The sequence below is a fragment of the Burkholderia sp. Bp9140 genome, assembly GCF_003853425.1.
Lineage (GTDB): Bacteria > Pseudomonadota > Gammaproteobacteria > Burkholderiales > Burkholderiaceae > Burkholderia.
In genome coordinates, this window is the sequence record NZ_QTPQ01000024.1 from 1 (window position 1) to 56,912 (window position 56,912).

Sequence of the window (56,912 nt, forward strand, 5' to 3'; positions counted from 1 at the left end):
AACCGTTCCCCCGGATGCGCATCCCACCATGCGCGGTCCTGCGCCATCTGTCGCTGCATCCGCGCCATCACCGACTCGAGTGGTTCGTCGGTCGGCCGGGGCGGGATCTTCTCCGGATCCACCGGATTGCCTGCCGGGTCGAACGCAAACACCTCCTGCAGATCGAGCGTCGTTGCCTTCAGCAAACGCCCCGTCGGGTCGTACAGGTAGTCGGTCACCCCGCGCGCGCGATCCTCGATGCGCGTCAGGTGACCGGCCGCGTCGTACTGGAACCGGCGTCCGGCCATCCAGTCCGCCAGCCGCGCGCTCCCGTCACGTCGCACGGCCATGCACTGCAATCGTCCTGCCGGATCGTATTCCCGAACCTGCTCGAAGCTGCGATACCGGCGCACGATCTCGCGATGCAGCTTGTCGCGCTCGAAGTCCACGAGCGGCTGGCCGTCCAGCAACACGCCATGCAAATGGCCCGAGCCATAGCGCAGCCAATCGATCGTGCGGGTATTGGGCAGCTGCGTGCGAATCCGGTTGCCGAGTGCGTCGTATTCGTGGCGAGTCACCGACGTGTACATCCCGTCGGTGTCCGGACGAATCGTCTGCTCCTCCGCGATCAGGTTATCGGCTTCGTCGTAATACAGCCGGACACTCCCCCGGTGATTCTGCGTGGTGGTCAGCCGGCCGCGGGCGTCGTAATAAAAACGCTCGTTTGCGTGACCGCTACCGCCCGCGCCCTTCGTCTCGCGTTGCGTCAACCGCCCCAGCGGATCGCGCACATAGGTCGTCTCGATGTCGCCTTGCCGCGAGCCGGCGAGTTGCCCCGCATCGTCCCACCGGTAGTGCGTCGTGCCGCCGTCGAAATCCGTCTGCTCGATCAGCCGCCCCGACGCGTCGTAGCCGAATCGCGTCTGCTCGCCGTTCTCGTTGGTCAGCCGGTCCAGTCGCCACTGCCGGTCGTATCCATACAAGAGCTCCCGGCCCGCCGCGTCCCTGCGCCAGGTCGGTTGCCGACGCGCGTTGAAGGTGTATTCGGTAATCTGTCCCGCGCCGTCACGGTAGGTGCGCAGGTTGCCTTCGGCATCCCACGTAAAGCGTTCTTCGACGCCATCCGGATGCGTGACGCTGACGATCTGCCCCCGGGCATCGCACCGGTAGCGCGTGACGTGGCCTTCGGCGTCGGTGATCATGGAAGGATGGCCACGCTCGTCGTAGCCATACCGCGTCGCGTGGCCGGAGCAATCGGTCGCCTCGGTCAGCCGGCCGGCCTGGTCGTAACGGAATCGCCTCACGCCGCCCTTCGGATCGGTCAGCGACAGCAACTCGCCCTGGGTGCCCCACGCATAGCGCGTCGTGCGCCCCGCTGCGTCCGTCACCGAGACCGGCCGCCCGAGCCCGTCGTAGGCCGTCTGCGTGACACGACCCTCCGGCGCGGTGACCGTCACCGGCAAACCGCTGTCGTCGTAGTCGATGCGGGTGGTATTGCCGAGCGCATCGGTCTTGGCCGTCAGGCGCCCCTGCTCGTCGTAGGCAAAGCGTTGCGTGTGACCCAGCGCGTTTTGGGTACCGACCAGGCGGTGCCGGTCGTCCCATTCATACGAGTCGGCCGAGCCGTCAGGGTGCTCGACCAGCACGATCCGGTTGTCGTGATCGTAGCGATGGATCGTCGCGTGGCCGTCTGCATCGGTGACCACCGTGTGCCAATGCTCGCGGTGGTACGCGAAATACGTGTCGTCCTGCGGCGGTTGCCCTTCATTGCCGAACCACGTGCGCACGCACTTCGCGTCGGCCGGGGCCGGCACGCCTTCGCGGCGGCCCGGCCAGTCCCAGGTCAGGTTCGCGGCGTGGCCGTTGAAATCCGTATGGCGCGTGAGCAGATGGTGCGCGTACGCATAGGTCCGCCGGCACCCGAGCATGTCGACGTGGCCGACGAGGTCGCCTTCGGCGCTATACGCGTAGCGCGCGAGCGCCTCGTTGGCGAGGCCCGGTACGCCGGCGCGATAGATCGCCGACACGCGTCCGTCGACATAATCGATGCGGATCGCGTTGCCCGCATCGTCACCGATCGCGACGAGTTCGTCCGCGGCGTTATAGGTGAAACCCAGGCCGAGGCCATCGCGGTGCTGGCGGGACGCGAGGCGATAGCGAACGAGCGTGGCCGTGCCGTGTCGCTCATAGCGTTCGTGCGAGCCGTCGGGATACGCGAGCAGGACATGCCGTGCATCGGGACGCGTCACGCTGAACTGCTCGGTCGGCACCTCGATCGTTTCGCCGACCGCCACCCGCGGCAGCGGCACCGCCCGGCCAACCGGGTCGAAGAACGTCAGCGCGCCGTCGCGCTCCTCCAGCGACAGGTGATACGGGCTGCTCCAGCGCGCCCCGAGCGGGCTTGCATCGTAGGCGGCAAGGCTCGACCGGTAGCGGCGCTTCCACACGATCGGCACGATCGCGTCGACCACGAAGTCGGTCTGTTCGAGGTTCTCGTCGCCCATCGCATAGTTGACCGGTTTCGCACTCGCGGTCCGCGGGCAGCCGCAACCGTCCTTCGCCGGCAGTGCGCTCGGCGGCGCGCCCTTCTGCGTCGAATCGCGGTGCGCGCCGGGCTTGCGGTGCGGCGCGCGCATCGTGCCCGGCACGGCCTGCGCCACATGCGACGGAATCCCGCGCGCCTTTCTCGCCTTGATTTCGGCGGTGATTTGAGCGGCCATGAACAGCAGGCTGCCCGCCTCTTGCGCGCTACCGAACGCGCTGTTCAGCATCGGTTCGGTATGCCGATCGAATGCATCCAGCCATGCGACGATCGCGTCGCGCTGGCCGGACAGCTTGAGAAGCTGGTCGATGCCGACGAGCGCGATCTCCTCCGTTGACGGCACCCACGACAGGAAACCCGGGTTCTTCCGGATGCGCCCCATCTGCTCGGCCGCCGACACGGGGTTCAACACGAAGCGCCGCAGGGTCTGCGACGCTTCGCGCACGCCCTTGACGATGTCGTCCTGCCACTTCCGGAGATGCGTATCGAGTTCCGCCATGAAGGCGAGCACGTCGCCGCCGGCCGTCGCCCAGAACAGATCAACCAGCACCGCTGCGCCCGCCCCTTTCGCGAAGGCGAGCAGCACCTCCTTGACGACCGCGCGCGCCGGCCGCGTCGCATTGCCCGCGGCGGGCACGACACCGATCGCATCGATCGCGAGAATCCCCCAGTTGAGCACCTTCGTCGTGCCGCCCGGCTCGCTGCAGATCCGGTAGATGTCGACGCCGACGTCGTACAGCGACATCGCATTGCCGACGAACGGCACCATGTACAGGCACTGAACGAAGATCTCGAGGCGGGGGTCCCCGACGGATTCGACGCCGGCCGCGATCAATCTCGGCGAGGTTTCAGGCGCAGGAAACGGGCTGACGATCACGCGCCGCGCTTCGGCGTTTTGCCGGAGGGCCGTCGGGATCGGGCGCTGAATGGTGGAGGGAGCTGCGGTTCCGGCCATGGGTTGTTATCGGTTTTGAACGGGAAAAGGAATGCGGGGCGCCAGTCAGCGCGACACGGTGGATTTGACGAGGTCCGGAGCAGCGCCGGGACCCGCAGCCGCCGCGCCGTTGGCCACGGAACGCACGAGCGGCCGGCCGGTCATGTCTGGAGCGGACCGAGCGACAGCGGCGACATCGCCTTGCGCGACGCTCGAAGCAACGCTCGTCGCCTTCGCCTTGATCGCCGCGACCGACTCCAACGCTCGCGTCGCTGCGGCCGCCTCCGGAATCGCCGCGGCCATCGCTGCCCCGACGAGGCTAGGCACGGTCCGGGCGGCGTCACCGGATGCCGCGAAGTGCGGCGCGCCCTTCGGTTCCCCCCACTTGCGTGCGTTGTCCTGAAGATCGTGGGCTTCCTCGAGATACTCGACCGCACCGCCGCCACGCGGCACATTCGCCACCGTGCCTCTTCCGTTGGCATCCAGTCGCCCCTCGCGCCACGAACCGTCCGGGAACGTCACTCGATACGGCGCGTTCCTGACGGGTTCTCCGTTCGGATACGCATGCCAGAGCTGAATGCCGGTTTTTTCCTGTTCGGGCATCAGCGGCAGTGCCTGCCGTCGCGTCGCGGACGGCCCGGCATTCAGCGGCCCATTCAACCGGATTTCGGCCGCACTGCCGATCTCCACCCGCCCGCCTTCGAGCTTGATATATGCGCCGCCGCACATCAGCACCAACGCCTTCCGCGCATTCAGCGTCACGGCATCCGACGTGCTTGCGATCGTCACCCCCTTCAGCGCCGTCAGTTCGAGCGCGTCCGCTTGCGCCTGAACGTCGACCTTGCCCGCGCCCGCGTACAACTTCATCCCCTGCGCATGCGCATACAGCGACACCGCATTGCCCGCTGCAACCGTATAGTTGCCGCCGATCGCCGCATCGGCATTGCCGCCCGTCGTCGTGAAGAGATGCCCGCCAGCCGCCAGTTGCATGTGTTCGCCGCTGGTCACGGCAACCCCGTGCGGCGCCGATGCGAGCAACACGGCGGCCTCGAGATCCCGAACCTGCGCGTCGAGCAATGCCTGCTGCGCTTCGCAGGCCGCCACCGTCGCTCGCGCCTTCTCGACCGCATCGGTCAGACTCCGCATGCGGGATCGCGCCGCGTCGAGCTGCTGCCGCGCGACCGTCATGTCGAAAGCGTGCCCGCCCGCGTTCGACTGCGCATCGGCCGACAGGAACAGCCCCTTGCCGGCGCGCAGTACGCCACGCTCGTCGGTTCTGACTTCGAACCCGTCGCCGCGCGCCTCCTTGCGCCGATCGACGAGGTGACCAAGATTGACCTGGGTCTTGCCGCCGAAATCGGTCGACAGCTTGATGCCTTCGCGTCCCTTCCGGTCCTCGAAGCGAAGCTTGTTGTTCGCTCGCGTGCGAATCACGTTGCGCGTGTTGAAACCATCCCGGCTCGTGACCAGGTCGACGGCCTGACTGTGATGCTGCGCATGCGCGATATACGGCCGGTTCGGGTTGCCGCCGGCAAATGCGACCGCGACTTCGGTATCGGCCAGCAGCGGAAAGTGGAATCCCGTCTGATGGCTGCCCGCGAAGGGCTTGGCGAGGCGCAGCGGCACGCACTCGCCGCCGGCCGGCCATGTGTCGAAGTCGAAATCGAAGCGTACGGTGTAACACCCTTCGCTCGTCAGGTGCGCATACGGTGAAGCGTCCGGCGTCGTGACTCGTGCCGACAACGTGCCGGCAATCGTCGGCCAGCGGCGCTCGTCGAGTTTCAGCCGAAATGGCCGGCCGCACGGAATCGCATCGAACGTATTGATGTACGACGCATCGCGGCCGCCGGCATGACGCACCGACACGATCACGATCCCGTGCGGCGCGTCGGCCGGCTGCTCGTCGAGCTTCGCGACAAGCCCCGGTGCGAAGTCGACGACCGAACTCTTGCCCGAATACGTGACCTGCCATGCGAGCGCCGCCTCGTGGCGCAATTGCGCTTCGCGCCGGGCTTCGTCGCCATCCGGATGATGGGTGCCGTAGACGTAGCTCGCGCCCCATGTCGTCGGATCGTCGCGCGCGATGTTCGCTTCGGCGTTGAACCGGTCGTCAGCCTTCTCGGGGTTGTAATCGGCGACCTTGATCGAGCGAGGAATCGTTTCGCTCAACGATTCGAGCGAAAGCACGGCTTCGTGACCGCTTTCGAGACCGCTTGCTTCGCGGTACGGAATGGTGATTTGCGGACGGTACGAATAGGCATCGACATCATCGCCGAAATGCAGTTCGTCGCCATGCTGTCCCGCCCGGAAAAAACAGAACAATCCGGTTTGTTCCATCAGCAGGCGGATGTAAGCCCAATCGGACATCCGGTACTGCATGCGAAACGCAAGACGCGGATACGCGTGCCGCAGCTTGAACGAAAACTGGTGCGCGCGGAATTCGTACCGCCTGAGGATCGATTCGATGATCTCCGGCACGGACTGTTGCTGATAAATGCGGGTCGCCTCCACGAGGCGCAAACGGGCGACGAACGGCTCGACGACGATCCTGTACGACACGAAATCGCGCGTCTTGCGGATCTGGCCGAACGCGGTGATGCAGCCGGCGAATCGACGCACCGCGTCCGTCGGGCCGTTCGTGCCCGGCGGCTCGATCGTGAAGGTCGCGGGACGATTGAGGTAATCGGCACGTGCGAGCGAAACCGGGCTCGTCAGCGTCACCTCGATCCGATAGGGCTCGCCGAGTCGCTCGTCGAGCACGAACGACATGATCGACAGATCCTGCGCCGCGGGTGCGCCGGGCACCTCGAGGAAATACGACTGACGACCGGTTTTCCACTGTGCGACTGCGCGTTGCGTATCTCGTTCTCGGACCATGCTTCTCTCTCAGCAACCGTCTTTTTTCTCGGAAGCTGAAGGGATAAAGGATGGCCGGATTCACGTCCAGCGAATGGCAACGGTCTGCAACAATGTTCGTGGCCGATCACGCCAATCGACATGACCGACCACCCTTTCACGCCGCCTTGCGCGCGTCCGCGATCCGCTGCGGCGCCTTCGGCCGCGCATACAAGCGTTCGAGATACGCCCGCAATTGCGGGAACGGTTCGATCAGGTTGCACTCGCTCGCCCAGTCGATCAGATACGCGGTCACGCAATCGGCCACCGTCAGCGTATCGCCGACGATGAATTCACGCCCTTCGAGATGCCGGTCGAGGATCGTGGCCATCGCCGTGAAGTCCTCGCGCGCGAGTTCGATGTCGGCCGGCGAACGCTTCTCGGGTGGATAGATGAACGTATGCCGCGTAATGCGCCACAGCGGCTGCTCGAGCTCCGTCACCGCGAACATCACCCACCGATAAGCCTGCGCACGCAGCGCCGGATCGGTGGGCAGCAGCGCCTTCTCCGGATACTTGTCCGCGAGATACAGCACGATCGCGGCCGACTCGGGAATCACGAGGTCGCCGTCCACCAGCACGGGCACCTTGCCGGCCGGGTTGAGGCGCAGGAATTCGGGCCGCTTGTGCTCGCCCGCCAGCAGGTTGACCGACACGAACTCGAAATCCGCGTCCAGTTCCTTCAGCCCCCACAACGCGCGTTGCGAGCGGGTGCCGGCAAATCCGTAAAGCTTCATCGCCAGTCTCCATCCAGAATGTCGGGAAATGCGCGCCATGCCGGCCGCGGCGCATCGACGACGCGCGGCGCCCGGCAGGGTTCATCGCGCATCGTTCACGCGCCGGGAATCGCCAGCACCGGCATCACGTCGATCGACTCGCCCGGGAACAGCGTGAAATGCGGATGACCTTCGAACAGCGCGGCGGCCGCGTCGTGCGATGCGGCGCGCACGACGGTAAAGCCGCTCATCGCATTGGCGGTGTCCGTGATGCCGCCCTTGCCGATGGTCTTGGTCTTGCCGAGCGGGCCGCCCATCTCGACGATCGCGTCGCGATGGCGGTCGACCCATGCATGCCATGCGGCAATGCCGTCCCGCTCGCGCGTGCGCCGCTCCTCCTCCGGTAGCGCCATCCACGCCTTCATGGCCGGACTCTCCTTGCTGCCGAGGAATACGGCGAGATACAACTGCTGTTGCGCACTCATGCTTCCTCCTCCGATGACGGGCGCCGCGGGCTGCCGCGCCTCGACCTTGACAAGATAGGTTGATATCAACACAATTGCAACATGGCACGAAAAGAAAAGCTCCCCTTCGAAGCGACGCTGATGGTGCGCGATTGCTGCCTGTGCCTGCACATGCAGCGCGCGGCGCGCAATCTCGCGCGCATCTTCGACGATGTGCTGCGTCCGCTGGATCTCACCAACGGCCAGTTTTCGCTATTGATGTCGCTGAACCGGCCGAAGCCGGCCGCAATGAAATCGGTCGCGTCGCTGCTCGCGATGGACCGCACCACGCTGACCGCCGCGCTCAAGCCGCTCGAGCGGCGCGGGTTGCTCACCATCACGCAGGATCCGGACGACAAGCGCAGCCGCCTGCTGGAACTCACGCCGGCCGGTCATCAGCTGCTCGCCGAAGCGTTCCCGCTGTGGCAGCAAACGCACGCCGACATCGAACGGCCGTTCGCACCAGGAGCAGTCGATGTGTTGCGCGGCCAGTTGCGCGCGCTGTCGGAGGATCCGGCTACGCGCGGATGACGCGGTGCGCCATGTGATTCACTTCCTGCCCTTCTTCGGCATCAGCAATTGCGCGAACGCCTGCAGGAAGCGCACGGGCCCGTGCGCGTGCAGCGCCTGCCCGCTGCTGAGCGCGCCGTCGATCACGGTCGCGAGCCGCAGCGCGTAGGTTTCCGGTTCGTCGATCCGCATCGCGCTCGCCAGTTCCGTCAGCCGGCGCCGCAATTCCTGCTTGTGCGCGACGGCGACCTTGCGGGCCGGATGATTGCCGTCCGCGTACTCGGCGGCGATGTTGATCTGCGGACAACCGCGATAACCGGGGCGCTCGATGCGCTCGCCGATCCATTGCAGCTGCGCATCCAGTTCCTCGCGCGGCGTGCGCCGGTACTGCGCGGCCACGGCGTCCCAGTGCGCCCAGAAATCCGCATCCTCGCGCAGCAAGAACGCCTCGATCAGGTCGTCCTTCGTCGCGAAGTGCCGATACAGGCTCGTCTTCGCGACGCCCGCCTGCGCGACGATCAGATCCACGCCGACCGCCCGCGTCCCTTCCCGATAGAACAGCGCGCTCGCCGTTTGCAGAATGCGCTCACGCGTATCGGGCGCGCGCCCGTTCGTGTCAGTTCCCTTTTTCATCGAAGCCCGGCCGCCGAGGGCCGCCTGTCCCGCAAAAGTGCGGTTCGATGATAGCACCGCGGGGTTGACGACGCTACAGGTCTGTACTATAAAACAGACCGTTCTGTACCGTAGTCGATCATGGACGGTCAAATGACGGTTGCAGTGTATGGCGCCACGGGTCACACCGGGCGGTTTGTCGTCGCCGAACTGGAACGGCGCGGCCTTGGAGCGATCCGCATTGGGCGCGACGCAGCGCGGCTCGCGCAAGGCGGCAACGACGTGGCGCCGTGGCGCGTCGCAACGGTCGACGATCCGGCCGCGCTCGACGCCGCGTTGCGCGGCGCGCACGCGGTGATCAACTGCGCGGGCCCGTACCTCGATACCGCGCTGCCGCTCGCCGATGCGGCGTTGCGGGCCGGCATCCCGTACCTCGACCTGACGGCCGAGCAGCCGTCGGTCCAGGCGCTGGCCGACCAGCGCGACGCCCGCGCACGCGCCGCCGGCGTGACGCTCGTGCCGGCCGCCGCGTTCTACGGCGGCCTGGCCGACCTGCTCGTCACGGCCGTCGTCGACCCGCGCCGGCCGATCGAGCGCGTCGACATCGCGACCGGCCTCGACAGCTGGCATCCGACGCGCGGCACGCGCGTGACCGGCGCGCGCAATCGCGCGATCCGGCTGATTCAGAAGGACGGCAAGCCCGCCGCGGTGCCGTCGACGGCGCGCGAACGCAGGTGGCCGTTCCCGTCGCCGCTCGGCGACGTCGACGTGACGCTGCTGCCGTTCTCGGAAGTGATGACACTCGCACGTCATCTGCGCATCGATACGATCGAGTCCTGGCTCGCGACGCTCGCGCTGCGCGACGTGCGCGATGCCGGCACGCCGCCGCCGCAACCGGTCGACGCGCTGGGCCGCTCGGCGCAGCAATTCGCGATGGACGCCGTCGTCGTGCAGAACGGCACCACGCATCGCGCAACCGCGTCCGGACGCGACATCTATGCGGTCAGCGCACCGATCATCGTCGAGGCGACGGTCCGGTTGCTGAGCGGCAGGACGCTGGCATCGGGCGGCGTGCGCAGTCTCGGTGAACTGTTCGACGCGCGCGATTTCCTCGCGGCGCTCGACATGGTCGACGTATCGTTCGACACGGTCACCGATCGGAATTTCAACCGGAGGGACGAGTATGAGCCGCAATAGCAAGGAAAAAGCCGCGTATTTCCGTTCGCTGCATCGCGCGGGCCAGCCGCTCGCGCTGTTCAACGTGTGGGACGCCGGCAGTGCGCGCACGGTGGCCGACGCGGGCGGCATCGCGCTGGCGACGGGCAGCTGGTCGGTCGCCGTCGCCAACGGTTTCGTCGACGGCGAGCAGATGCCGAAAGCGCTCGTGATGGAAGTGCTCGCGCGGATCACGCAGGCGACCGACCTGCCCGTCACCGTCGATCTCGAAAGCGGATACGGCGAGCGGCTGGAGGAGGTCGCCGACACGATCGCGCGCAGCATCGAGGCCGGCGCGATCGGCTGCAATCTCGAGGACAGCTTTCCGGCGACGGGCGAGCTGCGCACCGTCGACGATGCGGCCGCGCGACTCGTGGCGGCGCGGCAGGCGGCCGATCGCGCGGATATCGGCTACTTCATCAACGCGCGCACCGACGTGTTCTTCAAGGCCGCGGCCGATACGCACGACGCGCGGCTTCTGGACGACGTGCTGACCCGCGCACGCGCTTACGCGGCGGCGGGCGCCGACGGCCTGTTCGTGCCGGGCCTGCGCGCGCCGGCGCTGATTCGCGCGCTGACGGCCGCATCGCCGCTGCCCGTGAACATCATGCGCGTCGCCGACACGCCGACGCTCGCCGAACTCGCGGAATACGGCGTGGCGCGCATCAGTCACGGGCCGTACCCTTACCTGCAGGCGATGAAGGCGCTCGCGGCAGTGGTGAAGCAAGGCGGCTAGCCGCTGCTCGGAGGAGACGGGAAAACACCGCAGGTACCGGCCGCCGCACCAGCGATGCCCGTCATTCCGGTCAGCTTCGTCCACGAAGGCGTCGTGCTGCGTTATTGCTCGCTGATCACGACGGTCGGTACGCCGCAAAGCGTCGCCGCGCAGGAACTGCGCATGGAGTGCATGTTCCCCGCGGACGACGCCACCGGAACGCGTCACCGGCAGTTGCTCGACGCGCACGCGCCGACGCACCGAGCAGCGAGCCGGTGCACGATCGCGCGCGCCGGCCCGCTGCGAACCGTCACTCGGCCAGCGCCGTCGCGACGCCGACCCGCTTGGGCACGCCGGTCACGATCGTCGCGACCGCGACGGCCAGCACCGCGGCCGCCCCGAGGAACACGCCGCCTGCGCCGTTCGCGTCGAACACGACGCCGCCCGCCGCCGCGCCCGTTGCGATCGCGAGCTGGATCGCCGCGACGATCAGCCCGCCCGCGCTCTCGGCTTCATCGGGCACGGTGCGCGTGACCCACGTCGACCAGGCGACCGGCACGCCGCCGAACGCCATCCCCCACAACGCGACGAGCACCGCGTCGAGCATCGGCGCGCGGCCGAGCGCGACGAGCGCGATGCCGAGCACGACCATCAGCGCCGGCATCCCGATCAGCATCGGCCGCAGCCGGTGTTCGAGCACGCGGCCCGCGAGCGACGTGCCGACGAAGTTCGCGATCCCGTAGCCGAGCAGGATCGCCGACAGCCCGTTCACGCCGACGCCGGCGACCTGTTCGAGGAACGGCCGCAGATACGTGAAGAACGCGAAGTGCCCGGTGAACACGAGGATCGTCGCGAACATCCCGAGGCCGACGGTCGGCCGGCGCAGCACGTCGACGAGCGTGCGCAGCCGCGTCGTGCCGCTCGGCGGCATCGACGGCAGCGTCACGACCTGCGACACGAACGCGACGCCGCCGAGTCCGGCCGCGATCAGGAATACGTTGCGCCAGCCGATCAGGTGCCCGAAGTAGCTGCCCATCGGCGCGGACGCGATCGTGGCGACCGCCACGCCGCTGAAGATGATCGACAGCGCGCGCGGCACCATCGCGGTCGGCACGAGCCGCATCGCGGTGGCCGTCGCCATCGTCCAGAAGCCGCCGAGCGCGACGCCGAGCACGACGCGGCCGATCAGCAGCGTCGCCAGGTTGGGCGCGAACGCGACCGCGAAATTCGACGCGACGAGCAGCACGGAGAACGCGAGCAGCACGCGCCGGCGGTCGATCGTGCGCGTCAGCGCCGAGATCAGCAGGCTCGTGACGAGCGCGACCGTCGCGGTGGCCGTGACGGCCTGGCCGGCCACGCCTTCGGTCACGCCGAGGCTGTCGGCCATCGGCGTGAGCAGGCTCGCGGGCAGGAATTCGGCGGTGACGAGGCCGAACACGCCGAGCGTCATCGCGAAGACGGCGCCCCAGGCCGGTTCGCGGGGAGCCGCCGTGGCGGCGGCAGAGGAGATTCCGGGATTCATGCGTCGTTCCGAGTCGTATAGGGAAAATACCGATGACGACGTATCGTAAGGAACGACGACAGGACGGTCTATGACATACAATCCGTTCTTGTTGATCGATCGTCCGTATCTCGATATGTCCGAGCCCCTGCTTCCTCCCGTGCCCGACGTGCACGACCTCGTCAGCGAGCTGCTGCTGGGCATGCGCCTGAGCGGCGTGCAGTACCGCCGGATCCAGGTGCCGCGGCCGTTCGGGCTGAGCTTCGGCCACGCGCCGGGCCGCGCGCAGTTCCATTTCGTCGGGCGCGGGCCCGTGCTGCTGCGCGACGCGGACGGCACGACGGTGCGGCTCGAGGCCGGCGACGCGATCCTGCTGCCGCACGGCCGCACGCACGCGCTGGTGTCCGATCCGGATGCGCCGTGCCGCGAGATCGGCGGGTTCGAGGTCGCGAGGATCTGCGACACGGTCGCGTCGGTGGGCGCGACGTCGTGCGCCGCGACGGAGCCGGCCGCCGGCGATGCGCTGATCTTCAGCGCGTGCATGGAGCTCGATCTCGGCGGCATGCAGCCGCTCGTCGGGACGATGCCGGAATTCATGCACGTCGGCACGCTGCTCGCGCGCTACCCGGAAATCCGCCCGATGCTCGACGCGATGGAGCGCGAATCGTGCTCCGAACGCGCGGGCTTCGCGGGCATCCTCGCGCGGCTCGCGGACGTGGTCGCCGCGTTCATCGTGCGCGGCTGGGTCGAGTGCGGGTGCGGCGACGCGACGGGCTGGGTGCAGGCGCTGCGCGAACCGAAGCTCGGCCGCGCGATCGTCGCGCTGCATCGCGATCCGGGGCGCAACTGGAGCGTCGCGGAGCTGGCCGCCGAAGCGGGCGTGTCGCGCTCGGTGTTCGCGGAGCGCTTTCTCGCAGCCACCGGGATGACCCCGGTGCGCTACCTGACCGAGCTGCGGATGCGGCTCGCCGCGCAGTGGATCGCACGCGACCGCGAGACGATCGAAGCGGTCGCGTACCGGCTCGGCTACGGGTCGCTCGCCGCGTTCAGCCGCGCATTCAAGCGCGTGGTCGGGCGGCCGCCGGGGGCGGTGCGCGCGGAAGGCGACACGCACGCCGGCGCATGACGCATCTCGTGCCACGCAGCGCGACGTGATGCGCGCCTGCCGGGTCGCCCCGGCATCGTGCAATCCGGCGCCGGCCGCCACGATTCCGCTCAGCCGTCGTGCGCGTCCAGCTTGTCGACCAGCGCCGTCGCGCACTGCACGGCAAGCGCCGCGCACTGCTCCGCATCCACGGCCGCACCGTTCGCGATCATGCCCTGCACGATCCGGCCCAGCAATTCCTTCGAGAGATCGGCGATCTCGTGATCCCGTTCCGTCATGATTTCCCTCCTGCGCGTCGGCCGACGACGGTGACGCGCTCACTGTCTTCCCCCGCTCAACGCCCCTTCGCCCGCACGACGATCTGCGCCTGCGCGTCGCGTTCGATGCGTTCGAGCGATGCGCGCAATGCCGTGAACTCGTCTGCCGTGCAGACCTGCCGGCCGAACCCGGCCCTCATCCGACGCGTGACCTGCACGACGTGCGCGGCCGCGTCGAATACATAATGCGACGTGAAGTCGACGAAGCTGTCGTGCACGGCCGTATCGGTCGGCAAGTCGGTCACCGCGACGCCGGCCGGCAGCGCGATCTGACCGGTCTCTTCGAACGTGCCGCCGAGACACACCCACGGCTGCATGCGCACCGGTTCGGCGAGCCAGCCCTCGACCTGCGTCGCGATGCCGCCCGTGACGCTCGACAGCGCAGGCACGGCGGTCGTGCCGTCCGGCCACACGACGTGATCGAGCGTGCCGGCATACGTCACATCGAACGGTCCGTCCGTCGCGCGGCGATCGCTCGTCACGATCTGCGCGCGGCCACGCAACCCGCTTTGCCGCACGCGTTCGTTCGCAAGCTGCCGGATGCGCTCGGGCGGCGCGCGGCGAAACAGGTTGCGCTCCAGCTCCGCCGTCCAGCCGTCGTCCTCGACGCGCGCGTGAAACCGCGCGGCGCCCGGTTGCGCCGCATCGATCTCCACGCGCGCGGTACGGCGCTTCGGCTGCGCGGCCGGCGTGCGCGACAGCACGCCGGTGTCGACGAGCAGCGCCGGCCGGTCCATCACGATCGGCGGCAGGTAGCCGAACGCGATGCCGGCCGTCGTGGTGTCCGCGTAGAGGCCGAGCTCGGGCAGCCACGTGATCGCGTGATTGATCGCGCCGCCGCCGTAACCGGGCACGGACGGCAGCGTGTACACGGCGCCGAGATTGATCAGCACCGGTTCGCTGCGAATGCCGACCGCCGCGAGCAGCGCGCCGAACAGCGCGACATGATCCTTGCAGTCGCCGTAGCGGTTGCGCAGGATGTCCGTCACGCGATGCGGCGCGGCGGCCGTCTCGCCGAGAAAAAGCGCGACGTAACGCACGTTCGCCTGCACCCAGTCGTACAGAATGCGCGCCCGGTCGTGCGGATCGGCGGCGTCCGCGGTGAGCGCGCGCGCCAGCTGCACGACGGCCGGATCGTTCGCGCTCGCATCGACGGCCGCGTTGCGGTAGCGCGCGGCGAACGCCGCATAGTCGGGCAGCGTGGACACCACGAGCCGGTCGCCGTAGGTCGGATAGCCGACCGAGCCGCTCTCGATCCGGTCGTACGGGCCGTGCCGGTAATCGAACGTGTAGCGCGTGCGGCCGTTCGCCGTTACCGGCGGCAGCGCGACGTAGCCGCGCGCGTCCGCATGCAGCGGCATGTCGGCCGGCACGTCGAAGATCAGCCGCTGGTTCTCCACCGGCTCGCGCGACGGTTCGACGTAGTAGCCGAAGTAACCGGCGTTGACCGGCTTCGTGCGCGACTTGCGGAACGCGATGCGCGTGCTCGACCCGGCCTCGACGCCGGGAAACACGACGGTGCGCAGCAGCCCGTCCTGGAAGGTCGGCGCGCCGGCCGAACGCGGCTCCTGGACGTCGCGGATGCCATCGGGGCCGACCGGATGCGCGACGCCGTCGCGATCGATCGTCTCGGCCGCGACCAGCTCGACCTTCTCCAGGTTCTTGTCGAACCATACGTAGCGCTGTGCGATCGCATCGATCCCGTTCGCATCGTTCGCGCGCAATGTCGAATCGTCGTGCTCGTCGAGCGAGCCGTCGTGCTGGAGCACGAACACGTGGACATCGCTGACGAGCGTGACGGGCGCTTCGTCGCCCGTCTCGGCGACCGCCGGACGCGCGAGCGCGGCAACGACGACGGCCGCCGCGAGCGCAGCGGCGCGGCCCGGCACGCTGCCGGTCGATCGGAACGGAAAACGCACCACGTCCAGGCTCTCCGCGCGTTCGTGTTCATGTCGGGACGCGACGGGCACGCGTCCGCGCGCGCCGCGCCCCGTCGTTCAGACCAGTGTGGGTGACGTGCCCGCGAGCGTCAAGCCGCGACGCGGCCGGCCGCGCCGCACGCGTCACGCAGGCCTGCGGCGCGCGCACGATGTCGCCGGTCCGGATGACGATCCGGTGAATTCGACGCGCCGACAGGGGGAAGGAGACATCATGTTGATCAACACCGATGTCGAAATCGCTTGTCTCGTGATCGCGTTCGCGCTGCCGGGCGTGATCCCGATTGGTGCGCTGCTGACAGCGCTGCATTTCGAGCGGGGGCATCCGAAGCGGGGCGGCGCCGCGATCGGCGCGCGGCTCGGGACCGCGCTGATCGAAGCGATGCCGATGCCGACGTGATCGCAGCGCGACGTGCGGCGCGGGGTCGGAACGAACGGCACCGGAAGGAAATCATCATGGAACCATCGCGCTGCGTGACCTATCGTCAATATGAGATCCGCGCGGGCGCGCCGGTCGACCCGGTGGCCGGCGAGGGTCTCGAACCCGGCGCGTTGTACCAGCCGCTCGCCGTCGTGTACTGGCGCGATGCCGGCGGCCGCCATGAGGCGCACCTGCTCGACCCGAAGCATCACGTGTTCCGCAACGACGCGGACGCGATCAAGATCTCGACCGCCCTGGCCAAGCGCTTCATCGATACGAAGGTGGCCGGCACCGGCAAGCCGGCAAGCCGACGCCCGGCCACCGCGCACCGCGTCCCCCATCCTGCCGGAGGCGACATGGAAAACGGTATCGTCCAGACCCTCGTACTGCTCGCGGTTCTCGTGTTCGCGGTGCTGTTCTTCGCGGCCCAACGCGGCCGCGACCGCACGCGCGACAGGCTGCTGCACCGCTCCTCGCGGCGTTCGTCACGCTCGCATACGCACCGTCACCCGTAATCGCGCCACACACAAAAAATCGGCCGGCGGCACGGCGTCGCGCGACGCCAGGCCGTCGGCCTTGCAGCGGAGGTTCGTCTTCGGGCAGCCGGCGCGTCGCGCGCCTGCACACCCCACATCACGTGCCGGCCCTGTTCGTGGGCCGCACGCATCATGTCCAGCAGCGGCCACGCGCGTTGCGCAAGCCCGCCCGCATGCGGCGACAGTTCGGTGCGCCGCGCCTGCGTCGAGCGCTCGTGCGCGCGTTCCCGCGCCATGTCGTCCCTGACCGCCTGCTCGAGCCACGCGATCGCGCCCGGCAATTCGTCAGTGGAAATCACCCCGTGCTCGTCGAGCCCCTTGCCGACGAGCCCCGGCAGGTACTGCGCCAGATCGCGCAACATCACGATGTCCGGTGCGGCGGATGACCGAAACGTAACCATCACCGTCATGTCCCCCTTGTCGTCGCCGCGCGACCGTGCGGCGCTCAGCGCCGCCGACCGCGCTCCGGGCCACGCTTCAACTTATTTTCCATTGCTTACGATATGACGCGACGCGTCAGGTTGAATCGTTTGCGTCGGCCGGTGATCTCCGTTTCACCCGCCCGCGATCCGACGTTCATCGACAACAGCACCATCTGCCGCCCCTCGACATGCCGCCGCGCCTGCAGTTCGACCGGCGTCGGGTCGTGTCACCACGCGATCAGGAAATTCACGCGCCGGAAGATCGGCTTGCGCGCGAAACACATGGCGTTCGGACAGGCATCGAGCGTCGACGGCGCGAGGTTCATGAATTCGACGACCGGGTTCGTGCCGGACGCGATCCGGCAGTCGGCCGCGATGCCGCTGCGGCGGCCGTGCACGACGTAGCAGTCGAGCGACTCGATGATCGTGTGACGCAGCCGCTCGCGATGCTCGTGCCCGGCGCATGCCTTCGCGTCGCCTTCGTCCGGCGCGAGGAAGATCACGTCGCGGAAGTGTCCGGGATACAACCGGTCGACCCACGGCAGCGCGTACATGCTCGCATCCAGCGGCTATCCGGCGAGCCGCTGCCACGTCTTCCGGAATGCGGTCATGGTCCCCTCCCCGAACGCCGGGCGCGGGGCGTCATCCTCCCAAGCCAGCCGACTGCCGGCTACCGCACCAGCCCGCCTGTTCCATGCGTGACGGCCGATGGCGCGGCGTCACTTTCAGCGCATGAGCGAATCGCGCGCCGCTCTCCACGCATCGGCGCGCATCCCCCCATCGCCGCTTGCGCGATGCCGCCCGTGTCTCTTCGCCCGTCACGCGATCTCGTCATGCCCACCGTTCGCACGGCTTGCACGGGATGACCGGTTTGCATGGTTCGCAAGCAACGCGATTCATACCCGCGCCGCGATCCGAGATCGTGCGTTGTTCCCCGCAATTCCGCTTTTGTGTGCGCGCAACAATGGCGATGCCTCGCGACCGGCGTCATGAGGGGAGCCGGTTTCCCCGCGTAGCGCCGGTCGCGCGGGCTTTCAAAAACCACATCTCGAGGACATACCATGCAACTCCAATCCCATCCGGCGTGCCGTCCGTTTTACGAAGCGGGCGAACTCACGCAACTGACCGCGTTCTACGAAGAAGGCCGCAACGTCATGTGGATGATGCTGCGATCGGAGCCGCGGCCGTGCTTCAACCAGCAACTCGTCACCGACATCATCCATCTCGCGCGCGTCGCTCGCGACTCCGGCCTGCCGTTCGACTTCTGGGTGACGGGCTCGCTCGTCCCCGAACTGTTCAACGTCGGCGGCGACCTGAGCTTCTTCGTCGACGCGATCCGCAGCGGCCGCCGCGACCAGCTGGTGGCCTACGCGCGCTCGTGCATCGACGGCGTGTACGAGATCTACACGGGCTTCGGCACCGGTGCGATCTCGATCGCGATGATCGAGGGCAGCGCGCTGGGCGGCGGCTTCGAGGCCGCCCTCGCGCACCACTACATGCTCGCGCAGAAAGGCGTGAAGCTCGGCTTTCCCGAGATCGCGTTCAACCTGTTCCCGGGCATGGGCGGCTATTCGCTGGTCGCGCGCAAGGCGGACCGCGGGCTCGCGGAATCGCTGATCTCGACCGGCGAGCCGCATGCGGCCGAGTGGTACGAGGATCGCGGGCTGATCGACCAGACGTTCGACGCGGGCGACGCGTATCTCGCGACGCGCACCTTCATCGACGTGATCAAGCCGAAGCTGAACGGCATCCGCGCGATGCTGCGCGCACGCGAACGCGTGTTCCACCTCACCCGTTCCGAGCTGATGGACATCACCGAGGAATGGGTTCGCGCGGCGTTCACGATCGAGCCGAAGGACCTCGCGTACATGGAACGCCTGGTGATGCTGCAGAACCGGCGCGTGTCGAAGCTGCGCACGGTGTGACGTGAGCGGAGCGCGCCGCCGGCAGGCGGCGCACTCCGTCAAGCGGGGAGGCTCAGGCGATCAGCCTGAGCTTTCTCGTTTCCACGAGCCACGCCTCGAAGGCCTGGGCCGGCATCGGCCGCGCAAAGTAGAAGCCCTGCGCGTGGTCGACGTTGATCTGCTTCAGGAATTCGGCTTCCGCGTGCGTCTCGACGCCTTCGGCGACCACCGAGAAACTCAGCGCCTTCGCGAGCGACACGACCGAGCGCACCAGCGCCTGCGAGCGCGGGTTGCGATCGATGCCGGTGATGAAGCTGCGATCGAGCTTGATCGAATCGAGCGGCAGGCGCGACAGTTGCGACAGCGACGAATAGCCGGTGCCGAAATCGTCGAGGTGAATCTCCGCGCCGAGCTGGCGGAACTGCTTCATCAGCTCGTGCGCCGCTTCCTCGTCCTCGATGAAGCTGCTTTCGGTGAGCTCGATGTCGACCAGGCTCGGCTTCAGCCCCGCGCCGTCGAGAATCGACGCGAACTGATCGACGATGTTCATGTCCTGCAACTGCCGCGCGGACACGTTCACCGCGATCCGCACGTCGAGCCCCTTCGCCCTCCACGCGGCGGCCTGCGCGGCCGCGGTGCGCATCACCCAGCGGCCGAGCGGCGCGATCAGCCCCGACTCCTCGGCGAAGCGGATGAACTCGATCGGCGCGACGAGCCCGCGATCGGGCGACTGCCAGCGGATCAGCGCCTCCACGCCGTGCACGTCGCCGGTCGCGATGTCGACGACGGGCTGGTAATGCAGCACGAACTGTTCTTCCTCGAGCGCCTTGCGCAGGTTCGTGTCGAGCCACATGAACTTCGCGACCTTCTGGTTCATCTCCATCGAGAACACGCGGTACGTATGCTTGCCCTCTTCCTTCGCGACGTACATCGCGGTGTCGGCGCTGCGGATCAGCGTTTCGAGCGAATCGCCGTGCTGCGGATACATCGCGATGCCGATCGAGCAACTCGTGTAGACCTCCACCAGCCCGAGGTGGATCGGCGTACGCAACTGCTCGAGGATGATCTGCGCGGTCGCCTCGAGCAGCGGCCGCGTGCCGTGCTCGAACAGCACCAGGAATTCGTCGCCGCCGAGCCGCGCGAGCGTCGCGCCGGACGGCAGGCAGCCACCGATGACCGTGGACACGTCCTGCAGCAGGCGGTCGCCGGTGATGTGTCCGTAGTGGTCGTTGACGCGCTTGAAGTTGTCGAGATCGAGGAACAGGATGCCAACCTGGCCGCGCACGTCGGTACGGTCCGCGGCCAGCGCGACGCGGATGCGCTCGCTGATCGCATGACGGTTCGGCAGGCCGGTCAGCACGTCGGAATTCGCGAGTTCGGTGAGCCGCTGCTGCGCGTTGCGCTCCTCGGTGACGTCGACGCCCGAGCAGATCAGGAACTGCTCGTCGGCGCCGCTGCCGCTCTGCACGAACTTGTTGCGGAACTGGAACAGGCGCGGGCCGTTGACCGTGTTGATGTAGCGCTCGACCGCGAACGAGCGGTTGCTCGCGAAGAAGCCGGTGATGTTGCTGCGCGACTGCGCGCCCTGCTCGGCGCTCATGAACAGCTCGAACGCGCTGCGGCCGATCACGTCGACCTCGCGCTTGCCCGTCACTTCCTCGCACAGGCGGTTGAAGCGCTGCACCATGCCGTTGCGGTCGAGGATCACGACGAGCGAATTCACTTCGGACACGACCTGCTCGGCGAACGCGAGCCCGTGCGCGAGATCGCCGGCGACGGACGCGGTATCGGAATAAGCGGAGGCCGTGCCGGCCCAGTTGGCGGTGTCGACCTTCCTGCCGACCAGGTGCAGGCTGACCGGATCGCCGAACAGCGCGAGGTCGAGCACGAGGTGCGACGTGACGCCGGTGAGCGCGCGAATCCGCGCGGCCTGCTCGCCGGTCAGCGCAACCGCGACATTGGTCAGGCCGCGAACGGCGGCCAGTTCGAGTGCGTTGCTGTCGCTGCCGAGGCGCCAGCATGGGCTGCGCGTACCGAGATGCGCTTCGAGCACCGCGCTTTCGTTTTCGTCATCCATGGATACGCCCCGATCCAGAAAAAACGCACAGTGTAGACGGAGGCGAGTTGGCCGCCCCCGATCCCCGGGCGCGCAGCGCGCGTACCCGGCAAGGCAGCCGTGATGGCCGTGACAACGACCCTCGTTCCGTATTTGTTTCCAACAACTAATGCGACCCGGCGTTCGCGCCTCTCGCGCGCAGATTTTCCAAACGAATGATGGAACCCATCTTATCAAATGACGATGAAGATTGGCACTCACATTTGGAACGGGGTGTCAAGGAATCGCAACTCGATTGGCACGGGGGCGTTTTTGTGATGGCGGCGTGCGCGCCGATGTGCGCACGGGCGCCGGAGCGGGTCGCACCGATCGGCGGAGCGCCCCGCCGGGCGGGCGTTTGCGGCGAATTGCCCGATCCCGGGATCGATCCGCCCCCGTGCCATTTTGTCGGGGTCCGATCACAGTGGACGACACGCGGAATGGGAATTTCCATTTCCGTTCCTGCGGGAATGCGTGTCTTTATTCCCGTATGCGTTGCAATATCGCGTCGATCGATGCGGGCGGATATATCGCGGGATTGCACCGGCATGGCGGCGCCATGAATGGAACCGGTGCGATCGCCCCGCCGCGACGCGCGAAAACCGTCCGGCATGCACGCCGCCGCACCGGTTGCTCGCGCGTTGCGCGGCGCCGCTCAGCCGGCCGCGCCGTAACCGCCGCCGCCCGGCGTCTCGACGACGAACACGTCGCCCGGCGCCATCTGCGCGCGGCCGATATGGTCGAGCGTCTCGACCGTGCCGTCCGCGCGCTCGATGGTGTTGCGGCCGACCGCGCCGGCTTCGCCGCCCGCCGCGCCGAACGGCGCATGGATCCGGTTGTTCGACAGGATCGACGCGGTCATCGGCTCGAGGAAGCGGATCCGCCGCACCGCGCCGTCGCCGCCGCGCCAGCGCCCGCCACCGCCGGAACCCGCGCGCAGCCGGTGCGAGTCGAGCCGCACCGGGTAGCGCCATTCGAGCACCTCCGGGTCGGTCAGCCGCGAGTTCGTCATGTGCGTCTGCACCGCGCCGACGCCCGCGAAACCATCGCCCGCGCCGCTGCCGCCGGCGATGGTCTCGTAGTACTGGACCCTCTCGTTGCCGAATGTGAAGTTATTCATCGTTCCCTGGCTCGACGCGACGCAGCCGAGCGCACCGTACAGCGCATTGGTGATCGCCGACGACGTCTCGACGTTGCCCGACACGACCGCCGCCGGATACTCGGGGTTCAGCATCGAGCGCGCGGGCACGATCACCGTGAGCGGCTTGAGGCAGCCGGCGTTCAGCGGGATGTCGGCGCCGACCAGCGTACGGAACACGTACAACACCGCGGCCATGCAGACGGCCTTCGGCGCATTGAAGTTGTTGTCGAGCTGCGCCGACGTGCCGGTGAAGTCGATCTCCGCACGGCGCGCCGCGCGATCCACGCGAATCGCGACGCGAATCTCGGCGCCGTTGTCGAGCGGATAGCGGTACGCGCCGTCCTGCAGCGCGCCGATCACGCGCCGCACCGCCTCTTCCGCGTTGTCCTGCACGTGCCCCATGAACGCGAGCACGACGTCGCGGCCGAACTGCCCGACCATGCGCCGCAGCTCGTCGACGCCCTTCTGGTTCGCGGCGATCTGCGCGCGCAGGTCGGCCATGTTCTGCTCGACGTTGCGCGCCGGATAGCGGCCCGACGCGAGCAGCGCGCGCGTGTCCGCATCGCGCAGCACGCCGGCCGACACGAGCTGCCAGTTGTCGATCAGCACGCCCTCCTCGTCGATGTGCGTCGAATCGGGCGGCATCGAGCCCGGCGTCGTGCCGCCGATGTCCGCATGGTGGCCGCGCGAGCCGACGTAGAACAGCGGTGTGTCGGAGCCGTCCGCGAACACCGGCGTGATGACGGTAACGTCCGGCAAATGCGTGCCGCCGTGATACGGGTCGTTCAGCATGAACACGTCGCCGTCGCGCATGCGCCCGCGGTTGCGCTCGATCACCGTGCGGATGCTCTCGCCCATCGAGCCGAGGTGCACGGGCATGTGCGGCGCGTTCGCGATCAGGTTGCCGTCGCCGTCGAAGATCGCGCACGAGAAGTCGAGCCGCTCCTTGATGTTCACCGAGTACGCGGTGTTCTGCAGCCGCAGCCCCATCTGCTCGGCGATCGACATGAACAGGTTGTTGAAGATCTCGAGCCGCACCGGATCGGCGTCGGTGCCGAGCGAGCGGCGGGTCGGCAGCGGCGTCGTGCGCGTCAGCACGAGGTTGCCCTGCGCGGTCATCCGCGCGCGCCAGCCGGGTTCGACGACGGTCGTGCCGTTCTTCTCCGCGACGATCGCCGGGCCGTCGATCGTGTCGCCGGCGAGCAGCGTGTCGCGCACGTACAGCGCGGCGTCGTGCCACTGGCCGCCGGAATGGAAACGCACGGCGCTGTGCGCTTGCGGCGCCGCATCATCGTCGCGCGGCGCGAGCGGCGCGACCTCGACCGGCGCATCGGACCGGCCGATCGCCTCGACCGACGCCAGTTCGGCGACCAGCGGCGTGCCGGGCATCAGGAACGCATAACGCTGCCGGTATGCGGCCTCGAACGCCTGCTGCATCGCGGCGACGCTGCCGGCCGGCACGTCGAGCGCGGAATCGGTGCCTTGGTAGCGCAGGTGCACCCGCCGCTCGGTCGCGATGCGTTCCGGCGGCACGCCCTGTTCGAGCAGTGCGCCGACCGCGTCGTCGGTCAGCCGGTCGAGCGCCGCGTTCAGCGCGGGCAGCGACGCGTCGGACAGCACGGCTTCCACCGCGCGCTCGCGCATCGCGGTCTGGTCGGCCAGCCCCATCCCGTAGGCGGACAGCACGCCGGCGAGCGGATGCGCGAACACCTGCGTCATCCCGAGCGCGTCGGCCACGCCGCACGCGTGCTGGCCGCCGGCGCCGCCGAAGGTCGTCAGCACGTAGCGCGACACGTCGTGGCCGCGCTGCACCGAGATCTTCTTGATCGCGTTCGCCATGCTGCCGATCGCGATCTCCAGGAACCCTTCGGCCAGCGCCTCGGGCGTGTCGCGCCGCCCGGTCGCCGCGTGGATCTCGTCGGCGAGCGCCGCGAATTTCGCGGCCACGCCGTCGCGGTCGAGCGGTTCGTCCGCGTGCGGGCCGAACACGCGCGGAAAATGGTCGGGCTGGATCTTGCCGAGCATCACGTTGCAGTCGGTCACCGTCAGCGGGCCGCCGCGCCGGTACGCGGCCGGCCCCGGGTTCGCGCCGGCCGACTCGGGCCCGACGCGCAGCCGTGCGCCGTCGAAGCCGAGCACCGAGCCGCCGCCGGCCGCGACCGTGTGGATGCTCATCATCGGCGCGCGCATCCGCACGCCGGCCACCTGCGTCTCGAACACGCGCTCGAATTCGCCGTGGTAGTGCGACACGTCGGTCGACGTGCCGCCCATGTCGAAGCCGATCACGCGCTCGAAGCCGGCCGCCCGCGCGGCGCGCACCATCCCGACGATGCCGCCGGCCGGGCCGGACAGGATCGCGTCCTTGCCCTGGAACGCATCGGCGCGCGTCAGGCCGCCGCTGCTCTGCATGAACTGCAGGTTCACGCCCGGCATCTCGTGCGCGACCTGCTCGACGTAGCGGCGCAGGATCGGCGACAGGTAGGCGTCGACCACGGTCGTGTCGCCGCGCGACACCATCTTCATCAGCGGCGACACCTCGTGCGACACCGACACCTGCGTGAAGCCGATGCGGCGCGCGAGGTCCGCCAGCGCACGCTCGTGCGCGGTGTAGCGATAGCCGTGGATCAGCACGACGGCCAACGCCTGCACGCCCGAGTCGAACACGCGGCGCAGCGCCGCTTCCGCGCGTTGCAGGTCGAGCGGCACGACGACGTCGCCGTGCGCGCCGATCCGCTCGTCGACCTCGACGACGGTCTCGTACAGCGCATCGGGCAGCACGATGTCGAGATCGAACAGGCGCGGACGATTCTGGTACGCGATGCGCAGCACGTCGCGAAACCCGCGAGTGGTCGCGAGCGCGGTGCGTTCGCCCTTGCGTTCGAGCAGCGCGTTGGTCGCGACCGTCGTGCCCATCTTCACCATGTCGACGCGTTCGGGCGTGATCGGCTCGCCGTCGGCCAGGCCGAGCAGGTGACGGATCCCGGCCACGGCCGCGTCGCGATACTGCTCGGGATTCTCCGACAACAGCTTGTGCGTGACGAGCGAGCCGTCGGGCCGGCGCGCGACGATGTCGGTGAAGGTGCCGCCGCGGTCGATCCAGAATTGCCAGCGCGCGGCGTCGGAGGAAACGGGGAGAGTGTGTCGGTCAGTCATGGCGATGAACTCGATGCGTCGTTGAATCTGAAGACGAGCGCCGCCGCACGGCGCGCATCGCGCGCCGCGTGAGGGCTTCGGTGAACAGGGAGAGAAAAAGGTGGCGGGCAGGCGCCCGCTTACGCGGCGTCGAGTTCGCGGCCGCGGGTTTCAGGCAACGTCAGCGCGGCGACGATCATCACGCCGTAGGCGGCGACCGCGAAGATTCCGATGCTCGCGCCGAGCCCGTATTGCTTGGACAGCGCGCCGATCAGGAACGGGAACAGGGCGCCGACCGCACGGCCCACGTTGTAGCAGAAGCCCTGCCCCGAGCCGCGCACCCGCGTCGGGAACAGCTCGGTGAGGAACGCGCCCATCCCGGAGAAGATGCCCGACGCGAAGAAGCCGAGCGGGAAGCCGAGCCACAGCATCGATGCGTTGGTGAGGTGCAGCGCCGGCGACGTATAGGCGAACGCGATCACCATCGAGCCGAGTGCGAACAGGATGAAGTTCGGCTTGCGGCCGAGGCGGTCGGTCAGGTATGCGCTCGTCAGGTAGCCGACCCACGAGCCGATGATGATGGTCGCGAGATAGCCGCCGGTGCCCATCACGGTCAGGTGCCGCTCGGTCTTCAGGAACGTCGGCAGCCAGGTCGTGATCGCGTAGTAGCCGCCCTGTGCGCCGGTGGTCAGCAGCGCCGCGCGCAGCGTCGTCGACAGCAGCTTCGGCGCGAAGATTTCGGTGAGGCGCGGCGCGTCGGCCACCTTGGCCTGCGTGGCCTTCTCCTTCTCGTAGACGTCCGGTTCCTTCACGTAGCGGCGGATCACGACCACCAGCAGCGCCGGCGCGAGGCCGACGAGGAACAGCGCGCGCCACGCCTGTTCGGCCGGCAGCACGGAGAACAGCAGCGCATACAGCAGCGCCGACAGCCCCCAGCCGATCGCCCAGCCCGACTGCACGAGGCCGACCGCCTTGCCGCGGTCGCGCGCGCGGATCACCTCGCCGATCAGCACCGCGCCGGCCGTCCATTCGCCGCCGAAGCCGAAGCCCATCAGCGCGCGCGCCGCGAGCAGCTGGTGGTAGTTCTGCGCGAGCCCGCACAATGCGGTGAAGACGGCGAACCACAGCACGGTCAGCTGCAGCGTGCGCACGCGGCCGATCCGGTCGGACAGGATGCCCGCGATCCAGCCGCCGAGCGCCGACGCGAGCAGCGTCATCGTGCCGATGAAGCCGGCGTCCGCGAGCGAGATGCCCCAGGTCGCGACGAGCGTCGGGATCACGAAAGACAGCATCTGCGTGTCCATCCCGTCGAGCATGTAGCCGACCTTGCAGCTCCAGAACGCGCGGCGTTCGCGCGGCTGCGCGTCCGCATACCATCCGAACAGGCCGTTGCGTGCGGGGCCCGCGGGATCGGCGGCGGGCGCCGCGAGGGTCTTGCTTTCCATGATGAAGCTCCTGTCGAAAGGTGCGGTCAAAACCGTGTTCGTCGTACGTGCGGTGCGTATCGTGCGTGCGTCGCGATCGCCAGGCCGTGGCTGCACGCCGCCCTCCGGCCGGGCGGATCGTCTGCGGTCGCGGCACGCCGCCGCGACGGAGCCGGACCGGCGGCCGCGCGGGCCGCCGGCGTCGAGCGGGTCAGAACACGGCCAGCGACGCGTTCGTGATGTCGGTCATCAGCATGTAGCCGGGCGTATGCGCGATCGCGAGCGGCAGCTTCGCTTCCATCAGCGCGGTTTGCGGCGTCACGCCGCACGCCCAGAACACCGGCAGCTCGCCGTCGCGCACGGTCACCGCGTCGCCGAAATCGGGCGCGCCGAGATCGGCGATGCCCAGCTCCCGCGGATGGCCGATATGGACCGGCGCGCCGTGCACGCCCGGGAACCGGCTCGTGATCTGCACCGCGCGGATCGCGTCGGCGCCGCGCAGCGGCCGCATCGACACGACCAGCTGGCCGCCGAAGATCCCCGCGCGGCGATTCGGGATCGACGTGCGGTACATCGGCACGTTGCGACCCTCCTCGATGTGGCGCAGCCCGATCCCTTCACGCGCCAGCATGTCCTCGAACGAGAACGAGCAGCCGATCGCGAACACGACGAAATCGTCGCGCCACAGCGCCTCGAGCGATTCGACCCGCTCGGTCAGGCGCCCGTCGCGATACACGTTGTAGCTCGGCACGTCGGTGCGGATGTCGAGATCCTCGCCGAGCACGTCGAGCCGGAACGCGCCCGGTTCGCCGACGCCCAGCAGCGGGCACGCCTTCGGGTTCGCCTGGCAGAAGCGCAGGAAATCGTGCGCGAACGCGCTCGGCAGGATCGCGAGATTCGCTTGCGCGAACGGGCCGCACTGGCCGGCGGTCGGGCTGCGGAACGCGCCGTTGCGTACGGACTGGCGGAATTCGGAAGGCGTCATGGTGGTCGTTGGCAGATCGGTATGTCGTCGGGATGACGCGATTGCGTCAGCGGATACGGCGAAGAATAGAAAAGAAAAAATGTTGTCGCCAACGAGTTTTTTTGCGTCCGGCGTATAGAATTTCTTAACGGATCTTCGGGTTTTCCCCGGTCCCGTTCAATTTTCTTCACCGGCATGCTGCGCGTCCACCGTCCGCCCGCCGCCCATGAACACGCGTTTTCTCGAAACCTTCGTCACGCTCGCGAAGCTGCGCAACTTCCGCACGACGGCCGCCGCGCTGCACGCGACACCGGCCGCGATCTCGCAGCGCCTGAAGGCGCTCGAGGACGAATTGCAGACCGTGCTCGTCGATCGCGACAGCCGCGAGTTCCGGCTCACGCCGAACGGCGAGTACCTGCTCGGCTATGCGAAGGCCGTCGTCGAGGCGACGCACGAGCTGCAGGCCGCCGCGGCCGGCGAAAGCGCGCTGCGCGGCAAGCTGCGGCTCGGCGTGATCGAGACGGTCGTGCACAGCTGGCTGCCGCATTACCTGCGCCGCCTCGCCGCCGACTATCCGCAACTGGAGATCGACCTGACCGTCGACGTCAGCGTCGTGCTGCAGCGCCGGCTGATGGCCGGCGAGCTCGACCTGATCATTCGGGTGGAAGGCAGCGACGAGGCGTCGGTCGTCTGTGATGCGCTCGCGAACTATCCGGTGCGCTGGATCGCGCGTGCGGGGCTGCTGCCGACCACGCGCACGGGCCTCGCGCGGCAGGTGCTGCGCCAGCCGATCCTGACCTACGGGCGAGGCACCGCGCCGCACCGCGCGCTCGAGGACATCGTGCGCACGCTCGCGCATGCACACGGCGTGCCGCTGTCCGAGACGCGCATCACCGGCTCGCCGTCGATCTCGGTGATCGTGCAGCTCGTGCGCGACGGCTTCGGCGTCGCCGCGATTCCGGTGCTGTTCGTCGATGCGCTGATCGCGAGCGGCGAGGTCGTCGAGCTGCCGCTGCAGCCGTCGCCGCCGTCGATCGTCGTGTCGATGTCGCGGCGGGCGGACGCGCCGAAGTTCGTGCACGGCGCGTCGATTGCGGCGCGTGCCGCGTGTCATGAGTACTGCGAGAAGAGCAACCGGTTGCTGGTCGAGGCGCTTTGATGCGGTGCGGGATGCTGAGCGGCTCACGCACGGCGCCTGAAGCGCCCTTTCGGCAATCGGCTTACGCCGGCTGCCCCGCATGCGGCTGCGCGAGCTTGCCGTCGCCATACTCGCGCAGCACCTGCGAGATCACCACGCGATAACCGTCGAGCCAGCGCGCCTGCTTCTCCTTCGCTTCCAGATGCGCGGGATGCTGCATCAGCTGTTGCAGCGCCGCCTCCGATTCCCAGTAGTAGACGTTCTGGATCAGCCCCGCCTCGGCGTTCTCCCACGTCTCCTCACCGAGGTAGCCGGGCGTCGCGCGCGCCATGCCCGCGATCTGGCGGTCGAGCCGGTGAAACGCGTCGTCGTATTGCCCGGCGCGGAAAATGAAGGTCGATGCGTACATGCGCGCTCCATCGGAGACGGTTGAAAGAGCGCCAAGTGTAAGGCACGCGTGGCGGGCCGCCGGCGTCATGCGGTGAGATTGATGGCATCGTGCCGATCGCCGAGCCATGCGTCGATGCGCGGTGCATCGGAGCGGGTGCCCGCCGCAGCTGCCGTTGCGGTCGGCATCGCGGCGAGTACGTGCCGCGCACGTTCGAGTGCCTCTGCGAAGCCGCGCAATTCGCGCGTCGCCGGCCGGTCGTCGAGACGCCGGCGCGCGAGCGCCGCTTCGACGCGCGCATCGATCAACGCGCGCTGCGCGTCGATGAAGTCGATGCACCGTGCGCGGCAATGCGCGGAGACCGATGCGACGGCCAGCAGCACCGGCACGATCGACATCGTCAGGTAGCCGCCGGGTGCAAGCCGCGACAACACCTCGCGCACTTGCGGTCCACCGTCGATCAGCGACGCGAACACGGCGTCGCGCCACACCGCGCGCTCGAACGCGAGCGCATCGCGAAACGCGTCGAGCGCCGCGCGGTCCGCGACCTGTCCGGCCTTCATCAGCGGGATCGTCAACGATGCATCGACCGAGACCGTTTCGTCTCCCGCATCGACGATGCAGTTCGCACCCAGCCACGCTGTCTCGTCGCGCCGCCCGGCCAGCACACGGGACTGCAACCGGTCCGGCAGCATCGGATCGAGCGGCACCGCGCCGCAGATCGACGGCTTGTCCGCATGCACGCTGCAGCGTCCGTCGCCGGCCAGCGCGGGGCAACGGCCGAGCGACGGATAGTCGTAGCCGTGCAGCGTCAGTGCGATCCATTCGTCGCCAGTGCCGCTCGCGCGATGGAACAGCGTGTTCGCGAGCGCATCGGAGGCGGCGACGTCGGCGGCGTCGAACACATGCTCGCGTCCGCCCGTGCGCGATCGTTCGCCGATCCGCCGCTTCGGCACGCGATGGATCGTCAGCGCGCCGACGAAGGTATGTCGATGCCGGAACAGTTCGCGCAACGACAGCGTCGGCGCGCTGTTGCAGCAGCGTCCGCACGCATTGCACGCGAGGCGGTAGTCGTCTACCACGGCCGCCGCACCGAGTCCTGGTAGCGCGTCAGGATGAAATGCGCGACGTCGTCCGAGTGATACGCGGCGACGAGGCGCGCGACCCACGGCTTCGCGCGATCGGCGTCGCGCACGGTCAACACGTTCGCATACGGCGAGCGCGCGTCCTCGAGATTGATGCTGTCGCGCGCCGGCTGAAGCCCCGCGCGCGCGGCGTCCTCGCTGTCGATCGCGACGAACGCCGCCGAGTCGAGCGCCGCATGCAACCGATCGCGGCGCAGCGCGACGAATTTCAGCCCGAGCCGGTTGCCCGTCACGTCGCGCAGCGTCGCATGCAGGCCGGCCTTTTCGCGCAGCGTCACCAGCGTGTCGTTCTGCAGCAGCACGAGCGCGCGTGCCATCCCGCGCGGATCGGCCGGGATCGCGACCGTCGCGCCGGGCTGCAGTGCGTTCAGGCTCCCGAGCTTGCGCGAATAGAGCGCCATCGGCAGCGTGACGGTCGGCGCGACGGCGGCCAGTGCATAACCTTTCGCCGCGCGCGTCGCGGCAAGTCGCTGCGCGTCCTCGAAGCTCGCCGCGTCGATCCTGCCGTCCACGAGCGCGGTATCGATGCGCGACGCATCGTCGAATTCGACGACGTCGACACCCAGCCCGCGCGCGGCGGCGACACGTTTCACCTCGTCGAGGATGTCCGCATGCACGCCGCGCGTCACGCCGACGCGTATCGCCGGCGCGGCGGCGTCGGCGGCAACGGCCCGAGCCGGATGCGCGAGGCCGCACGCAACGATCAGCGCCGCGGCAATGCAAGGTAGCAACGGCTTCAAGACGCGTCCCTCAGGATCGTGCGGAACCCGATATGCGACGCGCCGAGGTCGGCTTCCTGCTGTTCGCGCGACGATGCGCGGTAACGCACGCAGTAATCGCGCGAGCACAGGAACGAGCCGCCCTTGATCACCATCGGCGTATCGTGCCGGCGCGTCGGCGGTGCGACGGCCGCCGTGTCGCCGTTCGTGTGCGACTGATGCGGGCCCGTGTACGCGTCCTTCGTCCATTCCCATGCGTTGCCGATCATGTCGTACAGGCGGAAGCCGTTCGCCGCGTAGCAGCCGACCGGCGCCAGGCCCGCATGACCGTCCTCGGCCGTATCGAGCACCGGGAACGCGCCCTGCCAGTAGTTCGCGGCCGGCTTGCCCCGTGCGTCGCGCGGCGCCGCGTCGAGCGACGCGTCGTCGCGGCCGGCCTTGCCCGCGTATTCCCATTCGGCTTCGGTCGGCAGATCGCGGCCGAGCCAGCGCGCATACGCGAGCGCGTCGCGCTGCGTGACGAGCGTGACCGGCAGGTTGCCGAGCCCGTCGACGCTACTGCCGGGGCCGCGCGGCTGCCGCCACGATGCGCCCTTCACCCAGCTCCACCACGCGAGGTCGCGCGCATTCAACTCGTCGCGCGTCGGCACATGAAACACGGCCGCGCCGCCCTGCTGCTCCGCCTCGGTCACATAGCCGGTCGCCTGCACGAATGCGGCGAACTGCGCGATCGTCACGTCGGTCTGATCGATCCAGAACCCGCCGACGCGCGCCCTGCCGCCGCCGGCCGGCCGCTCGTCCGCGTAGCCGCGCGTGCTGCCGAACACGAACGCGCCGCCGCTCAGGTGCACCATCCCGGCCTTCGGATCGTCACGCCACTTCGCGGGCAGCCCCGAATAGCGCTCGCACTGCCGCTCCGAGCCGAGCGGCGCGAGCGGGCGGCCGCGATTCGCGTCGTCGAAGGCACCGGCCGGCGACGTCGACGGGCTCGCATAGCCGGCCGCGAACGCGGCCGCGAACAGCGTGGCCGCGAGCGCGGCGCCGAGCGTCCAGAAGCGGAACCGCATCGTGCCGTCCTCAGTAGTAGCCGCGCGGACGCAGCGGCTCGACGCCGCCGACGTTGCTCATGTAGGCCTTCCACTGGTCGACCAGCGTGCTGATCACCGACGGGTTCCGGGCGGACACGTCGGTCGTCTCGCCGCGGTCCGCCGCGAGGTCGTACAGCTGCCAGTGACCGTCGAGCGGCCCGAGCGGCGGCTCGGTCCACAACGCCTTCCAGCGACCGTCGGCGCTGCGCAGGTACGCGCGGCCATACGCTTCGTCGCCGAACGGCGCCGTATGCACCTCGCCCGTCGCCGAACCGGTCAGCACCGGCAGCAGCGACTGGCCCGTCACCGGATACACGTAGCGGTTGTTGTAGACGACCTTGCCCTTGTTCTGGTCGACGCCCGTCAGCGTGTTCACGAGCGGCGGTGCCGGCTGCGACGGCGGCGTGACGCCCGCGACCGCGAGGAACGTCGCCGTGTTGTCGGTCACGTGCGTGAACGCGCGCAGCGTCGGCAACTGTCGCGTCTGGCCGGCCAGGCGCACGATCGTCGGCGTCGACACGCCGCCTTCGGCTGCATAGCCCTTGGTCAGGCGGAACGGCGTCGCGCTCACTTCGGCCCAGCGCAGCCCGTATTGCAGCCGCTGCGCGTTCTGCTTGCCGTTGTCGGTGCCGAGCGTCGCGTAGATCGGCTCCTGTCCGTTCGCGGTGTCGGTCGCCGTCGGGTCCGCGCCCGAGTCGATCGGCCAGCCTTCCGCGCCGTTGTCCGACTGGAACATGATGAACGTGTTGTCGTATTCGCCGATGTCCTTCAGGTGCTGGATCAGCAGGCCGATGTTGTAGTCGAGGTTCTCGACCATCCCCGCGTAGATCTCCATGTAGCGCGCCTGTGCCTTGCGCTCGGCCGGGCTCAGGCTCGCCCACAGCTTGTCGACCTTGCCGGTGCCATAGTCGCTGTAGCCGTCGGCCGCCGAATGCACGGCGCTGATGTACTTCGCGTTCGCGGTGCCGTTGTTCGCCGTCGCGGGCGACGCCGACGTCGTTTCGGGCAGGCCGTCGAACGGCCTGAAATCGGCGGGAATCAGGCCGAGCGCCTTCTGCCGTGCGATCCGCGCGTTGCGGATCGCGTCGTAGCCGGCGTCGTACACGCCCGCGTACTTGTGCAGCCACGGGTCCGGCACCTGCAGCGGCCAGTGCGGCGACGTGTACGCCGCGTACGCGAAGAACGGCTTGCCGTCCTGCTTGTTCGAATCGATGTACGAGATCAGCTTCTGCGTATAGAAGTCCGTCGAATAGAACACGGCCGGACTGCCGCCCGCGCCGCCCGGTTGGCCGGGCTGGCCCGGCTGCACGTAGCTGCCGTCTTCCGTGTAGTTCGACGAGCCGGCCGGCTCGTGTGCGAAGTGGTTCGTCGCCGCGCCGCCGAGCAGCACGTAGCTGCGCTCGAAGCCCCACTGGTCCGGCGTCTGTCCGCTGCCCGTCGTGCTGCCGGCGATCCCCGAGCCGATGTGCCACTTGCCCGCGATGTACGTGTGATAGCCGGCGTCCTTCAGCAGTTGCGCGAACGACAGCGCGCGATCGTTCAGGTAGCCCTCGTAGCCGGGCAGGCCGCGCCGCTCGTCGGTCGGCACGCCCATCGTGCCTTCGCCTATCAGATGGTGATCGGTGCCCGAGATCAGCATCGCGCGCGTGATCGCGCATACGGTGCCGGTGTGGTGGTTCGACAGGATGCGGCCCGACGCGACGAGCGCGTCGAGGTTCGGCGTGTTGATCTCGCCGCCGAATGCATGGATGTCGGAATAGCCGAGATCGTCGGCCATGATGTACAGGATGTTCGGGCGCTTGGCCGCGGGCGTCGCATTGGCCTGCGGCGGCGGATCGCTGTCGACGCCGCCGCACGACGCAAGCGACAGCGCGCCGGCGATCGCGGCGCAGACCACACGAAAACGGAAAGCATGCAACGGCGCGGCGGACTTTTTCATTGTTGTGAACGCTCGATCTACGGGAGCGGCGATCTTAGCGTCGCCCGCGCGGCGCCCAAAGTCGGATTCGTCACATGCTAACGGGGAGGGGGAATATGCGGCGCGCGCGGTCAACCGGCACGCCGCGCGGCGATCATTCAACAGCGCATCACCCGATACGGATCAGCCGGCCAAATCGCGAAAAACAGCGGCGGCACGCGCAACACCCCGCCGTATCGCACCATCGCGAGCAGCAACGAGATCGCGACGAGCGGAGCGTGCGATGTCGAAATCATGCGCTCCGGCTTTGCGACGACGCTCGCCTGCACCGCCCATCCATAGCGCATCCACGCGAATGCTTTTCCGAATCCGTTATTGGATCGCGCAGCCGCCCGTTTTTATACTCGTCAGCACGCTCTAATGACGAGTGCCAACCAATTTCGACGCAACAGAACAGGACGGACAGATGAGCCTACGCCCCTTGCACGACCGGGTCATCGTGAAGCGACTCGACCAGGAAACCACCACCGCCTCGGGCATCGTGATCCCCGACAGCGCCGCCGAAAAGCCCGACCAGGGCGAAGTGATCGCCGTCGGCCCCGGCCGCAAGGACGCGGACGGCCAGCGCATCGTGCCCGACCTGCAGATCGGCGAACGCGTGCTGTTCGGCAAGTACGCAGGCCAGGCCGTCAAGGTGGACGGCAACGAATTCCTCGTGCTGCGCGAGGAAGACATCGTCGCGGTCGTCAATCAATAACGGAGTGCAATCATGGCATCGAAGGAAATCATTTTCAGCGACGTCGCGCGTGCGAAGCTGACCGAAGGCGTCAACATTCTCGCGAACGCGGTAAAGGTCACGCTCGGGCCGAAGGGCCGCAACGTCGTGCTCGAACGCAGCTTCGGCGCGCCCGTCGTCACCAAGGACGGCGTGTCGGTCGCGAAGGAAATCGAACTCGCGGACAAGCTGCAGAACATCGGCGCGCAGCTCGTGAAGGAAGTCGCATCGCGCACCAGCGATGCCGCCGGCGACGGCACGACGACGGCCACCGTGCTCGCTCAGGCGATCGTGCGCGAAGGCCAGAAATACGTCGCGGCCGGGCTCAATCCGCTCGACCTGAAGCGCGGGATCGACAAGGCCGTGGCAGCGGCCGTGGACGAGCTGAAGAAGATCAGCAAGCCGACCACCACCAGCAAGGAAATCGCGCAGGTCGCGACGATCTCCGCGAACGGCGAGGAGTCGATCGGCCAGCGCATCGCCGAGGCGATCGACCGTGTCGGCAAGGAAGGCGTGATCACCGTCGAGGACGGCAAGTCGCTCGCCGACGAGCTCGACGTCGTCGAAGGGCTGCAGTTCGATCGCGGCTACCTGTCGCCGTACTTCATCAACAACCCCGACAAGCAGATCGCCGAGATCGAGAACCCGTACATCCTGCTGCACGACAAGAAGATCTCGAACATCCGCGACCTGCTGCCGGTGCTCGAACAGGTCGCGAAATCGGGCCGGCCGCTCCTGATCATCGCGGAGGACGTCGAGGGCGAAGCGCTCGCGACACTGGTCGTGAACAACATTCGCGGCATCCTGAAGACGGTCGCGGTGAAGGCGCCGGGCTTCGGCGATCGCCGCAAGGCACTGCTGGAAGACATCGCGATCCTGACCGGCGGGCAAGTCGTCGCCGAGGAAACGGGCCTCACGCTCGAGAAGGCGACGCTGGCAGAACTGGGCCAGGCGAAGCGCATCGAGGTCGGCAAGGAAAACACGACCGTGATCGACGGCGCGGGCGACGCGAAGAACATCGAGGCGCGCGTGAAGCAGATCCGCGTGCAGATCGAAGAGGCCACCTCCGACTACGATCGTGAGAAGCTGCAGGAGCGCGTGGCCAAGCTTGCGGGCGGCGTCGCGGTGATCAAGGTCGGCGGCGCGACCGAGATCGAGGTGAAGGAGAAGAAGGACCGCGTCGACGACGCGCTGCACGCGACGCGCGCGGCCGTCGAGGAAGGCATCGTGCCGGGCGGCGGCGTCGCGCTGATCCGCGTGCGGCAGGCAATTCGCGAACTCGAGGGCGCGAATGCCGACCAGCACGCGGGCATCAAGATCGTGCTGCGCGCGCTCGAGGAACCGCTGCGCCAGATCGTCACGAATGCGGGCGAGGAAGCGAGCGTGGTCGTCGCGAAGGTCGCGGAAGGTGCGGGCAACTTCGGCTACAACGCGCAAACGGGCGAATACGGCGACCTCGTCGAATCGGGCGTGCTCGATCCGACCAAGGTTACGCGCACCGCGCTGCAGAACGCGGCGTCGGTCGCGGGGCTGCTGCTGACGACCGATGCGACCGTGTTCGAGGCGCCGAAGGATGCGGCGCCGGCCGCGGTGCCGGGCGGCCCGGGCGCGGGCGGGCCGGGGTTCGATTTCTGACGCCGGTCGAGGTGGCCGCCCGAGCCGGGCGGCTGCATGCCTTACCCACGACGCGTGGCGGCAGCGGCCGCCACGCGTCTGTTGTTCGCGGTCGGCGCGCGAGCCGCCGTCAGAACATCTGGCGCAGGCCGATCGCGGCCCCGACGTTGTTGGTCCTGCCGATCTGGTCGACCTTGCCCGTGAGCGGGTTGGTCACACCCGGATAGTCGGCCGCGAACGCCCCGTTGCCGCGTGCGAAATCGACCGTGCCGTATACCTCGGTGTGCTTCGACAGCGCGTATTCGGCCAGTACGGTCGCCGAATAGTTGATCCCGGAGCCGAGCGTGCCGTCGAGCCGCTGCGCGTTGCGCGCGTGGCCGTAATAGCCGGCCACCGTGATCAGCAACGGCGCGGTGGCCTGCCAGTTCGCGCCGACGTAGAACGTATCGTCGATCCGGTTCGGGCTGCCGCCGCCCAGCACCGGCGCGCCGGCCTGCTGCATGTTGAAGTCCGTCGTGCCCGTCTTGTCCTGCCCGTGCAACCAGCCGGCCAGCAGGCGCACGGACGGCGTGACCTGATACGCACCGCTCACGTGCAGGAAGTTCACCTTCGCGCCGTTGCGCGCACTGCCGTTCACGGACGATACCGAGGTCTGCTGGAAGCCGGCGTCGATCGATGCGGGCCCTCGCGCGTAGGTCAGCTCCACGCCGTACGTGCTGTCGAGGCCCATCGCGCCGGCATGATTGCCGAACCCGTAGATCGCATCGACGCTGAATCCGTTGTACGAGAACTTGTATTTCACGGAGTTCGGCACGGTCAGGTAGTTGCCGATGCCGTTGTACGCCCAGCTGTCCTGCCAGTAGTCGCCGACGGTCATCGGGTCGAATACGTCGCCCATCGTGTCGTACAGCGGCGCGTACTGATTGCCGAACGTCAGCGTGCCGTACCGGTCGCTCGACAGGCCGACGTATGCCTGCCGGCTGAACAGCGTGTTCGCGACGTGCAGCTTGCCGTCGCCGAGCTCGAAACCGTTCTCGAGACGGAAGACCGCCGACAGCCCGCCGCCGAGCGCCTCGCTGCCGCGCAAGCCCCAGCGGCTGTGCGTTTCCGGGCCGACCGTCATCCCGACCAGGTCCTTGCCGTCGGGACCGGCGTTCGTCTGATAACGGAGCGCCGTATCGACGAGGCCATACAACGTGACGGCGCTCTGCGCGCACGCGGACGATGCTGCCATGGCGAGAACGGCGCCGATACCACCGGCGACGGCGATGCGTGTCATGAAAAGCCTCCCTGAGCGATTGATTTTGTAAGCAGTCCGACAGCATTCGCCGGCGGATGCCGGTACTGCGACCGGGAGAATAATCGGCCATATGCGCGGCACCTATTGCCGCTTCCGGATTGGACCTTTCCAGCATCGTCAACAATCGCGGTCGCGGTCGCGGCCGTGCCGCGTCCGGCGCGTCGCGCTCGGGTAAGATGAAAGCCCCTCCCGCTTCGCCGCCCACCGCCATGTCGACCACCCTCACCGCCCTGCTGCCGCTCGCCGGCGTCCTGCTGCTCAGCGTGGCCAGCCCCGGCCCGAACTTCGTGATCGTCACGTCGACCGCGGTCGCGCAGCGCCGCGCCGGCGTGATGACCGGGCTCGGCCTCGCCGCTGCATCGGGCACCTGGGCCGCGATCGCGATTGCCGGACTCGGCCTGCTCGTGACCCATGTCGCCTGGGTGCACACCGCGCTGCGGCTGGCGGGCGCCACCTACCTGATCTGGCTCGGCCTGAAAATGGTGCTGACCGCGCGCAAGCCGCTGCACGTTGCCGCACCGGCCGCGTCGTCCGGCTGGCACGCCGCGAAGAAAGGTTATGTGGTCAGCATGACGAACCCGAAAGCCGTCGCGTTCTACGGCAGTATCTTCGCGCTGATGGTGCCGGCCCACGCACCGGCCTGGTTCGATCTCACGGTCGTCGCGCTGTCGATCGGGATTTCGGGCGCGTGGTACTGCGCGATGGCGCTGCTCGCGTCGCACCCGTCGGTGCGCCGGTTGCTGATTCGACGCAAGGCCGTGCTCGATACGACGGCCGGATTGCTGCTGATGGGGCTCGGCGGAAGGATGCTGGCCGGGCGTTGATTCACATCACGTCCGCTCCGGCATCGACAAAAAAGGCCGCTTGCGACACCCCGTTTCCGGGGGCCGCAAGCGGCCTTGCGTTAGGCTGCGAGCATCAGCGCCGCGCCGCCAGCCTTCTCACGACACTCACCAGCGCGTCGACTTCATCGCACGTGTTGTAGAACGCCAGCGACGGCCGCACCGTCGCTTCGAGCCCGAAGCGCCGCAGGATCGGCTGCGCGCAGTGATGCCCGGAGCGCACCGCGATGCCCTCCTCGTTCAGCGCCTGCCCGACTTCCTCCGTCTCATAGCCCTTCAGCACGAACGACAGCACGCTCGCCTTGTCGCGCGCGGTGCCGACGAGCCGCACGCCCGGCACCGGCGCGAGCACGCTCGTCGCATACGCGAGCAGATCGTGTTCGTAGCGCGCGATGTTCTCGATGCCGACCCGGCTCACGTAATCGAGCGCCGCGCCCAGCCCCACCGCATCCGCGATGTTGCCGGTGCCGGCCTCGAAGCGGTTCGGCGGCGGCTGGAACACCGTGCGCTCGAACGTCACGTCCGCGATCATGTTGCCGCCGCCCTGCCAGGGCGGCATGTCGTCGAGGATCGCGCGCTTGCCGTACACGACGCCGATCCCGGTCGGCCCGTAGATCTTGTGCCCGGAGAACACGAAGAAATCCGCATCGAGCGCCTGCACGTCGACGCGCAGGTGCGAGATCGACTGCGCGCCGTCGACGAGCGCCTTCGCGCCCGCGCGATGCGCCAACTCGACGATCTCCTTCACCGGCACGACCGTGCCGAGCGCATTCGACACCTGCGTGACGGACACGATCTTCGTGCGATCGTTGAGCAGCTTCCGGTATTCGTCGAGCAGCACCTGCCCCGAATCGTCGACCGGAATCACGCGCAGCGTCGCGCCCTTGAGCGCGGCAAGCTGCTGCCACGGCACGATGTTCGCGTGATGCTCGAGATGCGACACGACGATCTCGTCGCCTTCGCCGACGTTCTGCACGCCCCACGTCTTCGCGATCAGGTTGATCGCCTCGGTGGTGCCGCGCACGAACACGATCTCCTCCGGCGAAGACGCGCCGATGAAGCGCCGCACGGTGTCGCGCGCATGCTCGTACGCATCCGTCGCGCGGCCCGCCAGCGCATGCGCGGCGCGGTGGATGTTGGAGTTCTCGTGCGCATAGAAATAGGCGAGACGGTCGATCACGGCCTGCGGCTTGTGCGTGGTCGCCGCGTTGTCGAACCAGACGAGCTGCTTGCCGTTCACGCGCTCCTGCAGGATCGGGAAGTCGCGGCGGATCGCATTCACGTCGAACGGCGGGTGCGCGCCGCGATGCAGGGTGCCCTGCGGCTCGGCTGCCTTCGCATCGTCGATGAAGTAACGCGGCACGTCCGCGCTCGATGCACGCGACACCGGCACGTCGCGATGCACGGCGAGCAACTCGCGGAGCGCGTCGTCGCCCGGCAGCCCGAACGCTTCCGGCGATGCGAAGCCGTTCGACGGCACGACGATGTCCTGCGGCGTCGCCTGCCAGCCCTGCAGCGAGCCGTCGGTGAAGTAATACGGCGACGCGGCCGGCGCGGCCTTCACCGCGCTCTCCGACACCGCCGCATTCGCCTGCGGCACGCCGAGTGCCGCACCGCCGACGCGCGGCTCGAACGCGGGCGCGATCGACACCGCATTGTCGGGCAGCCCGTTCTGCGCGGCCGCATGCGGCGCGAGCGCCGGCACGCGGTTGCCCAGCGACAGCACGTGCGTCGGCGCGGACGGCGCGAGGTTCGCGCCGGGCGCCTTGCCTTGCGGCAATGCAAGCCCCGGCACGCCGGTGCCCGTGCCGCCGGGCCCCGCGAGCGGCGAGCCGGCCGGCGCCGGATTGCTCACCGACGCGAGAATCGGTGCCGCCGCCGGCAACGCCGACGGCACGCCGCCGACCGCCCCGCTACCCGCCGACAGCCCGGGCGCGGTGGCCTGCCCGGGCGGCGTCGCGAAGAACTCGGACGCGAGCCGCGCAAGCGCCGCCGGATCGGGCAGGCCGGCCGGCAGCGGTGCGTGCGGCAACGCGAGCGCGTCGCTGCCGGTCGAGGCGGGATTAACGGTAGGTGTCGGGATAGTCATGGTACTTGGCGATTTCGACATCATCGAGGACAGCCAGCGCATCCGGCGAGTGGACCGCGAGCGAGCAGTACAGCGAGATCAGGTACGACGCGATCGCCTGGTCGTTGATCCCCATGAAGCGCACCGACAGACCCGGCCCCTGCTCGCCCGCGACGCCCGGCTGATAGAGCCCGACGACACCCTGGCGCTTGTCGCCGACACGCAGCAGCAGGATCTTGGTCTTGCCGTCCGCGACGGGCACCTTGTCCGACGGGATCAGCGGAATGCCGCGCCACGTGAGGAACTGCGAGCCGAACAGGCTGACCGTCGGCGGCGGCACGCCGCGCCGCGTGCATTCGCGGCCGAATGCGGCGATCGCGAGCGGGTGCGCGAGGAAGAACGCCGGCTCCTTCCACACCTTGGTCAGCAGCTCGTCGAGATCGTCGGGCGTCGGCGCACCGGTCAGCGGAAAGATCCGCTGTTCGTCGGCCACGTTCGCGAGCAGCCCGTAGTCCGGGTTGTTGATCAGCTGGCTTTCCTGCAGCTCCTTGATCGTCTCGATCGTCAGGCGCAGCTGTTCCTTGATCTGGTCATGAGGACTGCTGTAGAGATCGGAGATCCGCGTATGCACGTCGAGCACCGTGCTCACCGCGTTCAGGAAATACTCGCGCGGCTGTTCCTCGTACGGCACGAAGGTCCGCGGCAGCACGCTTTCGTCCTCGAGCTGCGTGCAGGCGGCACGCACGGCTTCCGGGTTCTTCACCTGGTTCAGGCGATAGATGCCGGCCTCGACCGGCACCCACTGCAGCAGATGGGTCAGCCAGCGCGGCGTAATCGTGGAAAGCTGCGGGACGGTCTTGGTAGCATTCGCTAGTTGGCGGGCGGCGTGATCGCTCAGCGCGGCCGTGCCGCTTGCAACGGTCGACATGTGTGGCTCCGGATTCTTAAGATGAAAAACGGGATTGCTTATGACGCGGGGTGATTATCGGAAGCACGCACCTGCCGGCTCAACATGCTATAGCCGTCACGCGGCACAACCGAACGGGAAAAGAAGCGGGATACGTCAGGCGACGGACACGCCGGGCAACAGCGTCGAGATCGACACGTCGAACGCGCGCGCGATCTTGTCGGCGGTGACGATCGACGCGATCGCCTCGCCGCGCTCGATCTCGCCGACGTACGAGCGGTTCAACCCCGCGTGTTCCGCGAGCTGCTCCTGCGACCACGTACGCGCTTCGCGCAGCTTGCGCACGTTGGCGCCGAAGTGCTGGATCAGGTCGCTCACGTCGCCACCTGTGCGTCGGGCACCGGCTCGGCCGGCTCGACCCGCGTGCTCGGCGCGGCATTCGCTTCGCTGCGCAACACGGCCTGCGTGACGTTCGCGCCGGCCGGCACGTCCTGCGTGAGCCATACGTTGCCGCCGATCACCGCGCCGCGGCCGATCGTCACGCGGCCGAGGATCGTTGCGCCTGCATAGATCACGACGTCGTCCTCGACGATCGGATGGCGTGCGAGCCCCTTCTCCAGATGGCCGGCCGCATCGCGCGGGAAGCGCTTCGCGCCGAGCGTGACGGCCTGGTACACGCGCACGCGCTCGCCGATGATCGCGGTCTCGCCGATCACGACACCCGTGCCATGGTCGATGAAGAAGCCGCCGCCGATGCGCGCGCCCGGATGAATGTCGATCCCGGTTTCCGCGTGCGCCTGCTCCGCGACGATCCGCGCGAGCAGCGGCAACCCGAGCCGGTACAGCTCGTGCGCGAGCCGGTGGTGGATCATCGCGAGGATGCCGGGATAGCACAGCAGCACTTCGTCGACGCTGCCGGCTGCCGGATCGCCATGGAACGCGGCCAGCACGTCGCTGTCGAGCAGCCGGCGAATGTCGGGCAGGCGTGCGGCGAACGCCTGCACGGCGGTCGACGCGGCTTCGTCGATCCGCGCGTCGGCGTTGCGTTGCCGCGCCGCGTAGCGCAGCTCGAGCGTCACCTGCGCGAGCAGCGCGTTCAGCGCCGCGTCGAGCGCGTGGGCCACATGGAAGTTCTCGCTCTCCTGCCGCAGGTCGGGCGGCCCGAGCCGCATCGGGAACAGCACGCCTTTCAGCGCGCCGATGATCTGTGCGAGCGCCTCGCGCGCCGGCAGGTCGCGCCCGCCCGGTTCGAGCGAGCGCCGCTGTTTCTCGCGCCATGCGCGGCGCACGGTCTGGAGCGACTGAACGATGTCGTCGATATCGAATGCGGCCATGCTGACTTCTCCCCGTAACGGCCGTGACTCAGTCCTGCGCCCACGGCAGGCCGCGATGGCGCCAGCCGTTGCAGCCGCCGCGGTGCTGCTGTTCGTCGAGTTCGCCCTCGAACCCTTCGAGTACGTTGAATACCTGCGTGAAGCCACCCTTGGTCGCGGCTTCAGCCGCCTGCGCGGAACGGTTGCCGCTGCGGCAGAGCAGCAGCACGACCGCGTCCTTGCCGGTCTTCGCTTCGAGTTCGCGCACGAAGCGCGGGTTGCGCGTCAGGCTCGTGCCGGTCGCCCACGCCACGTGCAGCGACGCCGGCACGTGCCCGACGAATTTCCGTTCTTCCGCGGTGCGCACGTCGACCAGCAATGCGTCGCCCGCCGAAACCAATGCCCATGCGGCTTCCGGTGCCACGCCGCCCGCGTAGGGCGTACCCGCCGATACGGCCGCCGCGCGGGCGTCTTCGAGCGCCTGCCGGGCGTCGGTTCGTTCTTCCAATGCAAACGTCATCACGCTTCCTTGTTCTCGCAGATTCGTATGATCAACAACGCCGGGAATGCGGCCGGTGCAGCTTGCGTGCTGTCTATAGCCGTCAGCCCCACTATGCGAGCACGGTCGGGGAAGCAGAACCAATAAAAATTCATTTCCAAATCAGCGGCGCGTGAATTGCAATAGCAGAGGCGCGCTATTGGTGCGGGTTCGTGCGGGGGATGTGGAACGACGGCCGTTCGATGTCATGCATCGAAGGTTGTTGAAAGGATTGGCGGCTGCGAAGTCAGCAACGGTGCGGGACGCGACGCGCTGCACGTCGTGATGGAATCCGAAGCGGAATCGTGCGCCGGGCGGGATGACGCGCGCTTTGATGAAGCGATGATTCGGCGATTCGGCGATTCGATGAACAACAACCGACGGGCGCGGTGCATCGCCGACACACCACGCCCGTCACCGCATCAAACGACAGGATCGACCGCCGCGATCGGCACGCCACGCGCCTCGATATCGCGCCCGGCCAGCAAACACAGATCCTCGCGATGATGCGCGGCGACCACCTGCACGCCTACCGGCACGTTATCGACGAGCCCCGTCGTCACCGCGAGCCCCGGCAACCCCATCGCCGGCAGCGCACGCAGCGTGAGCTGCGCTTCCCATACCCGCTCGAACCCTCCCGGTCCCTGCCGATCGAGATCATCAGGAAACGGCAGTTCCGACGACACGGGCAGCAGCAACACCGCGTATTCATCGAGAAAGAGCCGCCACTGCCGCGTCAGCGTCGTGCGCCGCACGAGCGCGCGGCTGATCACGTCGGCCGGCAGATCGCGCACCTTGCCGCGCACGGCGGCGATCACCGCGGCCGCGCCCGGATCGCCGTCGCTCGCGACCGCGTTCGCCAATGCGTCGAATCCGTCGCCAAGCCAGAGCTGCTCCTGCAACAGTGCAGCCTCGCGCATCGGCGGCGTATCGTCGATTTCATCGACGGTCCAGCCCGCGTCGACGAGCCGGCGCGCGGCATCGCGCAACGCGGCCTCGACTTCGGGCACGACCTGCAGGCCGCCCGGACGCACGCACAGCGCCGCACGCTTCGGCACCGCCCGGCCTTCGATCGGCACCGGCACGTGCCACGGATCGCGCGGGTCCGGCGCGGCGAGCGCACGCAGCGCCAGCGCGAGATCGTCGATCGTGCGTGCGATCGGCCCCGTCGTCGACATCAGTTGCGCGCCGATCGCACGCTCGGGCGACGACGCGTTGAACGCCGGCACGCGTCCGAGCGACGGGCGGATCCCGTGCACACCGCACGCATAGGCCGGGTAACGCACCGAGCCGCCGATGTCGGTGCCGACCGCGATCGGGCCGATCCCGGCGGCCACGGCAGCCGCCGCGCCGCCGCTCGAGCCGCCCGGCGTCAGCGACCGATGGCGCGGATTGACCGTATGGCCGTGCACGCGATTCGACGTGAACCAGCGCAAGGCGAACGTCGGCGAATTGCTGCGGCCGAGCAGCACCGCGCCGGCCTTTCTCAGGTTCGAGACCGACGGGCTGTCGGCGCGCGCGATCAGGTGTTCCTGCAGCCGCGTGCCGTTGGTCGTCGCGAATTCCGCGACGTCGACGTTGATCTTCACGGTCACGGGCACGCCGGCGAGCGGGCCCGGATCGTCGCCGCGCGCGATCGTGCGATCGATTTCGTCGGCCTGCCGCCGCACGTCGTCGGGGCGATGCTCGACCACCGCGTTGATCGCCGGGTTCACCGCTTCGAGGCGGGCCAGGGCCGCGTCCGCCACTTCCCGCGCGGACACTTCACGTTGCCGCACCCGCTTCGCGATTTCGGTCGCCGACAGTTGCCAGAGTTGCTGCGTCATGACATCTCCTCGTGAAAGGACATCACAATCACCGACGGCGCCGCGCGTCACCCGCATCGCGGCGCCGCATCACTCACTGCGCATCCTGCTTCGCCCGTTCCGCGGCCGCGATGATCGCGTCGGCCACGGCCTTCGGCTGGCTCAGCATCGCGACGTGGCTGCCGTTCACGTGCGTGACCGTCGCGCCGATCCGCTTCGCCATCGCCTCCTGCAGCTTCGGATCGATCATCCGGTCCTGCGTCGCGACGACGAACGACGACGGCTTCGCATGCCACGCCGCCTGCGTGACCTTCTCCGAAATGCAGCCACCGTACCACGGCCCTTGCGTCGCCGCGACGACGCGCTGCTGCGCGGGCGGCAGGTCCGGCGCGAAATCCTGCGCGATCGCCTTGTCCGACAGCGTCGCGAAGCCGCCCGCGTCCTTGCGCAGCTCGCCGGCCCACGCCGGCGCCGGCAGCCCCTGCGTGACGTCGGCGATCGACTGGCCGTTGTCCGGCGCGAAGGCGGCGACGTAGACGAGCGACTTCACCTTGTCGTCGTTGCCCGCATCGCTGATCACGACACCGGCCCACGAATGGCCTACCAGCACGACGGGCCCCTTCTGCTCGTCGATCGCGCGCTTGGTCGCGGCTGCGTCGTCCGCGAGCGAGCTCAGCGGGTTCTGCACCGACACGACATGCAGGCCGCGCGCCTCGAGTAGCGGAATCACGCGATTCCAGCTCGACCCGTCGGCGAACGCACCGTGCACCAGCACGACGTTCGTCCCCTTCAGGTCCTCCTTCGGCGCCGCCTGCGCCGCTACCGCACCGAACAGCCCGCCGAGCACCGCCGCGGACACCAGAACCCGTTTCGTCAAACCGACCATCGTCATGCTCCTTTCCATCGTGTTGTTCATGTGAGGTGTTTCTGATACGGCCGCGCCTGCGCGCGGCAGGCGCGGCAACGGATCACGAATGCGCGTACAGATCGTCGGCGTCCGTGCGTGCCTTTCGTGTGTTTCCTGCGTTCCGTGCAGCGTGCGTGTCGGCCACGGCGTAGCGGGCGGCCGGCGTCGACGCGGCGGCGACGTTGTCGCCCTGCGACTTCGACGGGCCGTTCTGGTCGGAACGCGCGACCTGCTGCGCAGCGGCGACGGCGTTCTCCGCGGCAGCGATATCGTCCGGGTAATTGGCTTCGCTGCTCGCCGGGCGGTAGCCGGCCTTCTCGAGCCGGACGAGGTCGGCGCGCACTTCGGCGCGCGTGAGGCCGTGGCCGGTGTCGGCGAACGACAATGCGGGGATGGCGGCGAGGACGGCAACGGCGAGGATTCGAGCGGCTTTCATGTGTGTTCTCCTTGAAGGAAGTGGGTCTTTCGATCGTTCGGTATCCGATCCAGATGTCTGGCATCGAACGTTTCCTGCATGTCGACAGTAGAACCCGCTCACGTATCCGGCATGTTTCCGAAACCGGGGCTTTCTGCGTGCCAGTTTTTCAGGAGCGGCCGCAGATACAGTGCGATACAACCCCGCGCGCCGCTCCGTTGCCCGTCACCCGCGCACTACGAAAAAAGGCGTGCCTCGCGCGGCACGCCTTTCCGTCAGGCCGATCCCGTCAAGTCAAGTCAAGGCGCCAGCCGCGTGAACACGAAGTCGTGATTCTTCACGCGCGCCTGGTGACACGCAAAGCAAGTCTGGTGCTGACCGATATCGGCCGGCACGCCGTTGATGAAACGCCCGAAGCCCCAGCCGCCCGTCGACGCGTAGCGACGCGAATCCTTGACCATCACCTGCACGGTCGTCGCCTGTCCCGGCACCGTCGCCGGCGGGAACTCGTCCGACTGCTTGCGCTTGTACGCGAGCTTCACGAGGATCGTGCCGTCCGGAAACGGCAGCGTCGACTTTTCCAGCGCGCGGATCGCGACGGGGTTGCCGAGCACCACGCGCAATTCGTCCAGCGGCGCCGCCTCCTCGGCCGGCGCGACCATTTCCCACTTCCGGTAGCCGGGCGGGATCGTCACGCCGTAGATCGGCGACGCGGCCGGTTTCGGCTGCTCCGCGAACGCGGCCGGACCGCTCGCCGACAACGCGCCGGCCAGCAGCACGGCCGCGACGAGCACATGGCGCGCGCTGCGCCGTACAACGACAGTATTCGCCCGCATCACAGATGCTCCACTTGCTGGATCGCATCGGCGAACGCCTGCGGCGCTTCCTGCGGCAGGTTGTGGCCGATGCCGCCGGTGATCGTGCGGTGCTGGTACTTGCCGGTGAACTTCTTCGCATACGCGGCCGGTTGCGGGTGCGGCGCGCCGTTCGCATCGCCTTCCATCGTGATCGTCGGCACGGTGATGGCCGGGCCCGCCGCAAGCCGCCGCTCGATGTCGTCGTATTTCGCTTCGCCCTGCGCGAGACCGAGACGCCAGCGATAGTTGTGGATCACGACGGCCACGTGGTCGGGGTTCTGGAACGATGCGGCGCTGCGCGCAAAGGTCTCGTCGGAGAACTGCCACTTCGGCGACGCGAGCTGCCAGATCAGCTTGTTGAACGCATCGCGATTTTCCGCGTAGCCGAGCGCGCCGCGCTCGGTCGAGAAGTAGAACTGATACCACCACTGAAGCTCGGCCTTCGGCGGCAGCGGCTTGCTGTTCGCCTGCTGGCTGCCGATCAGGTAGCCGCTCACCGACACCAGCGCCTTCACGCGCTGCGGCCACAGCGCCGCGATGACGTCGGCCGTGCGCGCACCCCAGTCGTAGCCGCCGAACACCGCACTGTCGATCTTCAGCGCGTCCATCAGCGCGACGATGTCGACGGCTGTCACCGCCTGCTGGCCGTTACGCACCGTGTCGGCCGAGCGGAACGTCGTCGACCCGTAACCGCGCAGGTACGGCACGATCACGCGATAGCCGGCCGCCGTCAGCAGCGGCGCGACTTCCGCGTAGCTGTAGATGTCGTACGGCCAGCCGTGCAGCAGGAACACGACGGGGCCGTTCTTCGGCCCGAGGTCCGCATACCCGACGTTGAGCACGCCCGCGTCGATCTGGTGGATCCTGCCCAGCGACGCCGCGCCGGCCGCGCCCTTCGCCGTCGACGCATCGGGCGCCGGCTGCGCTTGCGCCAGCGAGCCGAACCCGAGGTCGGCGAGGCTCAGGCTGGCGAGCGTCGTACCCAGGATCAGGCGGCGGCGGGTGTTCACGGTATCAGGCATGACTCGTTCTCCATTGTCGATCGCTAAGGAAGGGGCCCGCGGCACGTGCGGGCGCTCCGGTATCGCCGTTCACGCCGGCGGCGCATGGCACCGCGCCGCCGTGTGAATCGCTTCACCGGCTTTATATCCGAACCCTCCGGATGCTTTGTATCCCAACGTATCTGTGTTCGGGGACGACACACTGCGATTCAAAATCGCACGCGAAACGGCGTGTTTCGGCGGCCGCGCGGCACACGCGGCCCCGTGCGCCGAAGCGTCAGAGCAGCTTGACGATCGCCGGCACGCTGAGCACGGCGACGTAGTACCCCATGAACTGGACGCCTGTGTTGAACGCGAACAGGCGTGACAGCATCCCGCCGAACAGACCGACCGTGACGATCACCGCGAGCCCCGGCAGTTGCCCTTCCCACACGCCGATCACGACGATCAGCCCCGCGAAGGTCGCGATGATCGCCTCGTGGCTCAGCTTGCGCGCGACGAACGACGCCGCACGATGCGCGTGATGCATCGCGAGCGGATACGCGACCAGCGCGGCCAGCAGGATCGACAGCAGCCCGTAGCCGAGGAACTCGGGCCAGCTCATCAGCGTATGCAGGTTGTGGATCTGCCCGCTCGCCGCATCGACCGTGAAGCGCGGCGGCGCATTGAACAGCGGCGCGGCCGGGCCGGCCGCGACCGGGCTCAGCGGCAGCCCGAACGCGATCAGCGGAATCATCGCCTCGGCGATGTAGGTCGCCTCGGTCACGCCGTTGCGCGCGGCGATCACGGTCGTCAGGCGCTGATACGCGTGACGCACCCGCGCGCCGACGATCTCGCCCATCAGCACCGTCATCGCGACCGGGCTGAACACGAAGGTCGCGCTCGACACGGCGGCCGTCCCGACCGTCCAGCCCACCTGCTCGCGGTCGAGCACCTTCAGCGGATTCGGGAAGTAGCCGCGCCAGCCCTTCACGTCCGGCGCGAGCACGAACGTCGACGGCCCGTCGCGGCGCATGCGCCGCCGCTCGGCCGGCGACAGGATCGAGAACAGGTCGGCAACCAGCGGCCCGATCGCGATCCCGAGGAAATAGCTGACGCTCAGCTTCACGCCGTAACGGCCGGTCAGCGCCTGCAGCCCGACCACCAGCATCACGAACGGCACGAGCAGCAGCACCGACGCCCAGCGTCCTGCCGAGCAGTACGCGATACCGACGGCGGCCGCGAGAAACACCCATGGCGCGGCTTTGGCGATCACCGTGCCGAACGGTGCGAGCAGCGACGCGAACAGCACCGCGAGCGGCAGCGCGACGAACGCGGCGACGATCGCGCCGGAGATCATCTTGCGCAGCGCGATGTGCGGCACGCCGAGCGCGCGCAGCAGCGTCGCCTGCTGCAATAGCGGCGCGGCCATCGTGTCGCCGGGAATGCCGAGCAGCGCGGTCGGGATCGCATGCGTGATGTGCTTGGCCACCGCGCCCGCGAGGAAGAAAGTAAACACGCCGGCCGGCGGCACGCCGAGCAGCGCGACGAGCAACGTGAGCGGCGCGATCGTCGTCGTTTCGTCGGTGCCGGAGATCAGGCCGATGCCCGAGAACACGATCGCGCCGAGCAGCCCCATCGCCAGCGCGGCCGGCAACGCATGCAGGAGTGCATCCATCAGCGGCCTCCGGTGCGCGCCCGCGCGCTCGACGCTTCGTACGAAGCGAACAGGTCGAGCAGACCGAGCTCTTCCATCTCGGCGCGTGCGCTCGGCGACAGGTCGCTCACCGAGCCGAGCCCGCCCGATGCGTCGGCGAGCTGCCGGAGCGCTTCGTCGCGCTCGGGGCCGCCGGCCGCGTGCTCGATCACCGTGCGCTTCGGCTTGAACAGCCACGCGCACAGCGCGCCGGCCAGCAGGCAGCCGCCGAGGCCGATCAGCATCGCGTACGCCCGCGCGATGGCCGCGTCGCGCACGAACGACGCGAGCGCGAGCCGGCCGGCCTCGAAGGCGCCGAGGCTGATCGCGATGCCGAGCAGGACCGACCACGCCAGGTGCTTCGTGGCGACCGTGTCGCCCCACACCTCGACGAGCGTGTCGGCCTGCGCGAACGACTGCACGCGATGCGACGCCGATACCGCGCTTGAACCGGTCTGTTCCATGTGTCTCCTCCTTGATTGATATGTCGCCGGCAGCGCCGGCACGGCATGCGGCACACGGCATGCCGAACACCGCGCGTCAGCCGTCGCTGCGTTCCGCCAGCAGCGCGACCGCGAAATCCGCCCGCACGTCCTTGGCCGCGACCATCCGTTGCGCGATCCGGTCGATGTCCGCGCCCGTTGCACCGGCCGCGACGGCGATGTTGCGCGCATGCAGCGCCATGTGGCCGCGCTGGATCCCTTCGGTCGCGAGCGCGCGCAGCGCGCCGAGATTCTGCGCAAGGCCGACCGCGACCGCAATCTCGCCGAGTTCCTGCGCGGACGTCACGTTCATGATCTTCAGCGCGAGCCGCGCGAGCGGATGCGTCTTCGTCGCGCCGCCGACGAGCCCGACCGGCATCGGCATCTCGATCGTGCCGACGAGGTCGCCGTTGTCGGCCTTCTCCCAGGTCGTCAGCGACGTGTAGCGGCCGCTGCGGCTCGCATACGCATGCGCGCCGGCCTCGACCGCGCGCCAGTCGTTGCCGGTCGCGACCACCACCGGATCGATGCCGTTCATGATCCCCTTGTTGTGTGTCGCGGCGCGATACGGGTCGGTGGCCGCGAACACGTACGCATCGATCACGCGATCGATGACCGCCTCGCCCGGATAGTCGTCGGTCGCGAGTGTCCGCGCCGAGTACCGTACCTCCGCACGCGCCAGCCGAAGATCCGCGAGGTTGGACAGTATCCGCAACCGTACCTGCCCGCCGGTGATCGCTTCGATGCGGGTCGCGACGGCTTCGGCCATCGTGTTGACCGTGTTCGCGCCCATCGCGTCGCGCACGTCGACGATCAGGTGCGCGACCACCATCGCGCCGCGCGGCGTATCCGGGAACACATGCACCTCGATGTCGCGGCAGCCGCCGCCGAGGCCGACCAGCACGTTGTCGCGGCTGTTCGCGAGCGCGATCAGTTCGGCCGCGTGCCGCAGGATCGCGAGCCGCGCGCCGTACGGGTCGCCGACGCCGATCACCTGCACCTGCGCGCGCATCAGCGGCCCGCTGCTCGACGTGCGGAAACCACCGGCCGCGCGGGACAGCTTCGCCATGTACGATGCGGCCGCCACGATCGACGGCTCCTCGACGGCCATCGGCACGATCACGTCACGGTCGTTGATCCGGAAGTAGCCGGCGACCGCCATCGGCAGCTCGAACGTGCCGATCACGTTCTCGATCATTCCGTTCGCGGTGTCGAGCGGCAATGCGCCGGGTTCGGCGAGCAGCGCGTGCTCGGCATCGTCGAGCCCGACGGTACGGGCAAGGTGGGACAGGCGTTGTGCGGGCGTGAGCGCACGGAAGTTCGGCAACGCGGAATCGATGGGCATGATGTCGTTCTGTTTCGGGGTGGCGGTGTTGCCTGCCGCGGTTGCGGCGGGCAGCGGATAGCCGAATAATAGTCACGCTGTACCCATTGAAAAGGTACAGACGGACCAGACAGTCGACTATCCGTACCCATGACAGTGAACCTGCCTGACGGACCCTCACGATGAAACAGCGTGCAAGAGCCAGCCTGTCTGGCGCCATGGCGGACAATCTCGCCAGACAGATCGAGGAAGGCGTGTTGCCAGCCGACGCGAAGCTGCCTTCCATCAGGGAATACGCCGAGGCGTCCGGGTGTTCGAAGAACACCGTGATCAGCGCGTTCGAGATGCTCGCCGCCGACGGCCTGATCGAGCCGCGCCGCGGCGCCGGCTTCTTCGTCACGCGGCGCGCGGCGGCCGCGCCCGACATCGACGAGCCGAGCTCGCTCGACCGTGCGATGGACATCGTGTGGCTGATGCGCGAGCAGCTTCACGAGAAGCCCGACGTGCTCAATCTCGGCGAAGGCTTCCCGCCGATCGAATGGCTCGAGGAAACGCGGCTGAACCAGTACCAGCAGCGCATCGTGCGCACCGGGTCCGCGTCGCTGTTCCGCTACGGCAGCCGGTTCGGCTACCTGCCGCTGCGCCAGTCGCTGCAGCAGAAGCTCGCCGGCTACGAGATCGAGGCACCGCCCGCGCAGATCGTGCTCACGCATGGCGCGAACCAGGCGATGGACCTCGTGCTGCGCTACTTCGTGCGCCCCGGCGACACCGTGCTCGTCGACGACCCCGGCTACTACCCGCTGTTCGGCAAGCTCAAGCTGAGCGGCGCGAACATCGTCGGCGTGCCGCGCGAGATCGACGGCCCGGATGTCGCGAAGCTGGCCGAGCATATCGCCGCGTATCGGCCGAAGCTGTTCTTCACGCAATCGGTCGGGCACAACCCGACCGCGACCGATACGAGCGCGGCCAAGGCACACCGGATCCTGCAGCTCGCCGACGCGCACGACCTGATCATCGTCGAGGACGATGCGCTGGCCGACCTGCGGCCGCGCTCGCTCACGCGCATCTCGACGCTCGATCAGCTGCGCAGGACGATCTATATCGGCAGTTTCTCGAAGTCGGTGTCGGCGGCGCTGCGCGTGGGTTTCCTCGCGTGCAACGCGGCACTCGCCAGCGATCTCGCCGACGTGAAGATGCTGACCCACGTCAGCAGCTCCGAGTATTGCGAGCGCACGCTCGACGCGATCGTCAGCGACGGACATTTCCTGCGGCACACGAATCATCTTCAGGAGAAGCTGCGGCGCGCGACCGCCACTGCGCTCGATGCGCTCGATCGGCTCGGCGCGCAGGTCTATCGGCCGTGCGAGCAGAGCCTGTATCTGTGGGCCGCGTTGCCCGGGTGGTCCGATTCGATGGCACTGGCGCAAGCGATGCTGGCGCGCGGCGTGATCCTCGCGCCGGGCGCGGTGTTCTCGCCGCAGGCCGATCAACCGTCCGCCTATTGCCGGTTCAATGTCGCGTATCTGGCCGACAAGCGGTTCGCGCAGGCGTTGCATGCGGTGAGGTAGCCACGAACGCGGGCCGGCATGGCAGCCGGCCCGGGTTCTCCCTCAGACCACGCTTACGCGCGACGCAACGGCCGGAACCCGGCACGCACTTCGCGGGCAAACAGTTCCGGCTCTTCCCATGCCGCGAAATGGCCACCCTTGTCGACTTCGTTGAAGTAGATCAGGTTGTGATAGCTGCGCTCGGCCCAGCTGCGCGGCGCCTGGTAGATCTCGCCGGGGAACACCGTGATCGCCGCCGGCAGCGAGATATCCACCGCGTTGAAGTTGTTCGAGTGGTCCTCCCAGTAGATCTGCGCGGAGGACGTCGCCGAATTGGTCAGCCAGTACAACGAAATGTCGTCGAGAATCTCGTCGCGCGGGATCGAGCGTTCGGGCACGCCGCCGCTGTAGGTCCACTGCGAGATCTTGTCGTACATCCACGCGGCCTGCCCCGACGGCGAATCGGCGAGCGCGTAGCCGACCGTCTGCGGACGCGTGACCATCATCGCCGAGTAGCCGCAGTTGTCGCGATAGAACGTCGCGAGCTTCTCGTACGCGGCCTTCTCCTTCGGCGACAGCGACGCCGGCGCCGGCGCGTCGGTCTGGAGCAGCGTCGCGATGTCCGGCGGTACCGTCGCCGGCATGTTCACGTGAATTCCGGCCAGGCCCTGCACGCGCTGCATCGCCATCCGGTGCGAGATCACCGAGCCGCAGTCGCCGCCCTGCGACACGAAGCGCGTATAGCCGAGGCGCGCCATCAGCTCGCCCCATGCGCGCGCGATGTGGTCGGAGCCCCAGCCCGGCTTCGTCGGATGGCCCGAGAAGCCGAAGCCCGGCAGCGACGGCACGACGACGTGGAACGCATCGTCGGCGCTCGCACCATGCGCGGTCGGGTCGGTCAGCGGACCGATCGCCTTCAGCAGCTCGAAGATCGAACCGGGCCAGCCGTGCGTCATGATCATCGGCATCGCGTTCGCGTGCCGCGACCGCACGTGGATGAAGTGAATGTCGAGCCCGTCGATTTCGGTGATGAACATCGGGAAACCGTTCAGACGCGCCTCGCCCTTGCGCCAGTCGTAGTCGGTGCCCCAGTAGCGCAGCAGCGCCTGCATGCGTGCGAGCCGCACGCCCTGCGATTCGTCGGCGACGGTCTCGCGGCCCGGCCAGCGCGTCGCGGCGATGCGGCGGCGCAGGTCGGCCAGGGCTTCATCGGGGATATGAGCGGTGAACGGGCGTATGCCGTCGCCGCCGGTTGCCGCGTGCAGCGCGGTAGGCAGCATCGCGGATACACCGGCGGCCACGGAAGTGGCCAGCAGGTGGCGACGCATCGGGGAAAACGGTGTGGAAGACATCGTTCGGCATCTCCTTTCGTGAAGTGGAAAGTGAACATGCCGCGCGCCCTATCGCGCCGGTTTTCGCTCGGGCGCGCGCTGGTCATGCGGCGTCGCCTATTTGAAAGGTCTGATGTATCCGGGATTTGTCTGATTTGTACGCGTTTGTAGCAGGCGTGCGGATGTCGCCGTCAGGGGGCGATCCAGCGGCCTTCGCAGCCGTCGTCGTTCAGGTCGAATACCGCGCGGCGATGGCCGGTGCGGGCAAGTTCGAGCCAGTCGATGCGCGTCACCGTGACATGGAGCAGGCAGAAGTTCCGGTAGCCGTCGTCGTCGGATGCCGTGCTCGGGCCTGCCGTGACATGCGCTTCTTCAGGCGACTCGATCGGCGTGCCCGGCCGCAACGGTGCGCGATACAACAGCAGCGTATGCGGACGGCTCGACTGCCAGATCGCGCGACGATGCGCTTCGTCGTCGCAGATCGATGCAACGCCTTCCGCGCGAATCTGCACGAGCGCGTCGAGATCGCTCGCGACGATGGCGATGCGCGGATCGCGGCGCAACTCCGCAACCTTCTCCGAACGCGCGTCCGTATGAAACGCCAGCAGACGATCGGCGCGGCTCACTTGCCGCAATACGATCGTGCGCACCTTCGGCGCACCGTCGACGCCAAGCGTCGCGGCCTGCACCATCGTGAACGGCGAGCGCTGCGTGCCGACGCCGGACTCGAGGCAGGACCAGAGACGATCGCAGGTTTGCGTGAGCGATTCGGAAGCGGGATCGGACATGATGGCGCGGCGCGCTTGCGGAATTCGGTCGCGCCAGCTTAACCGTTTCGGCGGCGGGGCGCGTGGCGCCTCGTGGCTTCCGTTGCCAATCCGCCGCGTGGTTCAGTTGTAGCCGAGGACGGCCGGTGCGGCGTCGCGCGTGTCGGTCGGATCCGCGCCAAAGCGGCCGAGCACGTCCGCGACGTACTGCGGCCCCGCGCCGATCTGCGACGACTTGTGCTCGACCGGACGGATATCGGCCATGCCCGGCGCTTCGTCCATCCATGCGGTGTCGTTGATGACGATGTTCATGTGGGTCTCCTCACGCGGCCAGCGCCGCACCATACGCGCGCACCAGGCGCGCCACGCCTTCCCGGATCGCGTCGACGTCGGGCGCGGCGAACGACAGGCGCAGCGATGCGGCGTCGACGTTGTCCGCGAAGAATGCCTTGCCCGGCACGAACACGACCTTGTTCGCGATCGCCTGCTGCAGCAGCACGTCCGACGACACCGCGCCGATCCGCGCCCACACGAACATCCCCCCTTCGGGACGATGGAACGCGATCGCATCGCCGAAACCGTCGCGCAGCGCGTCGCACATCGCGTCGCACTTGCGCTTGTAGGCCGCCGTGATGCGCGGCAGATGGCGTTCGAGTGCGCCGTCGGCGAGATACTCGGCGGCGGTGGCCTGCGTCCACGGCGTGCTGCACAGGTCGACCGTCTGCTTCGCGATCACGCAGCGCCGCGCGATCTCGGCCGGCGCGATCGTCCAGCCCACGCGCAGCCCCGGCGCGACGATCTTCGACAGGCTCGCGAAGTGCACGATCCAGTCGCGCGCGCCCTCGACTTCGTGCGCGAGTGCGAGCATCGACGGCACCGGTTCGCCCGCGAAACGCAGGTCGCCGTAGGGATCGTCCTCGACGATCAGGAAACGGTATTGCACCGCGAGACGCAGCAGCTTCAGCCGGCGTTCGCGCGTGAGCGTCGCGCCGGTCGGGTTCGCGAAGGTCGGGACCGTGTAGAGCAGCTTCGGCTGCGCGATCGCGCCGGATGCGAGTTGCGACGCGAGGCGCTCGACGTCGAGGCCTTCCCCGTCGACGGGGATCGTGACGATGCGCGCCTGTTGCAGGCGCAGCGCCGCCAGCGTCGCCGGATAAGCCGGTTGCTCGGTCAGCACGACGTCGCCCGGCGCGACCATCACGCGCAGCAGCAGGTCGAGGCCCTGCTGCGAGCCGGTCGTGACGAGCAGTTCGGCCGGCGTGCATGCCACGCCGCGGCGCGCCATCAACGCGATCAGTTGCTGCTTCAGTTCGGCGAGGCCGTCGGTCGGGCCGTATTGCAGGCACCGGACCGGCTGCGCGTACGCGCGTTCGGCGGCCGTGTCCAGGCCATCGACGTCGAACAGGTCGCTGGCCGGATAGCCGCCCGCGAAGGAAATCATCCCCGGCTCGGAGAGGTACTTGAACAGCTCGCGGATCGGCGAACCGGCAGGATTCTGGAATGAGGGCGTAAACGCGTACATGTCGTCG

48 protein-coding genes and 3 pseudogenes are annotated in these 56,912 nt (G+C 68.3%); 13 read left to right on the forward strand and 38 right to left on the reverse strand.

Going from position 1 to position 56,912, the window contains the following annotated elements; genetic code table 11:
- The 4 genes from DIE21_RS20235 to DIE21_RS20250 form a co-directional block, all read right to left on the reverse strand.
- The coding region (locus tag DIE21_RS20235) for a DUF6531 domain-containing protein (RefSeq protein WP_148092760.1) at positions 1-3,476 on the reverse strand (3,476 nt) is incomplete at its 3' end.
- 45 nt (positions 3,477-3,521) lie between these two features.
- On the reverse strand, positions 3,522-6,332 hold the full coding sequence (locus DIE21_RS20240; RefSeq protein ID WP_124499390.1) for a type VI secretion system Vgr family protein: 2,811 nt from the start codon (positions 6,330-6,332) through the stop codon (positions 3,522-3,524).
- 136 nt (positions 6,333-6,468) lie between these two features.
- Positions 6,469-7,086, reverse strand: coding sequence for a glutathione S-transferase family protein (locus DIE21_RS20245; protein WP_124499391.1), 618 nt, complete (start codon positions 7,084-7,086; stop codon positions 6,469-6,471).
- A gap of 95 nt (positions 7,087-7,181) precedes the next feature.
- The gene (locus DIE21_RS20250; protein ID WP_124499392.1) at positions 7,182-7,550 is read right to left on the reverse strand and encodes a hypothetical protein; all 369 of its coding nucleotides are present in this window, start codon (positions 7,548-7,550) and stop codon (positions 7,182-7,184) included.
- 81 nt (positions 7,551-7,631) lie between these two features.
- Between DIE21_RS20250 and DIE21_RS20255 the strand changes: the two genes are divergently transcribed.
- On the forward strand, positions 7,632-8,099 hold the full coding sequence (locus DIE21_RS20255; RefSeq protein ID WP_124499393.1) for a MarR family winged helix-turn-helix transcriptional regulator: 468 nt from the start codon (positions 7,632-7,634) through the stop codon (positions 8,097-8,099).
- A gap of 18 nt (positions 8,100-8,117) precedes the next feature.
- Here DIE21_RS20255 and DIE21_RS20260 read toward each other — a convergent pair whose 3' ends face one another.
- On the reverse strand, positions 8,118-8,711 hold the full coding sequence (locus DIE21_RS20260; protein ID WP_124499394.1) for a TetR/AcrR family transcriptional regulator: 594 nt from the start codon (positions 8,709-8,711) through the stop codon (positions 8,118-8,120).
- Between the two features lie 132 nt (positions 8,712-8,843).
- On the opposite strand from DIE21_RS20260, the gene DIE21_RS20265 reads away from it, so the two are divergent.
- From DIE21_RS20265 to DIE21_RS37870, 3 genes and pseudogenes are all read left to right on the forward strand, one after another.
- Positions 8,844-9,887, forward strand: a complete 1,044-nt coding sequence (locus DIE21_RS20265) for a trans-acting enoyl reductase family protein (protein ID WP_260432538.1) — start codon at positions 8,844-8,846, stop codon at positions 9,885-9,887.
- Positions 9,874-10,641: an isocitrate lyase/phosphoenolpyruvate mutase family protein gene (locus DIE21_RS20270; protein ID WP_124499396.1), complete on the forward strand. Its 768-nt coding sequence runs from the start codon at positions 9,874-9,876 to the stop codon at positions 10,639-10,641. The genes DIE21_RS20265 and DIE21_RS20270 overlap by 14 nt, the downstream gene beginning before the upstream one ends.
- 45 nt (positions 10,642-10,686) lie before the next feature.
- Positions 10,687-10,872, forward strand: a pseudogene (locus DIE21_RS37870) (transcriptional regulator); the annotation flags it as partial.
- 58 nt (positions 10,873-10,930) lie between these two features.
- Here the strand turns inward: DIE21_RS37870 and DIE21_RS20280 are convergent.
- Positions 10,931-12,142 (reverse strand): MFS transporter, encoded by a 1,212-nt coding sequence (locus DIE21_RS20280; RefSeq protein ID WP_124499397.1) that lies wholly within the window; start codon positions 12,140-12,142, stop codon positions 10,931-10,933.
- Positions 12,143-12,212: 70 nt separating this feature from the next.
- On the opposite strand from DIE21_RS20280, the gene DIE21_RS20285 reads away from it, so the two are divergent.
- On the forward strand, positions 12,213-13,247 hold the full coding sequence (locus DIE21_RS20285; protein WP_124499398.1) for an AraC family transcriptional regulator: 1,035 nt from the start codon (positions 12,213-12,215) through the stop codon (positions 13,245-13,247).
- 89 nt (positions 13,248-13,336) lie between these two features.
- Here DIE21_RS20285 and DIE21_RS37300 read toward each other — a convergent pair whose 3' ends face one another.
- Both DIE21_RS37300 and DIE21_RS20290 read right to left on the reverse strand, forming a co-directional pair.
- Positions 13,337-13,504: a hypothetical protein gene (locus DIE21_RS37300; protein ID WP_185640522.1), complete on the reverse strand. Its 168-nt coding sequence runs from the start codon at positions 13,502-13,504 to the stop codon at positions 13,337-13,339.
- A gap of 56 nt (positions 13,505-13,560) precedes the next feature.
- On the reverse strand, positions 13,561-15,465 hold the full coding sequence (locus DIE21_RS20290) for a DUF3857 domain-containing transglutaminase family protein (RefSeq protein WP_124499399.1): 1,905 nt from the start codon (positions 15,463-15,465) through the stop codon (positions 13,561-13,563).
- Positions 15,466-15,694: 229 nt separating this feature from the next.
- Between DIE21_RS20290 and DIE21_RS20295 the strand changes: the two genes are divergently transcribed.
- Both DIE21_RS20295 and DIE21_RS38170 read left to right on the forward strand, forming a co-directional pair.
- Positions 15,695-15,880, forward strand: a complete 186-nt coding sequence (locus DIE21_RS20295) for a hypothetical protein (RefSeq protein WP_124499400.1) — start codon at positions 15,695-15,697, stop codon at positions 15,878-15,880.
- Positions 15,881-15,936: 56 nt separating this feature from the next.
- Positions 15,937-16,206, forward strand: a pseudogene (locus DIE21_RS38170) (hypothetical protein); the annotation flags it as partial.
- Between the two features lie 317 nt (positions 16,207-16,523).
- Here DIE21_RS38170 and DIE21_RS20305 read toward each other — a convergent pair.
- Positions 16,524-16,841, reverse strand: a pseudogene (locus DIE21_RS20305) (DUF1840 domain-containing protein); the annotation flags it as partial.
- 245 nt (positions 16,842-17,086) lie between these two features.
- Positions 17,087-17,413 (reverse strand): hypothetical protein, encoded by a 327-nt coding sequence (locus DIE21_RS20310; RefSeq protein ID WP_260432540.1) that lies wholly within the window; start codon positions 17,411-17,413, stop codon positions 17,087-17,089.
- Positions 17,414-17,920: 507 nt separating this feature from the next.
- On the opposite strand from DIE21_RS20310, the gene DIE21_RS20315 reads away from it, so the two are divergent.
- Positions 17,921-18,784, forward strand: coding sequence for a crotonase/enoyl-CoA hydratase family protein (locus DIE21_RS20315; protein WP_124499401.1), 864 nt, complete (start codon positions 17,921-17,923; stop codon positions 18,782-18,784).
- Between the two features lie 52 nt (positions 18,785-18,836).
- On the opposite strand, the gene pdeR is transcribed toward DIE21_RS20315, so the two are convergent.
- The 4 genes from pdeR to DIE21_RS20340 form a co-directional block, all read right to left on the reverse strand.
- The gene (gene pdeR / locus DIE21_RS20320; RefSeq protein WP_124499402.1) at positions 18,837-20,840 is read right to left on the reverse strand and encodes a cyclic di-GMP phosphodiesterase; all 2,004 of its coding nucleotides are present in this window, start codon (positions 20,838-20,840) and stop codon (positions 18,837-18,839) included.
- A gap of 673 nt (positions 20,841-21,513) precedes the next feature.
- Complete coding sequence (locus DIE21_RS20330; protein WP_124499403.1) at positions 21,514-25,152, reverse strand: hydantoinase B/oxoprolinase family protein; 3,639 nt, start codon at positions 25,150-25,152, stop codon at positions 21,514-21,516.
- Between the two features lie 119 nt (positions 25,153-25,271).
- Positions 25,272-26,576, reverse strand: coding sequence for an MFS transporter (locus DIE21_RS20335; protein ID WP_124499404.1), 1,305 nt, complete (start codon positions 26,574-26,576; stop codon positions 25,272-25,274).
- Between the two features lie 190 nt (positions 26,577-26,766).
- A complete protein-coding gene (locus tag DIE21_RS20340) occupies positions 26,767-27,540 on the reverse strand; it encodes a putative hydro-lyase (RefSeq protein WP_124499405.1) in 774 nt (257 codons plus the stop codon).
- Positions 27,541-27,745: 205 nt separating this feature from the next.
- On the opposite strand from DIE21_RS20340, the gene DIE21_RS20350 reads away from it, so the two are divergent.
- Complete coding sequence (locus DIE21_RS20350; RefSeq protein ID WP_124499407.1) at positions 27,746-28,678, forward strand: LysR family transcriptional regulator; 933 nt, start codon at positions 27,746-27,748, stop codon at positions 28,676-28,678.
- A gap of 61 nt (positions 28,679-28,739) precedes the next feature.
- Here DIE21_RS20350 and DIE21_RS20355 read toward each other — a convergent pair whose 3' ends face one another.
- The 6 genes from DIE21_RS20355 to DIE21_RS37305 all read right to left on the reverse strand — a co-directional run bounded on the left by DIE21_RS20355 (position 28,740) and on the right by DIE21_RS37305 (position 34,244).
- Entirely contained in the window at positions 28,740-29,066 is a 327-nt protein-coding gene (locus DIE21_RS20355) for an antibiotic biosynthesis monooxygenase (RefSeq protein ID WP_124499408.1), read from the reverse strand.
- Positions 29,067-29,131: 65 nt separating this feature from the next.
- Positions 29,132-30,127: a YkgJ family cysteine cluster protein gene (locus DIE21_RS20360; protein WP_124499409.1), complete on the reverse strand. Its 996-nt coding sequence runs from the start codon at positions 30,125-30,127 to the stop codon at positions 29,132-29,134.
- Positions 30,121-30,921 (reverse strand): MetQ/NlpA family lipoprotein, encoded by an 801-nt coding sequence (locus DIE21_RS20365; RefSeq protein WP_260426593.1) that lies wholly within the window; start codon positions 30,919-30,921, stop codon positions 30,121-30,123. Before DIE21_RS20365 ends, DIE21_RS20360 begins: the two co-directional genes overlap by 7 nt.
- A 5-nt stretch (positions 30,922-30,926) precedes the next feature.
- Complete coding sequence (locus DIE21_RS20370; RefSeq protein ID WP_124499411.1) at positions 30,927-31,976, reverse strand: SUMF1/EgtB/PvdO family nonheme iron enzyme; 1,050 nt, start codon at positions 31,974-31,976, stop codon at positions 30,927-30,929.
- A 10-nt stretch (positions 31,977-31,986) separates the two neighbouring features.
- Entirely contained in the window at positions 31,987-33,936 is a 1,950-nt protein-coding gene (locus DIE21_RS20375) for an arylsulfatase (RefSeq protein WP_124499412.1), read from the reverse strand.
- Between the two features lie 137 nt (positions 33,937-34,073).
- On the reverse strand, positions 34,074-34,244 hold the full coding sequence (locus tag DIE21_RS37305) for a hypothetical protein (protein WP_185640524.1): 171 nt from the start codon (positions 34,242-34,244) through the stop codon (positions 34,074-34,076).
- A 137-nt stretch (positions 34,245-34,381) separates the two neighbouring features.
- Between DIE21_RS37305 and DIE21_RS20380 the strand changes: the two genes are divergently transcribed.
- Both DIE21_RS20380 and groL read left to right on the forward strand, forming a co-directional pair.
- The gene (locus DIE21_RS20380) at positions 34,382-34,672 is read left to right on the forward strand and encodes a co-chaperone GroES (RefSeq protein WP_034188396.1); all 291 of its coding nucleotides are present in this window, start codon (positions 34,382-34,384) and stop codon (positions 34,670-34,672) included.
- A 12-nt stretch (positions 34,673-34,684) separates the two neighbouring features.
- Positions 34,685-36,325, forward strand: a complete 1,641-nt coding sequence (groL, locus tag DIE21_RS20385) for a chaperonin GroEL (protein WP_124499413.1) — start codon at positions 34,685-34,687, stop codon at positions 36,323-36,325.
- A gap of 109 nt (positions 36,326-36,434) precedes the next feature.
- Here the strand turns inward: groL and DIE21_RS20390 are convergent, their stop codons facing one another.
- On the reverse strand, positions 36,435-37,583 hold the full coding sequence (locus DIE21_RS20390) for a porin (RefSeq protein ID WP_124499414.1): 1,149 nt from the start codon (positions 37,581-37,583) through the stop codon (positions 36,435-36,437).
- A gap of 230 nt (positions 37,584-37,813) precedes the next feature.
- Here DIE21_RS20390 and DIE21_RS20395 point away from each other — a divergent pair, with 230 nt between their 5' ends.
- Positions 37,814-38,428: a LysE family translocator gene (locus DIE21_RS20395; protein ID WP_124499415.1), complete on the forward strand. Its 615-nt coding sequence runs from the start codon at positions 37,814-37,816 to the stop codon at positions 38,426-38,428.
- A gap of 94 nt (positions 38,429-38,522) precedes the next feature.
- Here the strand turns inward: DIE21_RS20395 and DIE21_RS20400 are convergent, their stop codons facing one another.
- From DIE21_RS20400 to DIE21_RS20465, 13 genes are all read right to left on the reverse strand, one after another.
- Positions 38,523-40,535: a family 2A encapsulin nanocompartment cargo protein cysteine desulfurase gene (locus tag DIE21_RS20400; RefSeq protein ID WP_124499416.1), complete on the reverse strand. Its 2,013-nt coding sequence runs from the start codon at positions 40,533-40,535 to the stop codon at positions 38,523-38,525.
- On the reverse strand, positions 40,510-41,442 hold the full coding sequence (locus tag DIE21_RS20405; protein ID WP_124499417.1) for a family 2A encapsulin nanocompartment shell protein: 933 nt from the start codon (positions 41,440-41,442) through the stop codon (positions 40,510-40,512). Before DIE21_RS20405 ends, DIE21_RS20400 begins: the two co-directional genes overlap by 26 nt.
- A 135-nt stretch (positions 41,443-41,577) precedes the next feature.
- Positions 41,578-41,799, reverse strand: coding sequence for a helix-turn-helix domain-containing protein (locus DIE21_RS20410; RefSeq protein ID WP_044849007.1), 222 nt, complete (start codon positions 41,797-41,799; stop codon positions 41,578-41,580).
- Complete coding sequence (epsC, locus tag DIE21_RS20415; protein WP_124499418.1) at positions 41,796-42,755, reverse strand: serine O-acetyltransferase EpsC; 960 nt, start codon at positions 42,753-42,755, stop codon at positions 41,796-41,798. The genes DIE21_RS20410 and epsC overlap by 4 nt, the downstream gene beginning before the upstream one ends.
- A gap of 28 nt (positions 42,756-42,783) precedes the next feature.
- Entirely contained in the window at positions 42,784-43,254 is a 471-nt protein-coding gene (locus DIE21_RS20420) for a rhodanese-like domain-containing protein (RefSeq protein WP_124499419.1), read from the reverse strand.
- A 440-nt stretch (positions 43,255-43,694) separates the two neighbouring features.
- Positions 43,695-45,098, reverse strand: a complete 1,404-nt coding sequence (locus DIE21_RS20425) for an amidase family protein (protein ID WP_124499420.1) — start codon at positions 45,096-45,098, stop codon at positions 43,695-43,697.
- Between the two features lie 73 nt (positions 45,099-45,171).
- Positions 45,172-45,963 carry an alpha/beta fold hydrolase gene (locus DIE21_RS20430; RefSeq protein WP_124499490.1) on the reverse strand — a complete coding sequence of 264 codons (792 nt, stop codon included), beginning with the start codon at positions 45,961-45,963 and terminating at the stop codon, positions 45,172-45,174.
- 82 nt (positions 45,964-46,045) lie between these two features.
- Positions 46,046-46,420, reverse strand: coding sequence for a DUF4148 domain-containing protein (locus DIE21_RS20435; RefSeq protein WP_124499421.1), 375 nt, complete (start codon positions 46,418-46,420; stop codon positions 46,046-46,048).
- 278 nt (positions 46,421-46,698) lie between these two features.
- Entirely contained in the window at positions 46,699-47,235 is a 537-nt protein-coding gene (locus DIE21_RS20440) for a cytochrome P460 family protein (RefSeq protein WP_124499422.1), read from the reverse strand.
- Entirely contained in the window at positions 47,235-48,278 is a 1,044-nt protein-coding gene (locus DIE21_RS20445) for an alpha/beta fold hydrolase (RefSeq protein ID WP_124499423.1), read from the reverse strand. Before DIE21_RS20445 ends, DIE21_RS20440 begins: the two co-directional genes overlap by 1 nt.
- A 256-nt stretch (positions 48,279-48,534) precedes the next feature.
- The gene (locus tag DIE21_RS20455) at positions 48,535-49,914 is read right to left on the reverse strand and encodes a tripartite tricarboxylate transporter permease (protein ID WP_124499425.1); all 1,380 of its coding nucleotides are present in this window, start codon (positions 49,912-49,914) and stop codon (positions 48,535-48,537) included.
- Positions 49,914-50,396, reverse strand: a complete 483-nt coding sequence (locus tag DIE21_RS20460; RefSeq protein WP_124499426.1) for a hypothetical protein — start codon at positions 50,394-50,396, stop codon at positions 49,914-49,916. The genes DIE21_RS20455 and DIE21_RS20460 overlap by 1 nt, the downstream gene beginning before the upstream one ends.
- 76 nt (positions 50,397-50,472) lie before the next feature.
- Positions 50,473-51,759, reverse strand: coding sequence for a hydroxymethylglutaryl-CoA reductase, degradative (locus tag DIE21_RS20465; RefSeq protein WP_124499427.1), 1,287 nt, complete (start codon positions 51,757-51,759; stop codon positions 50,473-50,475).
- 161 nt (positions 51,760-51,920) lie between these two features.
- Here DIE21_RS20465 and DIE21_RS20470 point away from each other — a divergent pair, with 161 nt between their 5' ends.
- On the forward strand, positions 51,921-53,306 hold the full coding sequence (locus tag DIE21_RS20470; RefSeq protein ID WP_124499428.1) for a PLP-dependent aminotransferase family protein: 1,386 nt from the start codon (positions 51,921-51,923) through the stop codon (positions 53,304-53,306).
- A 53-nt stretch (positions 53,307-53,359) separates the two neighbouring features.
- On the opposite strand, the gene DIE21_RS20475 is transcribed toward DIE21_RS20470, so the two are convergent.
- The 4 genes from DIE21_RS20475 to DIE21_RS20490 form a co-directional block, all read right to left on the reverse strand.
- Positions 53,360-54,637: an epoxide hydrolase family protein gene (locus DIE21_RS20475; RefSeq protein WP_124499429.1), complete on the reverse strand. Its 1,278-nt coding sequence runs from the start codon at positions 54,635-54,637 to the stop codon at positions 53,360-53,362.
- Between the two features lie 170 nt (positions 54,638-54,807).
- Positions 54,808-55,404 carry a pyridoxamine 5'-phosphate oxidase family protein gene (locus DIE21_RS20480; RefSeq protein WP_124499430.1) on the reverse strand — a complete coding sequence of 199 codons (597 nt, stop codon included), beginning with the start codon at positions 55,402-55,404 and terminating at the stop codon, positions 54,808-54,810.
- A gap of 102 nt (positions 55,405-55,506) precedes the next feature.
- Positions 55,507-55,695: a hypothetical protein gene (locus DIE21_RS20485; protein ID WP_124499431.1), complete on the reverse strand. Its 189-nt coding sequence runs from the start codon at positions 55,693-55,695 to the stop codon at positions 55,507-55,509.
- 10 nt (positions 55,696-55,705) lie between these two features.
- A complete protein-coding gene (locus DIE21_RS20490) occupies positions 55,706-56,905 on the reverse strand; it encodes a PLP-dependent aminotransferase family protein (protein ID WP_124499432.1) in 1,200 nt (399 codons plus the stop codon).
- Positions 56,906-56,912: the final 7 nt, after the last annotated feature.

Excerpts from the sequence above, each read along its gene's own strand:
- DIE21_RS20435 (WP_124499421.1), bottom strand. The coding sequence starts at position 46,420 with ATGAAAGCCGCTCGAATCCTCGCCGTTGCCGTCCTCGCCGCCATCCCC.
- DIE21_RS20395 (WP_124499415.1), top strand. The coding sequence starts at position 37,814 with ATGTCGACCACCCTCACCGCCCTGCTGCCGCTCGCCGGCGTCCTGCTG.
- DIE21_RS20335 (WP_124499404.1), bottom strand. The coding sequence starts at position 26,576 with ATGGAAAGCAAGACCCTCGCGGCGCCCGCCGCCGATCCCGCGGGCCCC.
- DIE21_RS20340 (WP_124499405.1), bottom strand. The coding sequence starts at position 27,540 with ATGACGCCTTCCGAATTCCGCCAGTCCGTACGCAACGGCGCGTTCCGC.
- DIE21_RS20240 (WP_124499390.1), bottom strand. The coding sequence starts at position 6,332 with ATGGTCCGAGAACGAGATACGCAACGCGCAGTCGCACAGTGGAAAACC.
- DIE21_RS20470 (WP_124499428.1), top strand. The coding sequence starts at position 51,921 with ATGAAACAGCGTGCAAGAGCCAGCCTGTCTGGCGCCATGGCGGACAAT.
- DIE21_RS20250 (WP_124499392.1), bottom strand. The coding sequence starts at position 7,550 with ATGAGTGCGCAACAGCAGTTGTATCTCGCCGTATTCCTCGGCAGCAAG.
- DIE21_RS20490 (WP_124499432.1), bottom strand. The coding sequence starts at position 56,905 with ATGTACGCGTTTACGCCCTCATTCCAGAATCCTGCCGGTTCGCCGATC.
- DIE21_RS20390 (WP_124499414.1), bottom strand. The coding sequence starts at position 37,583 with ATGACACGCATCGCCGTCGCCGGTGGTATCGGCGCCGTTCTCGCCATG.
- DIE21_RS20285 (WP_124499398.1), top strand. The coding sequence starts at position 12,213 with ATGACATACAATCCGTTCTTGTTGATCGATCGTCCGTATCTCGATATG.
- DIE21_RS20375 (WP_124499412.1), bottom strand. The coding sequence starts at position 33,936 with ATGAAAAAGTCCGCCGCGCCGTTGCATGCTTTCCGTTTTCGTGTGGTC.
- epsC (WP_124499418.1), bottom strand. The coding sequence starts at position 42,755 with ATGGCCGCATTCGATATCGACGACATCGTTCAGTCGCTCCAGACCGTG.
- pdeR (WP_124499402.1), bottom strand. The coding sequence starts at position 20,840 with ATGGATGACGAAAACGAAAGCGCGGTGCTCGAAGCGCATCTCGGTACG.
- DIE21_RS20445 (WP_124499423.1), bottom strand. The coding sequence starts at position 48,278 with ATGCCTGATACCGTGAACACCCGCCGCCGCCTGATCCTGGGTACGACG.
- DIE21_RS20420 (WP_124499419.1), bottom strand. The coding sequence starts at position 43,254 with ATGACGTTTGCATTGGAAGAACGAACCGACGCCCGGCAGGCGCTCGAA.
- DIE21_RS20405 (WP_124499417.1), bottom strand. The coding sequence starts at position 41,442 with ATGTCGACCGTTGCAAGCGGCACGGCCGCGCTGAGCGATCACGCCGCC.
- DIE21_RS20480 (WP_124499430.1), bottom strand. The coding sequence starts at position 55,404 with ATGTCCGATCCCGCTTCCGAATCGCTCACGCAAACCTGCGATCGTCTC.
- DIE21_RS20270 (WP_124499396.1), top strand. The coding sequence starts at position 9,874 with ATGAGCCGCAATAGCAAGGAAAAAGCCGCGTATTTCCGTTCGCTGCAT.
- DIE21_RS20400 (WP_124499416.1), bottom strand. The coding sequence starts at position 40,535 with ATGACTATCCCGACACCTACCGTTAATCCCGCCTCGACCGGCAGCGAC.
- DIE21_RS20370 (WP_124499411.1), bottom strand. The coding sequence starts at position 31,976 with ATGCGGTTCCGCTTCTGGACGCTCGGCGCCGCGCTCGCGGCCACGCTG.
- DIE21_RS20425 (WP_124499420.1), bottom strand. The coding sequence starts at position 45,098 with ATGACGCAGCAACTCTGGCAACTGTCGGCGACCGAAATCGCGAAGCGG.
- DIE21_RS20255 (WP_124499393.1), top strand. The coding sequence starts at position 7,632 with ATGGCACGAAAAGAAAAGCTCCCCTTCGAAGCGACGCTGATGGTGCGC.
- DIE21_RS20265 (WP_260432538.1), top strand. The coding sequence starts at position 8,844 with ATGACGGTTGCAGTGTATGGCGCCACGGGTCACACCGGGCGGTTTGTC.
- DIE21_RS20310 (WP_260432540.1), bottom strand. The coding sequence starts at position 17,413 with ATGTACGCGCTGCCGTGGGTCGACCGGTTGTATCCCGGACACTTCCGC.
- DIE21_RS20485 (WP_124499431.1), bottom strand. The coding sequence starts at position 55,695 with ATGAACATCGTCATCAACGACACCGCATGGATGGACGAAGCGCCGGGC.
- DIE21_RS37300 (WP_185640522.1), bottom strand. The coding sequence starts at position 13,504 with ATGACGGAACGGGATCACGAGATCGCCGATCTCTCGAAGGAATTGCTG.
- groL (WP_124499413.1), top strand. The coding sequence starts at position 34,685 with ATGGCATCGAAGGAAATCATTTTCAGCGACGTCGCGCGTGCGAAGCTG.
- DIE21_RS20465 (WP_124499427.1), bottom strand. The coding sequence starts at position 51,759 with ATGCCCATCGATTCCGCGTTGCCGAACTTCCGTGCGCTCACGCCCGCA.
- DIE21_RS20440 (WP_124499422.1), bottom strand. The coding sequence starts at position 47,235 with ATGCGGGCGAATACTGTCGTTGTACGGCGCAGCGCGCGCCATGTGCTC.
- DIE21_RS20350 (WP_124499407.1), top strand. The coding sequence starts at position 27,746 with ATGAACACGCGTTTTCTCGAAACCTTCGTCACGCTCGCGAAGCTGCGC.
- DIE21_RS20475 (WP_124499429.1), bottom strand. The coding sequence starts at position 54,637 with ATGTCTTCCACACCGTTTTCCCCGATGCGTCGCCACCTGCTGGCCACT.
- DIE21_RS20455 (WP_124499425.1), bottom strand. The coding sequence starts at position 49,914 with ATGGATGCACTCCTGCATGCGTTGCCGGCCGCGCTGGCGATGGGGCTG.
- DIE21_RS20430 (WP_124499490.1), bottom strand. The coding sequence starts at position 45,963 with ATGGTCGGTTTGACGAAACGGGTTCTGGTGTCCGCGGCGGTGCTCGGC.
- DIE21_RS20355 (WP_124499408.1), bottom strand. The coding sequence starts at position 29,066 with ATGTACGCATCGACCTTCATTTTCCGCGCCGGGCAATACGACGACGCG.
- DIE21_RS20245 (WP_124499391.1), bottom strand. The coding sequence starts at position 7,086 with ATGAAGCTTTACGGATTTGCCGGCACCCGCTCGCAACGCGCGTTGTGG.
- DIE21_RS20380 (WP_034188396.1), top strand. The coding sequence starts at position 34,382 with ATGAGCCTACGCCCCTTGCACGACCGGGTCATCGTGAAGCGACTCGAC.
- DIE21_RS20315 (WP_124499401.1), top strand. The coding sequence starts at position 17,921 with ATGCAACTCCAATCCCATCCGGCGTGCCGTCCGTTTTACGAAGCGGGC.
- DIE21_RS20330 (WP_124499403.1), bottom strand. The coding sequence starts at position 25,152 with ATGACTGACCGACACACTCTCCCCGTTTCCTCCGACGCCGCGCGCTGG.
- DIE21_RS20260 (WP_124499394.1), bottom strand. The coding sequence starts at position 8,711 with ATGAAAAAGGGAACTGACACGAACGGGCGCGCGCCCGATACGCGTGAG.
- DIE21_RS20295 (WP_124499400.1), top strand. The coding sequence starts at position 15,695 with ATGTTGATCAACACCGATGTCGAAATCGCTTGTCTCGTGATCGCGTTC.
- DIE21_RS20280 (WP_124499397.1), bottom strand. The coding sequence starts at position 12,142 with ATGAATCCCGGAATCTCCTCTGCCGCCGCCACGGCGGCTCCCCGCGAA.
- DIE21_RS20460 (WP_124499426.1), bottom strand. The coding sequence starts at position 50,396 with ATGGAACAGACCGGTTCAAGCGCGGTATCGGCGTCGCATCGCGTGCAG.